We start from the raw sequence: 55,559 nt of genomic DNA, 5'->3' as shown, positions 1-55,559 counted from the left end.
GGCCGTCGGGGTGAACATGTTCTTGGTTCACGCCAATTCCTATTCCAGTGGCTTAACCGGGGCTTCCCAGTTGGTCCAAGCCCTCTTAAAGTTGGCGGGGATCAACGTCTCCCTCTCGCTTCTGGTGGCGATCTTTAACATCCCGCTCTTCATCTTTGCCTGGCGGGTGTTTGGGACCCACTACATCACCTTTTCGGGGCTCGCGGTCCTGTTTAACATCATCTTCTTGCAGATCATCCCCTCCTACCAACTGGTTACCGATCCCCTAACCAACACGATTGTCGGTGGGATCTTGATTGGGGCCGGAGTCGGCCTGTGCTTCAACCGCGGCTTTACCACCGGGGGGATTGACATCGTCACCACTTACTTGCAAAAGAAGTTCCACCGTAACGTTGGTTCGATTGCCAACATCATCAACGGGGTCATCCTCTTGATCACCGCCCTGGTCTTTGGCCCCAGCCGGATCGTCTACTCCCTGATTGGGATGTTGATTACCAACTACACGATGGACCACTTCTTCTCCTCGCAGCTAGACGTCATCGTTTCGATCTACACGAAGAACCCGCAAGCCATCGCCGACCAGCTCAAAGACTTTACCCACGGGGCAACGATGATTAAGGGGACCGGGGTTTACACCAACCAACCAACCACCGTCGTTCAAATCGTGACCCCACGCGGGCAGTTCCGCCACATCCGCCAACTCGCCCTCACCGCCGATCCGTCCTCCTTTATCGTGGTGGCGCGCGTCGACGTCGAGGTCGGCAACTACCGCCACTTCACATTCTAAGTTTACGCCCGTTTTCCTTGTAGAACGGGCCTTTTTTGTGCTCTTTTTCACACCATTTGTGAAGGCGATTGCATGGCCAATCGCCGCTAATTATATAGCGGGGCGTTGCGTTGATTTAACTAACTTTCCCTGGTCGGCAACTTTTTTCTGTCAACCGCTTGACATAGAACCGAACCAGTCGTAAATTTAGTAACCGTAAGTGAATAATTTCACCAACGAGAAGGAGAATAAGATTATGGAATCAAATGCTGCTAGTGCGACTAGCAAGCCGGTACAAGGCCGGACCATTTCAATGTCCGCCTCCCTGGCTTACTTCGCCCTTTCAATCGTCGTTAACTCGATGGGGAACGTCTTAACCTTGGTCACCAGTTCCCACATCCACCCGCAATTTTTAGGATCCGCCTACTGGACCGCCGCCGAAAATAACCTCGGTTACGCCGTCCTAGGTAAAGGAAATTCGATGGCGCTCTTTTGGGCCTTCATGATCCTGGGGATGCTGACTTCCGTTCTAAACGCCATCTTAATGCACAAGTGGGACTGGCACCGGATTTTCGGGAACTTCTTGTTCATGCTGCCGTTCTCAATTTTCATCCAGTGGTTCTCCAACATCTTCAACCGGATCATGCCCGACGCCCACTCCCTGCTGATGATCATCCTCTACGTCTTGATCAATTTCTTAGGGGTGACCTTCATCGGGGTGGCGATCTCGATCTACCAGCGGGTCAACCTGGTCTTGCACCCGGCCGATGACCTGTTCCAGATCCTGCGCTTCCGCTACTTCAAGGGCAACGCCACCTTGGCTATGTGGGCTTCATACATTCCGCCAACGATCATGGCTTTGGCCGCCATCCCAGCAATGGGCCTGGCCAACTTCGGGTTGGGGACGATCTTTGCCCTCCTCTTCCAAGGTGGGATCACGGGCTTGGCCGATAAGTTGATCTTCCCGAAGTTAAAGCACCAAGCCTTGGACCTTGGGAACTAGTTGTTTGTTGTTTGATTTTGAAAGCGAGGAATTATCATGGCATTTAACAAGAGCTTAGCGGGTTACTTTGACGATCTTCAACACGTTGGCATCCCAACCGACGACCTCGACAAGACGGTCGCCTTCTGGGAAAAGTTGGGTTTCAAGATGACCGGGAACTTTGACACTGACGATAAGGGCAACCAAGTGGTCTTCATGTCCTACGCCCACTTGACCCTTGAAATCTGGACTGGTGACGGCGCCGTTAAGAAGACCGGGGCGATCAACCACCTGTCTTTAAACACCTCCGACGCCGACGCCGCTTACAAGGCCGCCAAGGCCACTGGCTTCACGATGAAGGAAACAGAAGTCCAACACCTCGACTTCTGGGATCACGGGATCAAGTTCTTCAACATTGAAGGCCCCAACGCCGAAACGATTGAATTCTGCCAAATCGTTAAGGGCTAATCATACCTCCTATATTCTTAATTCAGGCTCGCTTCGGCGGGTCTTTTTTCGTGGTGTGCTACAATGGGAACACGAAAAGGAGGACTGGCATGGATAACCAAGAAAAAAGCAGCTTAGAACAGCGCCTGCAAAACGGGGTTTACGGCACGCCCAAGATTAACCCCGATGAGCAACGGCGCTACTTAGGTACCTTTCGGGAACGGGTTTGTTTAACCATCAGCAACGCCCAGATTAAGGAGCGCTCCTGGACAACCGCCGTCGAAACCGAACTAAAAAAGGGGGTGGTCACCCAGGTCTTCATCAACGGTAACCTCCCCGATCAATTGACCCACCCCTACGTCCAAGTAATTGCCCAGGCCGGCGGCAACTTCACCTTAAAAACCGACCCCCAGTTTAAGACCGACCCGGACCGCTTGGCTTTAGTGATGGCCGCTGATGACGCCGTCTACCAGTCACCAATTGACGTGGCCAAGCGCTACCCGGTTCCAGCCGCCGCTCAAGACCAGCCGGCGCCCCAATTATCCTGGTGGCAACGCCTCTTTAAAAAGGGGGGGCAGGAATGATGGAACCCCTTGCCTTTCGCATGCGGCCCCGCACCTTGGACGAAGTGGTCGGCCAGCAACACTTAATTGGCCCTGGCAAGATCATCTGGCGGATGGTTGAGGCCCGGATGCTCTCTTCGATGATCCTATATGGGCCGCCGGGCACCGGGAAGACCAGCATCGCCAGCGCCATTGCCGGTTCGACTAAGTACGCCTTTCGGACCTTAAACGCCGCCACCGATAGCAAAAAGGACCTGCAAGTGGTGGCCGAAGAGGCCAAGATGTCCGGTACCGTTATCTTATTGCTCGACGAAATCCACCGCCTCGATAAGGCTAAGCAAGACTTCCTCTTACCCCACTTGGAGAGCGGCCGGATCGTCTTAATCGGGGCAACGACCGAAAACCCCTACATTGCCATTAACCCGGCCATCCGGAGCCGGGCCCAGATCTTTGAAGTAAAACCCCTGACCGCAGCTGAGGTTGGCCTGGCCATCGACCGAGCGCTAAAGGACCCGCAACGGGGACTGGGAAAATTACCCCTCGTCCTTGATGACGACGCCCGCACCCAGTTAATCACCGCCACCAACGGTGATTTGCGCAGCGCCTTGAATGGGTTAGAGCTCGCGGCCCGCTCCACCGCACCGGCGAGCGATGGTCAAATTTACCTCACCCTTTCCGTGATCGAAGAATCGGTGCAAAAGCGGTCGCTGGTCGCCGACAAGGACGGCGACGGCCACTACGACGTCATTTCGGCCTTTCAAAAGTCGATCCGCGGCTCCGATACCGACGCCGCCCTCCACTACCTCGCCCAGTTAATTGCGGCCGGAGACCTGGTTAGCATCGCCCGGCGGCTAGTGGTGATCGCTTACGAAGACATCGGGCTGGCCAACCCGCCGGCCGTCGAACGGGCGGTCACGGCGGTCCAAGCTGCGGAGCGGATCGGCTTCCCCGAGGCGCGGATTCCGTTAGCCAACGCGGTCATTGAACTCTGCCTCTCCCCCAAGTCCAATTCGGCCATTGCCGCCATTGACGCGGCGCTTGCCCGCGTCAACCAGGGCAATAGCGGCGCCGTGCCTGATCACCTAAAGGATGCCCACTACCAAGGGGCCCAAAAGCTGGGGCGCGGGGTCACCTACCGCTACCCGCACGACTACCCCGAGGACTGGGTCGCCCAGCAGTACCTCCCCGACCGGATTAAAAACGATCAGTACTACCAGCCCAAGCAAAACGGGACTTTCGAACGCGCCTTTGCCAAGCAATACCGCCAACTTTTGGCGGCCCAGCGCGGTCAGCAACCTCCCCAGCGCTAATTTGAAGATTGGCCAAGCATGTGCTAATATACTTATAGAAGCTCTGTTGTGTACGCCTTGTCTATCTAGCAGGTTTGCCTTACAGTCTTATTACTTTGGGACGAGTGCTTCGTTTAGTTTACGACATGCCTTTTCTCTTGGTAGCCGAATGCTAAACTGCCATGTCCCACCTGTCTTACACACAGGTCAACACTGTCGGACAATTAACGGCACGAACGGAGCTTGATACATACCTTTTAACCAGGCTAGCCGGCCTGGCTTTTTTATTAGGAGGAATTACCATGCTGATCCAACTGCTCACCGCCTGTTTCAACCTAATCCTGCTAATTGAGGGGGGCTACCTACTAACCCACCGCCACCGCCCGCTCTTTAACCTCCACTTAAAGGGGGCGGTCCCAATGCCCGGCCTCTACCTCTTTTGGGGGGTAGCGTTAATCATAGTGGCCGTAATCATTGAAATCTTGGCCCTGACCTGCTCGGTGGTGATTACCTTGAGCGCAATTGCCGTCGCTTGTTTGCTTGAATTAGCAATGACTTTAACGGTGGTCCGGACCTTAATCCCCTAGCTTTTGTAGACTTACTTTGCGTAAACCCTTTCAAAGGTGTAGAATAGGGATAGATAATAAACAAGGGGGTAGCCGATTATGACTCAACAATACCAACACATCCTGGTGCCCGTCGATGGTTCCAAGGAAGCCGAACTAGCCTTTAAGAAGGCCGTTGCCGTTGCACTACGGAACGGTGCAGATACCGAATTGCAGCTCCTGCACGTCGTTGACACCCGTGCCTTCCAAAACGTTTCTAGTTTCGACTCGTCAATGGTAGAACAAGTAACTAAGACCGCCAAGCAAACCTTGGATCAATACGTTGACTACGCCAAGAAGCAAGGTTTGACCAACGTGTCTTACACGATTGAATACGGTGCCCCGAAGACCCTAATCTCCCGGGAAGTGCCAGAAAAGATGCACGCTGACCTGATCATGATTGGGGCTACTGGTTTAAACGCCGTAGAAAGGATCTTAATCGGTTCAGTTACCGAATACGTTACCCGGATGGCCATCTGTGACGTCCTCGTAGTCCGGACCGACCTCGACAACCAACCGACTTCCTTTAAAAAGCACTAGTAACTAATAACAACGCCCCCGCCTACCAGATTGGTAAGCGGGGGCGTTGTTTTGGTTATTCAACTAATTGACTCAATTCTTGTGAGAGCGTCTCTTGTGCGGTGTCGTCTTCCATGATCTTGTAGATTGAAAGGGCGACGGTTAAGCTTTCCTGGGCCACGTCGCCCTGGCCTAACTTAGCTTGCGCCTGGCCACGGGTCATGTAAAGACCACCCAATAAGAAGAGTGTTTGCTCTTCCCGGCAGATCTTAATTCCCCGTCCAGCCATTGAAATTGCCCGCCGGTACCGGCCTAAACGATAGTACAGGCCGGAAATCTCGTGGTACAAGATGATCCATTGCCGCTTACCACCGTTAAGCTGCTTGTCATCGATCAGGTGGATTGCCCGCCCGACAAACTGGAGCGCCTTTTCGGTGTCACCGCGCTTCTCGTATGCCAAGGCCATCCCAATCGTGGTCATGGCCAAGTAGATGTTGGCACTGGTGGTGGAGAATTGCGTCAAAATCAGCTCAAAGTTAAAGATGGCATCATCCACTTGGTCACTCGCCACTTGGAGCATCCCCAAGAGGTAGTAGTAGTGTTGCTTGTCAAAATCATTTTGTAGCTTCTTGACCTTCACCCGGTTCAGCTTCTTGCGGGCTCCTTCAAAGTCATGGTTGACTAACATCAAACTGATTTGATCAAAGAAGACCGTCATTGAAACGTCATCGTTTTCGATGATCCGGTCCACCGGAATGTCCAAGCGGGCACACAAAGACGTTAAAATATTCATCTTTGGAATCCGGTTTTGCTTTTCCATTAAGGAAATGGTCGCTTGGGTACAAATTCCCTCGGCCAACGCCGTTTGGGACAATCCCCGCTTACGGCGTACCTGTTTTAAAACTTCTCCCTTTAATCGCATTATAATCACTTCTTTTCTGTATCGTATGGTTGTTTGATTGCTCAACTCTTTTCTGATTGAACTAACTAGATAATAACTTTTTTATTTAGTTTTATCATATCATAAATTCGGCTATTACGTTACTGACTTACTTTATACCATCATAGGGCGCAAAAACCATCTTTTATTGAATAAAAGCATAATCTTATCAATAATGATTTGTGATAAGTTCACATTATTTATATATATCATCCAATAATTGAGCTGAAAACCAAATGTACTCTTTGGATTTTACTTGAAATCATTTATAACTGCAAGGTGAAATCACAGGATTGATGGCTTTTATAAAGTTAGCTTAGTAACTCGCTTAACTTAATTTATCATCAGATTTTCGAAAAGTCAAAAAAAGAAGCAGTACAGGACCACTTCTTGGGCAAAACTAGTTATAACGCTTTTCGCCGACCTTTTCGACCCCCAGGGCCTTGAAGTCGTACCGGAGCTGGCCTTCGTGTTCAAATTCTTCAATCCCGAGTTGAATCAGACGATCAATCAATTCGGAGTAACTAATCCCCGAAATATTCCACATTTGTGGATACAAGGAGATATTGGTGAAGCCTGGCAGCGTGTTTGGTTCGCCCAGGTACGGGACGCCGTCTTCGTCTACCAAGAAGTCGATCCGGGCCATCCCCTTCATCCCTAATGCTTCGTAGGCCTTCAGGGCCATGTCGGTGATTTCCTTGGCTAAGTCGTCGTCAACGATTACCGGCAGGTCAAAGACCACCCCGGAAGCGTCGACAAACTTGTTTTCGTAGTCGTAGAATTCGTCACCCTCTGGTACCCGAATCCCCCCTAACTTAGAGGCAATCGGATTTTCGTTCCCCAGAATCGAGATTTCGATTTCCCGCGGGTTCTTAATCCCAGCTTCAACCAGAACCTTGTAGTCGTAAGTGAAGGCATCCTTCATGGCCGTCTCGTATTCCTCTTCGGTATCAACCTTGTGAATCCCAACGGAAGACCCTTGCTTGGCCGGCTTAACGAAGACCAGGTCCCCTAGCTCTTCTTTGATCCGCGACCAGGAGTATTGATCCTTGTTTTGCGGGGTGACCAACAGGTACTTCGTGTTCCGAATCCCGGCTTGGTTCAGGATCCGCTTGGTGAGGTCCTTATCAAAGGACATAGCCGAAGACGCGATCCCTGAGCCAATGTACGGCTTCTTGAGGAGACGGAACAGGCCTTGGACGGTCCCGTCTTCACCCAGGTTACCGTGAATCACCGGGTAGAAGAAGTCGATTTCTTTAACCGTGCTTAAGGCGGCAATCGGGGCTAATGGGGCATCGAGATCCATCTTTTGGTAGGCCTCTTGAACCACTTGATCTTCTGGTTCGCCATCAAAAATCCGCTGGGAGGCTTCGTTGTCGAGCAAGATGCCATCCTTAGTGAACATGAAGATTGACACATCGTACTTGTCCTTGTCCATTCCATCGTAAATATTGTGGGCGGACCGCTTGGAAACATCGTGTTCTGATGAGTTTCCACCGAACAGGAGGGCAACGTGTAATTTCTTTTCTGTCATGATGTGCTCCTATCTATTATTTAATTTTCGTACGCTTCCTAGAAGCTCAAGTATAACATAAATCAGTTTTCATTGCTCGTCTTGATTTGACTGATTTGTAATTTGGCGGGCAATAATCTCCGGCAGGTCAGCGCTCATCAACAGGGCCTGCATTAACCGGCGGTAGTTAAAGACCTGGTGCCAGCCCTGTTCGCTTTGGGGCCGTTCTTGTTGCAGGTCTCGTTGCCAGTCACGTAAAAAGACCATGAAGTAGCGGCGGTAGACGGGGTGTTGATTCATCATTTCAATTAAAAAATCGGCACCCTCATCAGCTTCGCCCATGATCAGTGGGGCCTTAAGTTGGCGGTAGGCCACTAAATAGGTCGCCATTAAGAAGACCTTTTCGCCGCGCACCAGTTCCCTGCGCCGGCATAGTTCTCCCACCAAGACGGTGTACTCACCAAAGAGCTGGATCCAGCCTAACCGGTTAACGTACCCCCGGTTATCATGCTCCCATAACATGCCTAGCGCCACCCGGTCAATTAAATCACTCAGGTCTGCTTTGGTCACGAAGAAATAGCCAGCCCGGTCGGCATATAGCAGCGAGGCAAGGCCAGTCACCGCGCTCACCCGGCGCACAGCGCCCTTATTGATTGGCTCCTCGATGTGGTCAAACAGGATCTCCCACTTTTTTAGCGTGTTCATTGCGTGCCGAAGTTGATCCTTGGTCAACAGGTCATTGGCTAAGGCCCCGTTAAAGAGTAAGGTCGCCTCACCAAAACGAACGGCTGGGTCCTCGTTAGCTAACTGCGTCAAGAGCAACTCCAGTTGGGTGTCGCTAAGTTCGGTTAGCTGGTCATTTTTGAGGTTGCTCACCAGTTGCTCTAAAATCGCCTGTCCCGTTTCCGTAATGGCCGGGAGACTAACTGTCGTCCGCCGGTGCCTTTGTAAGCCCCGTTGAAATGATGCCAAACGGGGCGCCAGGTCCTTAAAGGTCTTCCCTTCTTTTGCTTGGCGGTGGAGCGCTTTGATCATTTCTAACTTCGGTGCCAGGTCTGTTTCTTTCATCGACTTGCTCCCCCTTTAAAAAGTGGGTGGAAATAACCTCCGTTGCAGGTAGCATGTAAGAGCGGGCGAACGGTTGGTGCGAACCACACCGTTCTTCGTCCTGCTTAGACTCTGGGCCTGCGGTTATTTGCCACATTTGATGTCTAATACTCGCGAATACAGCAAGAGGCCGGGGAAAACGGAGTTTTTTCCCGGCCTCCATGTGCGTTAGTTACATTCAATTCTTAAAATCCAGTCGGTAGCCCCGCGCTCAGCCCAACCAACGGCCCGGGGATTGCGGGCCACCACCGTTCCGTTCACTGGTAAGGTTAGATCGGTGTAGCGCCACTTAGCCATCACCACGATCAACGGCTGGTTGGACACCACTTTAGCGCCCACCTCCGGCAAATCCCAGTACTCAACGGGCCCGAGGATTCGCTGGGCTTCTGTCGTTAGTGACAGGACCACCACCCTCCCTTGGTACTCTTGGTGCCAAGGATTCGCTAATTCACGCATCTGATCACTCCCTAGTGGAAGTTTTGGTTATTACTGAACATGTAAGACCGGTGGTGATACCGCATCGACATAATCATCCCGATCCCAATCAGGTTCCCCACTAACGAAGATCCCCCCGCGGAGATGAACGGCAGCGGGATCCCGGTCAGTGGCAAGAGCCCGATGTTCATCCCAATGTTTTCAAAGACGTGGAAGAGGATCATCATGATGACCCCGGTTGAAATGTAGGCGTAAAATTCATTTTTGGTGTCAAAGGTAACCCGAATCATCAGGTAAATCAACAGTAAGTAGAGTAGAATCAACAAGATCCCCCCGACAAAGCCGAAGTTTTCCCCGATCACCGAAAAGATCATATCCGATTCACGAACTGGAACGTAGACCTTCGAGTTATTGAACCCGGTCCCAGTTACACCACCGGAACCGACGGCCTTGATACTTTGCCACAGTTGGTAACCCTGGTTACTCGTATCTTGGTCTGGGTGCAGCCAAGTATCCACCCGGCTGAACTGGTAGGATTGAAAACCGACCTTTTCTAAGATTGCCCGGCCGGCCGTCGAGGTCACCATCGCCAGGGCACTCCCCCCGACCACGGCCAAGATTGAAAAGGCCGGGACTAGGATCCGCCAGGTCACCCCGGAAACCAGAATCATCCCCACGAAAATGGCAAAGAACACTAGCGAGGTCCCAAAGTCATTTTGAAACTTGAGGGAAATGAAAATTGGCAGGAGCCACATAAACATTTTACCAATTAACTGCCAGTCGGAATCGACCTTGTGGACCGGGTACTGGCTGTTATGGGTGGTAATTACCCGCCCCATCATCAAGATGTAGGCCGGCTTCATAATTTCGGAAGGCTGAAAGGTAAAGGGGCCCACGGCAAACCAGCTTTTGGCCCCGGTACTAACGTAGTACGACCGACTATAAAAGATCAAAATTGCAAACATCAAGAAGATCCCCGCCCAGTAAGCAATCGGCGCCAGCTTCCACAGCTGTTCCGAATCAAACTGCATGATCACGATGACCATTACGGTCCCGACGAGGTACCAGGCTAACTGGGTCACCACCTGCCTGACAACGCCACTCCCAGAGCTATCGTGGGAAGCAGCCACGTAAATCGACGCCAGCCCAATTAGGGCCAATAGAAGGACACAGAAAATGATCCCCCAGTCAATCCGGGATTCAACCTCCGTGTTGTCCGTCTTCGCACGTTGCATTCATCAATTCTCCTTTGTCACCATCCCGTTATTTCCCGGGAAATTAGGGAATGGTTAGTGTTGGTGGAGGTGGTATTGTTGCAAGATCGTTTCTAGGCCCTCCTCTTGGGAGCGCACCCGAAATGACGTCTCGTCCTTTAACATTACCGCCTTAAACCGTCCATCATCAGGAACGACTTCCCCAATCAGCCGCTTGCCAATAAAGACCTGCTGTATGGCTTGGTTATTCCGTTCGCTATCTTGGACGCTTACTTCAATTGCTTTTTCTCTTTTTGACATGTTTCACCTTTACTTTGGTTGGTTTCTCTTCAGAGTAAAATGGTCGGGAAGCGGATCGTATCCCCCGCGTGCAAAAGGCTGGCACCGTAAAATGCGGGCCAGCCCCATTAAAATCCCCCGGCTGTGATACCGGTCAATCGCTTGAAGCATGTACTCCGAACAAGTTGGTTCAAAGCGACACACCCGGTACGGTCGGCGAGCCGAGAAAAACCGCTGGTAGGCGATCACCAGAGCTTTTACTAGCCTGGTCATTTACTTGCGCTTACGCTTCCGTTTGCCGTTGTTAGCCGGGTTGGCTTGCATCCGTTCCAGCAATTCCCCGGCCCCCTTGGCAACGTTATCTAATGGGTCTTGGGAAACGACTACGGGTACCTTCAACTTCTCGGAGAAGAGCTGGTCAATCCCGTGTAAGAGGGCCGTCCCCCCGGTTAACATAACACCGCGGTCGATAATATCGCTGGCCAGTTCCGGCGGCACCGTTTCAAGAACGGCGATGGCAGCGTGCACGATTTGGTCCAGGGTATCATGCAGGGCTTCTTCAATTTCGTTTTCGTTAATCTGAATTTGCCGTGGCATCCCGGTCGCAACGTCGCGGCCCCGTACGTCCATCGTTTTCGGTTCGACTACTTTCAAGGCCGTCCCTAACTTGATCTTGATTTGTTCTGCCGAGTGTTCCCCAATCACCAAGCCGTGCTTAGCCTTGATGTATTCGGTAATATCGGTGTTCATCTTATCCCCGGCCATCCGAACCGACTGGGAAGAAACGATGTCACCTAAGGAAAGGATGGCAATATCGCTCGTTCCACCACCCATGTCAATTACCATGTTTCCACTTGGCTTAAAGATATCCAGGCCTGCTCCGATGGCAGCCACCTTGGGCTCGTATTCGAGGTAGACCTTACCGCCACCGGACTGTTCAGCCGCTTGAATAATAGCCTTGCGTTCAATCTCGGTGATGTTAGTTGGTGCGCAAATCATGATGTTGGGCTTGGACATGAACCCCTTCACGCTTAGCTTACCGATAAAGTAGGAAAGCATTTCCTGGGTAATATCGAAGTCAGAGATCACCCCATCCTTGAGGGGCCGCACCGCCCGGATGTTACTTGGGGTCCGCCCCACCATCCGGTATGCTTCCGAACCAACCGCCAGGATCTTACCGTTGTTGGTATCAACGGCCACCACTGATGGTTCATTTAAAACAACGCCCTTACCCTGGACGTAAATTAGAACATTGGCTGTTCCGAGATCAATTCCGATGTCTTTAGCCATGTTTTTCTCCTTCCGGTTTTAAAACTATCGTTCGTTATTATACCACAAACTACCCCGAGAATCGGCGAAGTCCCTTAGAGGGGGGCACTAATTTCAACTTGAATTCCCTGCTTAGCCACGGCGGCTAAGTAAGGAGCGATTACCCGGGCTACTTGGTCGGTCACCTCAACTTCGATGCTAGCCGCCCCGCGCAGGCTCGCTAATAGCCACATTAAGGCGGCCGGTAAAGCCAACGGGGTCACTGGCCCCTTAATCGAATCGGTTGGTTGCCCCGAGAGCTTCAGGCACCCCGCTTCCACTTGGGGGGTCACCCCCAGCCGTTCCAAAACGGTCAGGGCTGGGCTTAAGTCATCCAAGTTGGTTCCGGCTAAGGACCGCCGCCCGTTCATGAAAGTAACCAGGCCGAGCATTAGGATCTGATCAATTAAAGAGGGCGCCAAGAAGTCATCCATCGACAACGCGGTTGGCAACGGGTAGTGGGTCCCGATGATCCGGACCCCGGTTGCTTGTTTGACAATCGTATTCCCGGCTTGCTCCAGGTGGTTTAATAACGAGGTCATAAAGGTCGGCGAGGCCCCATCCACTAAGAGGTCGCCGGCCGTTAACGCCGCTAAGGTTAGCCAACGGGCTGCCGTCTGCTGGTTACGAGGAATCAAAACGTCTCCTCCGTGCAAGAGGGTGACCCCTTGGATCCGGACAATTCGCTCCCCAGCCCTGTGAACCCGGGCCCCCATTCGGTTCAGCAAGTCCGCCAGGGCGACTACCGCCGGTGAATGGGGAGCATTTTTGATCACGGTAATGTCGCTAGCCACAATTGCCGTCAACATCAGGGTGATCATCACCTGTGGATCAGGCTCTTGCAAGGTAATCGTGGTTCCCCGCAGGTTGGTGGCCTTAACGATTATCTGGTCCGTTTGGCCTTCTACCGTTGCTCCCAAAATCTTCAGGGCATCAATTAGGCGGGGATTGAAATCGGGGGTGAGGATCACCTTACCCTGCCGAAGCATCAGGGGACCGGCGAACTCCGCTAGTGAATTATCCAACGGTTGATCCGTTAAACTATGGGTGGCATCAATCTTCAGACTGGTACCTGCGGTTTCCACCTGCGCACCAATCTGCTTTAAAAAGCGGGTCCCTAACGTTACCCGCTCGTTTGCTAAGGGGACCTGGTCTAAGATAACCTTCCCCCGTGACGACAGTAGGGCCGCCGCTTGACCGGCGACCACCGCTTCTGGATCGCCCGCCAGGGTTACCGTCCCGCTTAGTCGCCCCCCATTTTCAACTCTGATCCGCACCATCAATCCCCCTTACAGTGACCCCAAAATAGTTGATAGGGTCGTGAAAAAATTAGTAAAGAAACTCGCGCACGCGTACCCGATCGCAATCGCCACTAAAACGATCAGCAGGGGTAAGCCCGCCGGTGGTTGGCGAAAGAAGCGCTCGACTTCGATGCTTTTAATCGCTCGAAAGGCAATCAAAATAAAGCCAATTTGGACAATTAGCGTAATAAAAGTTTTTAACTCCGCCATTCAATCACCTCATACAATGGCTATCATACCATAGCTCACCACCGGAACCGAAACCAAAAAATAAGCTTAACTAAATTTTTAGCGGTCATAAAAGGTGGGGAAACTAAAAAGACCGGGAAGAAATTTTACTTTCTCCCGGTCTTTTTAATTGTTGCTGTTAGACAGATAACGCGGTAACCAACTAATGAGCGCTTGTGTAAGCAGTCATAAAAGTTGGTTCCCACTCCCCGATAGACTACTTCCCGCTAAGGTGCAGCCGGTTAATGTCCCGCCGCAAGTGAACTTCCGCTCGATCGAGGGCGTCAGCATCCTTAGCTTCCCGTGCCTTTTTAATTAATGCTTCGGAGCGTTCCTTAGCACTTTGGGCCCGGGCAACGTCAATGTCTTCAGGTAATTCGGCACTTGAGGCCGCAATCGTTGCTACGTTACCGTGGAACTCGATAAAGCCCCCGTTAACGGCAACCCGTTCGTCTTCCTTGTCGCTATCTTGGTGCTTAATCAACAGCGCGTCGATGGCTAACGAGGCGATTAACGGTTGGTGGTTGGCCATCAGACCGAGCTGGCCGCCCGTCGTGGTCATTACCAACATGGTTGCGTTCCCGTCGTAGACGATTCCGTCAGGAGTGGAGATGGTGACTTGAAAAGTATTCTCAGCCATTTAAGACCCCCCTAACCTTCAGCTGCCGTATCCGCCTGCATCTTCTTTGCCTTGGCAACAGCTTCGTCAATCCCGCCGACCAAACGGAAGGCTTCTTCCGGCAGGTCGTCGTATTCCCCATCGAGGATGGCCTTGAAGTCCTTCACCGTTTCTTCCAGCGGCACGTAAGCCCCCGGTTGACCAGTAAATTGTTCGGCAACGGCGAAACTCTGGGATAAGAAGTTTTGAATCCGCCGGGCACGGGCCACGATGGTCTTTTCTTCATCGGAGAGTTCGTCCATCCCTAAGATCGAGATGATGTCTTGTAATTCACGGTAGCGCTGGAGAACGTGTTGAACCCCAGTTGCCACTTCGTAGTGTTCTTGCCCTACCACTTCTGGCGTTAAGGCCGTCGAAGTTGAAGCCAGTGGGTCCACCGCCGGGTAGATCCCAATCTGGGTCAGGCGCCGTTCCAAGTTGGTCGTGGCGTCCAAGTGGGCGAAGGTCGTAGCCGGCGCCGGGTCGGTGTAGTCATCGGCCGGAACGTAAACGGCTTGGATTGAGGTAATGGAACCCTTCTTCGTTGACGTAATCCGTTCCTGGAGTTGACCCATTTCAGTGGCCAGGGTTGGTTGATAACCAACGGCGGAAGGAATCCGACCTAAGAGGGCGGAAACTTCTGAACCGGCCTGGGTGAAGCGGAAGATGTTGTCGATAAAGAGCAACACGTCTTGACCCTTAACATCCCGGAAGTATTCGGCAATCGTCAACCCGGTCAGGGCCACCCGCATCCGGGCACCCGGTGGTTCGTTCATCTGACCATAAACCATGGCCGTCTTTTCCAAAACCCCGGAAGCCTTCATTTCGTAGTACATGTCGTTCCCTTCACGGGTTCGTTCACCAACCCCCGTGAAGACGGAAATCCCGTTGTGCCCTTGGGCGATGTTATGGATTAATTCCTGAATCAAAACGGTCTTCCCAACCCCGGCACCACCGAAGAGACCAATCTTACCACCACGAACGTATGGGGCGAGGAGGTCAATCACCTTAATCCCCGTTTCCAACACTTCCGTCGTGTTACTCAAGTCTTCATACTTTGGTGCATCGCGGTGGATTGGCATCCGCTGTGCGTCCGGACCAAATTCCGGTCCGTTATCAACGGGTTCCCCTAAGACGTTAAAGACCCGACCGAGGGTGTCGTCACCCACTGGTACACTGATGGAGGCGTCGGTGTTTTCGACAGCCATCCCCCGCTTCAAACCGTCCGTCCCGTCCATGGCAATCGTCCGGACCACGCCGTCACCCAGTTCAAGGGCAACTTCGACCGTCAACGTCTTGTCATCGGCTTCTTGGATCTTTAAAGCAGTGTTGATTTCAGGTAACTTCTCGTCCAAGGGAAACTCAATATCAACAACTGGTCCAATTACTTGAACAACTTTACCAGTAGTACTCATGTGTTTCCTCCTGTATTCAGAATCATTCTTGGGCCGTCATCCCACCGGTAATTTCCGTAATTTCGGTGGTAATGGCCGCTTGCCGAGCCCGGTTGTATTGCAACTGCAAGGTCGAAATAATGTCATCGGCGTTGTCAGATGCAGAACGCATGGCGTTGGCACTGGAGGCGTGTTCGGACGTCTTAGCATCCAGAATCGCTCCGTAAATCAAGCTTTCCGCGTACTGCGGGACAAGCATATCGAGCATTCCACCATCGGAAGGCTCAATCTCATACTCACTTGCCGGAAGCGGAACCCCATCGCCGGCCGTCCGGTTACCAATTTCCTGTTCGGTTTGGCGTAAACCATCCGCTGAAATCGGTAGCATTTGTTCGGTCCGGTCCTGCGAGGAGATCCGGTTAACGTAGTGGCTGTAGGAGATGTACAGCCGGTCGTAGACTTGATCCTGGTAAAGTTGGATCGCCTGCTTAACCACGTCATGTACTTCCCGGTAAGTTGGTACGTCACTGACACCCGTAAATTCGTAGGCAACGTTCATCCCGCGCTTCTTGAAAAACTCGGCGCCGGTCCGTCCAACGGTCAAAAAGACCGTGTTGTCTGCGTTAAGGCCGTCTTCTTTCATCTTGTCGAGGGTGGACTTGATAACGTTACTGTTGTAAGAACCCACCAAGCCCCGGTCGGACGTGATGATGAGGATGCCAGTTTTCTTCACTGGACGTTTGGAGAACAAGTCCCCCAAAGAGGAGTCTTGTTCGTACTTCAGTGAATCGGCGCTATGAGATTTAACCAGGCTGACCAAAATGGCTTGCACCTTTTCAGCGTAAACCTGGTATGTCTTCGTGTGGTGCTGAATCTGATTGAGCTTAGCAGTGGAAACCATTTGCATCGCCGAGGTAATCTGGCGCGTACTCTTGGTTGACTGAATCCGCCGTTTAACAGCAGCTAATGAAGCTGGCACTAAATCTCACCGTCCTTTCTACTGGTCACTGTTAGTTTTGGGCCACGGATACATCTTGCTTTTGGTCACTAGTTTGAAAACCAGCCTTGAAGGCGTCGAGGGCCTTGTCGAGCCCGTCGCCATCAGGGAGTTGACCGCTTTGCTTGATTGAATCGTAAAGGTCTTGGTGGTTGGAACGCATGAAGGTCGCAAGTTCGCTTTCAAAGCGTAACACGTCGTCTACCGGAACATCGTCCAAGTAGTTGTGTGCCAATGCGTACAGGGTAACCACCTGTTGTTCAACTGGTTGTGGGGCGTGGAGGCCTTGCTTTAAGACTTCCATCGTCCGTTCACCACGATCTAGGCGGGCCTTGGTGGCGGCGTCTAGGTCACTCCCGAACTGAGCGAAGGCCGCTAATTCGTTATAAGAAGCGATATCAAGACGCAACGTCCCGGAAACCTTCTTCATCGCCTTGATCTGAGCGTCCCCACCAACCCGGGAAACGGAAGTCCCGGCGTCAATGGCTGGCCGTTGACCAGCGTAGAAGGAGTCGGCATCCAAGAAGATCTGCCCGTCGGTAATGGAAATAACGTTAGTTGGAATGTAGGCGGAAACGTCCCCTGCCTGGGTCTGGATAACTGGCAGGGCGGTCATTGAACCCCCACCAAGGTCATCGGAGAGCCGTGCCGCCCGTTCCAGCAGCCGTGAGTGGGTGTAGAAGATGTCACCCGGGTATGCTTCACGACCAGGAGGCCGACGTAAAATCAAGGACAGTTCACGGTAGGCGTCGGCCTGCTTGGACAGGTCATCGTAAATGATTAAGACGTCGCGGCCGCCAAACATAAATTCTTCCCCCATTGCTGCCCCCGCGTACGGAGCGATGTACAGCAATGGTGCTGGGTTAGAAGCGGAAGCGGAAACCACGATCGTGTAATCGAGGGCGCCAAACTTCCGCAGGGTTTCAACTTGGGAACGCACGGTTGATTCCTTTTGCCCAATCGCCACGTAGATACAAATCATGTCTTGGTCCTTTTGGTTAATGATCGTATCGATGGCAATGGAGGTCTTACCGGTCTTCCGGTCCCCAATGATCAGTTCACGCTGCCCCCGACCAATTGGTACTAAGGCGTCAATCACCTTAATCCCGGTCTGCAGTGGTTGGGAAACGGACTTACGTTCCATCACCCCTGGGGCCTTACGTTCGATTGGACGGGTCTTGTCGGTCTTGATGTCCCCCAGACCGTCGATTGGCCGACCCAGTGGGTCAACAACCCGGCCTAACAGGGCATCGCCAACTGGCACTTCCATGATCCGACCAGTCCGCTTAACGGTATCACCTTCACGGATTGCGGTATCATCCCCTAAAATAACGATCCCGACATCGTTACTTTCGAGGTTTTGTGCCATTCCGTAGACACCATTTTCAAATTCGAGCAACTCACCAGCCATGGCGTTTTCCAAGCCATCAGCACGGGCAACCCCGTCACCTACGTAGGTAACCGTCCCGGTTTCTTCAACGGAAATCTGGTCCTGGTAGTTGGCGAGTTGCTTCTTGATGAGTGAACTGATTTCCTCAGTTTTAATGCTCATACAAATCTCACCTCTTCAAGTTCACTGTTACTTAACAATTAAACGCCGTATCTGTTCGATTTTGGTCTTGATGGACCCATCGAGGGTTTGGTTAGCGGTTTTTACCACCACGCCCCCTAAGATCGTTGGATCAACCTTTTCATTTAAGACGATTTCTTGGGCGCCGAGGCGAGCCGCCAAATTGTCCCTCAGTTGATTCCTTCTTGTTTCATCAAGTTGCACCGCGGTCACAACTTCGGCATGAACACGCTTGTGCTTTTCATCATACCGCCGTTCAAACTCATCGACGATTGCAACCATGTCGCTCATGCGGCGGTAGTCAAAGGCCATTTGCAAGAGGTTGGCAACGTACTTGCTTGCCCCTTCTTTAACCTGGTCGACTAGGGCCTGCTTTTCCTTAATGCCAAGGTCCACCCCGGCTAATAGTGGGGCGAGACTTGGGTTGTCTAAGAAAACCTGGCGGACACTGACAAGCTCTTGATAAGTTTGATCGAGTTGACCATCTTCCTGGGCTAACTCAAAGATGGCCCGGGCGTAGCGGTTTGCAACCGTCTTTTGGTCAAGTCTACTCATGCTTTACCAACCCTTCAATGTAAGTGTCAATGAGAGCTTGTTGGTCATCCGCATTCAATTGCTTGTGGATGAGCTTGGAAGCAATCTCAATAGACAGGTTTGCGATATCTTTCTTGGCACCACGAAGGGCGTCTTGCCGGGCTTGTTCAGCGTCCTTTTGGGCCTGATTCTTCAGGTTTTGGGCGTCTTGTTGAGCCGTGGCGATGATTTCCGCACGTTGGCTTTCACCAGCCTGCTTTGCGTTGTCAACAATCGTGGCAGCTTCTTGGCGGGAACCCTTTAATTCTTCTTGACGCTTAGCAGCCAGCTTTTGGGCTTCTTCACGCGACTGTGCGGCACTATCGATATCATTTGCAATCTTGTCAGCCCGCTTTTGCATCATTTGGGTCACTGGCTTCCAAGCGAAGTGCCAAACGAGGGCGGCCATGATCAGAAATGAGACCAGGTAGAAGAGCATGTCACCAAGATACAGTTGGTTTGATTCCGCAATGATAAACATCTATTGACACCTCCCTTGTAATGAATTTTTTGGTTAAACGATTAACTACTTGTTCATTACCAGGAAGGCAATAACGATCGAAAGAATTGGCAGGGCTTCGATCAGACCAACACCGAGGAACATCGTCCCCCGCAGTTGACCGGACATTTCCGGTTGACGAGCCATCCCATCAAGCGTGTGACCGATAACAAGACCGTTACCAACACCCGCACCTACAGCAGCTAAACCAGCAGCGATACCTGCAGCAATTGCACCCATTGTATATATCCTCCTTAAAGATATGTGGTTATTCCCCGGTTACCTTCCGAGAAATATAAACCGTCGTTAATGTTACAAAGACATAAGCCTGAATGGCCCCGATGAAGACTGAGAAGCCTTGCCAAATAATTTCTAGTGGCAGGCTCACGATCATCGTAGGAATCCCGTGAGAGAACGCCATTCCAGCAAGTAATTTCAACAGTAATTCACCGGCATAAATATTACCAAAGATCCGCAGCCCTAAGGTTAGGAAGTTACTAAACTCTTCAACCAACTTAATTGGAAACATAAGTGAGAATGGCTTGAAGTAGTCCGCAAAGTAACCCTTAACGCCTTGTCGAGCGACCCCCGCAAAGTGTGACAGCGTAACGGCACACAAGGCAAGCGTCATGGTAACTACCGGATCTGCGGTTGGACTTTTGACAATTTCATGCCCGTTCCAGCCGAACTGAATGATCAAACCAAGTTGGTTGGAAATGAAAAGGAAGACGAACAAGACAAATACAAAGAAACTGTAAAAACCACTCGTTTCTGAAGGCATTTGTCCACGCACAATCCCGTTCGTAAATTCCACGATCCATTCCAAGACGTTTTGGCCACCGGTTGGCTTCATCTGCAGGTGCCTTGACAACCCAAATAACAGGAAGAAGGTAATGACGAAGACGATCGTACCGGAGATCAAGTTGGTCCAGTTGAAGGTCAGGCCGAATAGTTCAAAAGTGAACGCATCACCGCCCATCTATATTCCACCTCTTTTCTTTATAACATAATCTGGTTTGTATTAATGAGCTGATGGGCGAACAAAATCACCACTAAACCCAATATACAAAGACTAATATAGCATTCTTTAATTTAGAATTCAAAGCAATTTCAAACTTTTGAAACCGGCACCATCTCAATTATTAAGCGGCTTTTGCTTTCCAATTCCCTTTGATTAAATTTTTATTAGTTTGACATGTTGAAAGACCCTAAATCCGTATCATAACGGCTTTAATTGTCGTTAACGAAAAAAAGATTGGCCCCGCTTGTGCAGCTCCAATCTTTTTTGTGAATTGTTACTCAGTTTAGCGTTCGCTAGCCGCTTTTTGTGGGAGAACTAGGTTCAAAACGATCCCCAAGACGGCGGCCACCGCCAAACCAGAGAATTCGTATTGGCCCAGTTGCAGGTACGCGTTCCCGATCCCAATCACCAAAATCACCGAAGAGATCATCAGGTTACGCTTTTCGTTAAAGTCGGTTTGGTCTTCAATCATCACCCGGAGCCCAGAGGAGGCGATCACCCCAAACAAGAGGAAGGAGATCCCCCCGATCACCGGGGAAGGGATTGATTCAATCAGGGCCGATAGCTTCCCCACAAAGGAGAAGAGGATGGCAAAGGACGCCGCCCCGGCTAAGACGTATACCGAGTGAACCCGGGTAATTGCCAAGACCCCAATGTTTTCACCGTAAGAGGTTACCGGAGGCCCCCCGACAAACCCGGCGATGATCGAAGCCGTCCCGTCCCCTGCCAGGGTGTGGTTTAACCCCGGATCCTTAAAGTAGTTCCGGTCGGTCAGTTCATTTAAGACCATAATGTGGCCCATGTGCTCAGTCATCGTCACAAAGGCAATCGGGGCCATTGATAAAATGGCGCCCCAATAAAACTGCGGGTGATAGTTAAAAAACGGAATTTGAAAGGCAGGCAGACTAAACCAGTGGGCGGACATTACGCCACTGAACTTCACGATTCCAAACAGGCAGGCAATGATGTAACCACCAACAATCCCCAAGAGGATCGGGATTAAGCCTAAGAAGCCCTTGAAAAACATGTTAAAAATGATCGTGATCAACAGGGTTAACATCGCCACGATAAAGTACTTAATGTCGTAAGTGCTCCCGTTCATGGTGGCGTCCTTGGCGGCGGTGGCGGCTAAGGACAACCCAATTACCATTACAATTGGTCCCACCACAATTGGAGGCAAGATACGATCAATCCACGCCGAACCGAAGCGGGAAACGATCAACGACACGATCAGGTAGACGCACCCAACGGCGATCGTCCCCTGAGCAATCCCTGGGTAGCCCGTCGACTTCATCAGCGCCATCATCGGCACGATAAAGGAAAAACTCGATCCCATGTACGCCGGGATCTTGTGGCGAGTAATTAACAGGTACATCAGGGTACCGACCCCGGAACTAAACAGGGCAATTCCCGGGTTTAACCCCACCAGAATGGGGACCAACACGGTTGACCCAAACATGGAAAACATGTGTTGTAAGGACAGTCCAATCCACTGCCCAGTGCCAGGGCGTTCATCAACGTCTAAGACGACGTCCCGTCTTTTCTCTTCCATTTTCTTCCTCCATACAAAAACGCCTTTGGACATCCACTGTTCCAAAGGCGCACGGCACGAATTATTCGCGATTTGACCGACCCTTTAGAACCTCACGGGATTCCATTAAAGGACTCACTAAATTATTCCTATTCTACTTGACGACCTCGTCCTTGTCAATCCCCCGGTGCTTTTGCCAAATCATGATCATCGTCGAGGCCGGGACGGTCACGATCACGGCGATAAAGGAAATCAAAACGGCGATGATCTCGCTGACAAAGATCTTATCGTTAACGATCGTCCCAAAGGAGTAGTTAAGCCCGGCAAACCAGATGAAGAGGGCCAACAAACCACCAAAGAAACCGAAGAACAGCGTGTTCAAGGTTGTCCCGATAATCTGCTTACCAATCTCCATCCCGCTTTGCATGAGGCGGTTATCAGACAGGTCGGGGTGCTCCCCTAAGATCTCGGTTAGCCCGGCGGCAATCGCCATCGCCGCTTCGGCAATCGCCCCTAGCGTTGACAGGGTCGCCGTGGTGATGATCACCTTTAAATAGGAGATTCCAATTGCCGTTGACATCCCCTCCAAGTCGTCGCTGTCTTCCAGGCCGAACCCTTGGGCCATCGCCCAGTGCTCAACCAAGTAGATTAAGACCACCAAAACCAAGAGGACCACCAATGAGGCCCAAAAGGCGGTCACGGTGGTGCGTAAATCGTCTTCGCTCATAAAGATCGTGATTGCTAAGATGATCACCCCGGTCATTAGGGTTACCATCATTGGCGGGACGTGAAAGGCGATCAGGATGATGGCAAAGAAGAGGAAACCAAAGTTTAAGAGCAACGATAAAAAGGCGGACCAGCCTTGCCGGCCCCCCACGGCAATCATCAATAGCATCAAAACCAGCCCCAGAGCGGTAATTGAACTCATGCTGCTTCCCCCTTTCTCCCGTACAAGAGCGCGGCAAAGGCCGATACTAACGGAATTGCTAGGACGATTCCGATCCCGGATACCAAACTTTGAACGGTCCCCAAGCTCATGTTCATTGAAAAGGTGTAGCCCCAATTATTCCCGTTTTTAATGTAGAGAAGGGCCGAAGTAAAGGTATCGGCCATAAAAATCATGAACAAGACGTTCACGAGGGGACCCATGATTGACTTGCCGATGTTGCGCCCAGACAAGAAGAGTTGCCGGCGACTGATCGTCGGGTCAATCTCGTGTAACTCGTGTAGGGTCGCTACGATGTCACTCGCCTCATCCATTACCGCCCCTAAAGACCCCAGTAAGGTCTCAGCCAAAAAGAGGGGCCGCGGGACCTGGGTAACGTATTGCATCGATTCGTAATAGATTCCCTGGTGGTGAGTTAAATTCATCACCAGCACCGACACCAACATTGCCACCGAAGTCCCCAAAACGGTCGCTAAAAAGGTCGCCACCATTTTTTTAGTCGGTCCAAGCACCAACAAGAGCGAGAGGACCGCAAAGAGCAGGGCTAAAATGGAAAAGGTCAAAAAGGCGTGATTCGCCTGCATCTTCAGGTCAATTTGAATGACGAAGTAGAACAAGACGGCGTTGAGGCAAACACTTAACATCGCCAGACTGCCGGCCCACCCCATCATTAAGACCAGCAAGAAGATCACTAGCCAGCCCAAAAATACTAAGACCACGTCACGCTTGTAACCGGCCACGTTAGCCGTCAGGTGGCCATTTCGCTTTGTCAACTGGCTCAAAAAGATTTGATTTCTCGGGTAATAACGTTGGTCCAGGGCCCCCGACTTGGTGTAGGTATTGTTCACCTTAAACTCCTTACCGGTGTATTTCCCGTTCAACATTTTGACGGTCAACGTTTGGTTAACCTGGTAGTCGACATTTTGGAACTCGTCAGTTTCCTTTTGCGCCTTCCCGTTTTCAACGGCCACCACCTGGGCCAACGGGGCCTTATACAAGCGCTGGTTATGGGTTGTGAAGATCATCGCTCCCACCCCGAGTACAATTAGGGCGATGACGAGTTTATACTTCGCCTTCCACCACCCAGTTTTCCACATAATCTCAGATCCTTTGCTTAAAATCACGTCCCCTATTGTAGCGCGGGCCCCGGCAATAATGACTGAATTATGAAAAGCTTTAGCTTATTTTGAACTTTAGACAAACTAAAGAGGCGAGGAGAAAACATGGTTCCCCCCTCGCCTCTTGCTGTATTCACGAATATTAGACACAAATTACGGAAACAGTCGCAAACCTACTTGGTCCCGAAGAGGCGGTCCCCCGCGTCCCCGAGGCCAGGCACAATGTAACCATCTTCGTTTAAGCGTTCGTCCAGCCCAGCCGTGTAGATATCAACATCCGGGAAGGCCTCTTGAACCGCCTTAACCCCTTCTGGCGCCGCTACTAAGCAGGCAAACTTCATGTTCTTTTCTTGGCAGCCCCGCTTCTTTAGGGCTTCGATGGCCATTACGGCTGACCCACCGGTCGCAAGCATCGGGTCAACGATGAAGAGTTGCCGTTCCGTAATGTCGTTTGGCAACTTCACGAAGTATTCGTGCGGCTTCAAGGTTTCTTCATCCCGGTACATCCCAATAAAGCCAATTTTGGCTGCTGGGATCAATTCGGTCATCCCATCGACCATCCCCAGGCCGGCCCGTAAGATCGGAATGATGGCTACCTTTTTCCCAGCCAATTCCTTTTGAGTGGTTTTGGCAATTGGCGTTTCCACTTCAACGTCCTTTAGGGGCATGTTACGGGAAACTTCGTAGGCCATCAAGGTTGAAATTTCCTTGACCGTTTCCCGGAAGACCTTCGTTCCGACCCGCTTGTCGCGAATCATCGTTAACTTATGTTGAATTAGCGGGTGATCCAGCACCTCAAATTTACCCATGACAAAACACTCCTTTTAGTTTCTTTGCTATTGTACCAGTCGGGGCGCCGTCCATCAATGGTCCGGCCCGCAAAAAGTCCCCTAATTCAATGCCAACTGATTGATTAGGGGACTGGTTTTACTAATTGGTTTTCTTCAGTTAGTCAACCGGGTGCGCCTGGGTGAGGGCGTGAACGGCTTCTTTCACTTCAGCCAAAATGGTTTGGTCGTCAGCGTTGTCTAACGCCTTGATAATCAGGCTGGCCACCTGCTTGGCGTCGTCTTCTTTAAAGCCACGCGAGGTGATAGCTGGCGTCCCGACCCGCAGACCGGAAGTAACAAACGGGCTGCGTTGGTCGTTTGGAATTGCTTCCTTGTTAGTGGTGATCATCACGGAATCGAGCAGGGCCTGGGCGTCCTTACCGGTTAAGCCGGTCTTCGTTAGGTCAAGGACCAACAAGTGGTTGGCCGTCCCACCAGTGACCACCCGGATCGTTTCGGATTCGTTGAACACTTCCGCCATAGCCGCGGCGTTTTTCACCACTTGGCCAATGTAATCCTTAAAGGCTGGTTGTAAGTCCTCGTAAAAGGCCTGGGCCTTCCCGGCAATCACGTGTTCCAGCGGTCCCCCTTGCGTACCCGGGAAGACGGCCGAGTTAAACTTCTTACCTAGTTCTTCAGACTTGGATAGGATCATCCCGCCCCGTGGTCCACGCAAAGTCTTGTGGGTGGTCGTCGTCACAACGTCGGCAACCGGAACCGGGTTCGGGTGGTAACCCGTAGCCACCAGGCCGGCAATGTGGGCCATGTCGACCATCAAGTAAGCACCCACTTCATCGGCGATTTGGCGGAACTTGTCCCAGTCGATGATTTGGCTGTAAGCAGACGCCCCCGCCACGATCAACTGGGGTTGGATTTCCTTAGCCTGAGCTAGGATGGCGTCGTAATCCAGTTCCTCGGTTTCGGGACTGAGTTCGTAACCGTAGGTGTGGTAAAGCTTCCCGGAGAAATTAACCTTGGAACCGTGGGTTAAGTGGCCCCCGGCGTCCATCCCCATCCCCAAGATGGTGTCGCCAGGCTTTAATAATGCTTGGTAGACCGCCATGTTAGCTTGGGAACCGGAGTGGGGTTGAACGTTAGCGTAGGCAGCGCCAAAGAGTTCCTTAGCGTGATCAATGGCGAGTTGCTCCACCTGGTCAATAAATTGGCAACCGCCGTAGTAGCGCTTGCCAGGGTACCCCTCAGCGTACTTGTTGGTTAAGACAGACCCCTGTGCGGCGGCAACTTCTTTTGAAACAATGTTTTCTGAGGCGATCAGTTCAATCGTGCCCTCTTGGCGTTGTTCTTCGCGTCCGATTGCGGCCCAAAGTTGGGCGTCCTTACCTGCATATTCCATTAGCTTAATTGCTCCTTTCACTTGCGTACCCATATTGTACGGTAATTACGTTTAAATTGAAAGGTTAATTTTATAAACGTACGTAAAAGCCGAACCATTTTGGGATGGTCCGGCTTACATGCGTTATTTATTGAGCAAATCCCGGAAGTGGGCCCCACCCGCCGACTTATTCAAACGGTTCATGTAAGCCGCTCCCAGTCCGGTCGGTTCAAACCCTTGGCAAAAGATTTGGTGGATCTCTTCTTGATTATCAAAGTCCCGGAGCCCCTCAAACAAATGGGCGCTGGCCTCTTGCACTCCCGTCCCCAGGGAGAATTGATCGGCCTGAACCGACCAAACGTGGGCGTGAAGCACTTGGTCGGTAGCCATTAAGCCCACCTGCTCCTTCGACTGGGCGATCACCGCCGCTACTTCTCCCCAATCATCAGCGGGATCGACGATGTAGACCTGGGCGTTGGGAGCGTAATGCTTGTACTTCATTCCCGGCGCCTTGGGAACCTCATCTTGTTTGACTTGGTGATGGTTGATGTCAATTGAGCCGATCACCCCTTCAATGTCTTGCTTGGTGACGGCTCCAGGCCGTAAGATCACCGGTTGGCTCGTTGACATATCCAAAACGGTCGATTCAACCCCCACCCGGGTCGGACCGTTATCGATAATCCCGGCGATCTTGTTGTTTAGATCGTGGTAGACGTGGTTAGCCGTGGTGGGACTCGGTTTCCCCGAGGTGTTAGCGGACGGGCCCACGATCGGTACCCCCACCTGGCTAATCAAATCGAGGGTGGGCTGGCAATCGGGGAAGCGAAAGGCAACCGTATCCAAACCACCAGTGACCGTTTTAGAAAGGGTGCCGGGTTTGACCCGTAAAATAATCGTTAAGGAACCGGGCCAAAAGCGGTCCATTAATTGCTTAGCCTTTGCCGGAATTTCTGCGGCAAAGTGCTCAACCATCGCTAACGAGGAAACGTGAACAATCAACGGGTTATCACTCGGTCGTCCCTTGGCTAGGTAGACTTGCTTGACGGCTTCCTCGTTAGTAGCATCGGCCCCCAAGCCGTACACCGTCTCGGTTGGAAAGGCCACCAGTTGACCTGCTTGGATCAACTTGGCCGCTTGCTTTACTTCCGCTGGTTGAAAAATGACTGTTTTCACCATTATCTTTCCCCTTCTTATCTAATCAAAGTCTGTCACCTTAATCATCCGCATTCGCCCCGCAATGTCGTGACGGGTCTCAATTTTAGCGCTCGGTGCCAGTTCCTTTAATAGCTGCTGAATTCGTTCTTCTTGTCGGTGACCAGTTTCACCAAACAGGACCCCCCGGGGCGTTAAGTGCTCACCGGCGGCCGCAAACAAACGGCGGTAAAAGGCTAAGCCGTTCTCACTAGCAAACAGGGCCAGCGGCGGTTCGTACTCCAAAACCTCCGGATCCATCTCGTCAATTTCACTTAGCGCGACGTACGGGGGGTTGGTAACGATCAGGTCGAAACGCTGGTCCCCTAGCCGCGCGAAGAGGTCGCTTTCGACTTGGTTTAAGTTGGTCCCGTGCAAGCGTTGGTTAGTCAGGGCGATCTTCAAGGCGGCCGCCGAAATGTCACTCAGGGTAACTTGCCACTTAGGGCGCTCCAAGGCCAGGGTAATACCAATTACCCCGCTCCCGGTTCCGAGGTCCAACACCTTGAGTTCCTTATCCGCCGGCATCGAATCCAGGACCCATTCAACCAACTCCTCGGTTTCGGTTTCCGGAATCAAGACGTCCCGGTTAACCACAAACTTCCGCCCAAAAAAGGGCGCCTTGCCTACCACGTACTGGGCCGGTTCGCTACTGGCAACCCGGGTGATCGCCCGTTGGTAGCGGGTGGCTTCTTCTACGGGCATCGGTTGACGATTATTGGCCAACAGGTCGGTCATCGACCAGTCGTGGAGCATTTCCAAAATAAACTGCGCCGCTGATGGATCCTTACCATGGTCCCCTAAAAAAGAAGAAGCCCATCGCTGGGCTTGAAAGTAGGTCCAATTATTACTCATTGCGTAATTGCTCCAGCTTTTGGGCCTGATCGGCAATGATTAGCGATTCGATGATTTCTTCTAGGTCACCAGCCATGATCTTATCGAGCTTGTTTAGGGTCAGGCCAATCCGGTGGTCGGTAACCCGGTTTTGCGGGTAGTTGTACGTCCGGATTCGTTCCGAACGGTCCCCGGTCCCAATCGCGTTTTTACGTTGGGCATCGTATTCAGACTGTTCTTGTTGTTGGTAGTAATCGTAAACCCGGGCCTTTAAAATCTGCATTGCCTTGGCCCGGTTTTGCTGTTGGGAACGCTCGTCTTGCATTGCCACCACGATCCCCGTTGGCAAGTGGGTCATCCGTACGGCCGAGGAGGTCTTGTTAATGTGCTGACCACCAGCCCCAGAAGAGCGGTAAACGTCGACCCGGATGTCCTTTGGATCCAGGTCCACGTCAACGTCTTCGGCTTCCGGCATTACCCCCACGGTCGCCGTCGACGTGTGCACCCGGCCCGCCGATTCGGTCGCCGGAATCCGTTGTACCCGATGCGCCCCGTTTTCAAACTTCAGCTTGGAGTAAACCTGGTCACCGGTAATTATCAGGGCGATTTCCTTGAACCCGCCGACTTCGGTTTCGTTGCGGTCAACCACTTCAACGTTCCACCCCTGCTTTTCGGCGTAGCGAACGTACATGTTATACAGATCGGCGGCAAACAGGGAGGCTTCGTCCCCACCAGCGGCCCCCCGAATTTCCATAATGATGTTTTTATCATCATTCGGGTCCTTTGGAATTAACAAGACTTCCAGTTCATCTTGGAGCTGGGCTTGGCGTTCCTTGGCTTCGTTAAGCTCCTCTTTGGTCATTTCCACCAGGTCGGGGTCGCTTTCTTCGCGCAACATCTCGGTGTCATCCTTAATCGTTTGGGTGACTTCCTTGTACTCGTTGTATTTTTCAACGGTTTCGCGTAGGCTCCCTTCTTCCTTTGAGAGCTTCATGAACCGTTGGGAGTCGGCGATTACTTCGGGATCCGAGATCAACTCGTTAAGTTCATCGTAGCGGTCGGCCACGGCTTGTAACTTATCGAAAATTTCTTCCATTTCCATTACTCATTCTCCTGTTCACTTGGCAAATCTGGGTGAAAATAGTGTTCCCGGCAAACCGGGTAGTAGGACTCGTTGCCGCCGATTTGAACCTGGGCGCCTTGGTAAACCGGGTGCCCATCGCTAATCCGCAGGTTCATGGTTGCCTTGCGGGGGCAAAACCAGCAGATCGTCTTCATCTCTTCAATCTTATCGGCGTAGATCAACAGGGCCTCGGATCCCTCAAACAACTCGTTTTTAAAGTCGTTTTTGAGCCCAAAGGCCATCACCGGGATCTTGAGGTCGTCAACCACGTGGCATAGTTGCAGTACGTGGGCCTTACTCAAGAACTGGGCCTCGTCAATCAAAACACAGTAAATCCGGTGATCGATTTGTTTGATCAGTTCAAAAACGTCGGTGTCCTCCATGATCGGCGTGACCCGCCGTTTCAAACCAATCCGGCTGGCGATCACCCCGGTGCCGGCCCGGTCATCAATTCCGCTCGTCAACAATTCAACCGGCTTGCCCTGCTCCTCATAATTGTGGGCCACCTTTAGAATGTCAATTGACTTACCAGAATTCATTGCGCCGTACTTAAAGAACAACTGCGCCACCTGTCTCACCCATTTCTTCGCATAGTGCCTTAATTATAGCGGATCTTGGGCCCGTTTTAAACTCTTCTCCCCCCAGTTAGCCAATGTTTTCTTGAGTTAACCATGCTTATTGCCGGTCTAATCGTGATGAAAGCGGCTTGCTTAGCTCTTTCCTCATTGAAAAATAATTTTCGCCCGCGCCGCTAGCATGACTTGGTGAGGGAGGTTACTTTCCTTTTGGGCCCGGAACGATTAAAATTAATCGGTAATCAATACACGCAAGCGGAAGGATATGAATTATGTCTTTAAGAAGTTCGCTGGCCGAATTTGCCGGTCGGTCTAGTTACTGGTTCCTCCACACCTTTACCCACGGGGGCTCCTCATTACCAGGCAAGATTGTCACCAAGCTCGATCCCAACATCTTACAAGCCTTCAGTAAGAAATACGACCTGGTGATCCTCACCGGGACCAACGGGAAAACCTTGACCACCGCCCTCTCCGTCCGGGTGCTACGGGAAAAGTACGATTCCGTTTTAACCAACCCCACCGGTTCAAACATGGAACAAGGAATCGTCACCACCTTCATCACGGCGCCCCGGCCCAAGCAAAAGGGCTTGGCGGTCTTAGAAGTTGATGAAGCAAACGTCGTCAAGGTCACTAAGTTCATTACCCCGATCGCCTTTGTCTTTACCAACTTGTTCCGGGACCAAATGGACCGCTACGGCGAAATCTACACGACCTACGATAAGATCTTAGCCGGGGTTAAGTTAGCCCCTAAGGCCACCATCATCGCTAACGGTGACGAGCAGATCTTCAACACTAAGGAGCTGCCAAACCCCGTGATCTATTACGGTTTCAACCACGAATCCCACGCGGATTTCAAGGCGCCGGCTAATACCGATGGACTCTTGTGCCCTAAGTGCCACCACATCTTGCACTACCACTTACGGACCTACGCCAACCTAGGCGACTACTTCTGCCCCCACTGTGGCTTTAAACGTCCGGAACTGACTTACCAGGTCACTAAACTTGGTGAATTAACCCCGACCTCCTCTTCTTTTGAAATCGATGGGATCCCCTATCAGATTGAAATCGGCGGGCTGTACAACATTTATAACGCCTTAGCGGCCTATTCCTTAGGTCGTTTCCTAGGGGTTAGCCCGGCCCAAATCCAACACGCCTTCAGCGCCGACGAACGGGTTTTTGGCCGTCAAGAAGTAATCAACGTCGACGGCAAGGAAGTTACCTTAATTTTGGTCAAGAATCCGGTGGGCTTAAACCAGGTCCTGGACATGATTTTGACCGATCCGGAGCCCTTCTCGTTTGGCTTCTTGTTAAACGCCAACTACGCCGACGGGATCGACACCTCCTGGATCTGGGACGGCGACTTTGAACGCCTCCACGACCACGATATCCCCTACTTCATGACCGGTGGGGAGCGCTACAAAGACATTACCACCCGGATGGAAATGGCTGGAATTGACAAGATCGATCACTTACCGGACCTCAACCAAGTAATTGAAAAGATCCCGCAAATGCCTACTAAGCACGTATACCTCTTAGCTACCTACACGGCGGTCTTGCAACTACGCAAACTACTAGCCGACAAGAAATACATTCAAGGAGGGATGGATTAATGGCTAAGTACCACTTACACCTCGCCCACTTGTACGGCGACCTATTAAACACCTATGGCGACATTGGTAACATCATCGCCCTTAAGTACTACGCTAAGCAAATGGATACCGATATCCAAGTCGACGTGGTCTCAATTGAAGACGACTTTGATCCAGATCAGTTTGATATTGCTTTTTTCGGTGGGGGTCAGGACTACGAACAAATGGTGGTCTCAAAAGACATCCAAACCAAAAAGGACGGGATCAAAAAGTTTATTGAGGACGGCAAACCAATGCTCGCCATCTGCGGGGGCTACCAATTACTGGGTAAGTACTACGTGGGGGCCGACGGGGAAAAGATCCCCGGCATCGGGGTTTTGGACCACTACACCTTAACCCAAAGTGAGCACCGGTCCGCCCAGCAAAACCAGTCCCGCTTCATTGGCGACGTCGAGATTCAAAATGAAGACACCGGTGCTAAGTTCCACGGCTTTGAAAACCACAACGGCCGGACCTTCCTGGGTGAAAATGAGCGCCCCTTGGGGCACGTCTTAGCGGGCCACGGGAATAACGGCGAGGACGGCACGGAAGGGGCCATTTACTTACACACCTACTGCTCCTATTTCCACGGGCCAATCCTCACCCGCAACGGTGAGCTAGCTAAGCAAATGTTACTTGAAGCCCTTTCGATTAAGTATCCCGACGCCGATCTGACACCCCAAGAGGGGCTAATCGTCCAACCAACCTTTTAGGGGGTGGCGCAATGTTAAATTCACTCTCCACCCTCATGGTGATCGCCTTTATCGTCGAGTCATTCTTTGAAGTCCGCCTCCAACTGTACTTACGTGGACTACTGGCCAACGATGAGGCCCCCGCCGAATTAGAGGGCCGAATTCGCCGGATTGTCCGGATCGACAACCGCTGGAGTTGGGGATCGTGGTTGTTAATCATCTTCATGTTCGTTGCCCCAGGTAACTGGTCCTTTCTGGCAGTTTGCATCATCACCCTGTTAGAAACGATCGTGGTGATGGAAATGGACCACCTCAAAACCAAAATCAAAAATAGTTAAAAGTGAGTGCGATCCAACCTATCAAGCAGGCCGTGGGCTAAGGATAGAACGGGGGTTGATGCGGTACGCATCGTTCTCCGGTCAGACTTAGCCACTAGGCCTGCGGTTGGGGAGCACGTTATTGGAAGTGCGACCAACCTCTGATTCGGGTCGTATAGCTAAGCTAGGGGGAAGGTTGGTGCGGCACGCACCGTTCTTCACCCGTACTTAGCTACTAGGCCCGTGGTTGGGAGCACGTTATCTGTCTAACATTTGCGAATACAACAAAAGGCCAGGAGAAACATGATGTTCTCCTGGCCTTTATTATTACAAAATTGGGGCGAGCAAGCGGCAGAAGTCCTGTTTGAACTTCCGCCAAGCTGATTGCTGGTCGAAGTACTCCTCGTTCAGTTGGGTGCAGTCTTTTAGATCGTTTTCAAAGGCCGCTTTCAATTCACCAGCCAACTGCTCGTTGTAAGTAAAGGCGTTAACCTCAAAGTTAAGCCGGAAGGAACGGTAATCCAGGTTAGCCGACCCGACCGACGCCAGGTGACCACCGGAAACCATGGTCTTGGCGTGCAAAAAGCCCTTATCGTACTTGTAAACCTTCACCCCGTTGGAAACCAGGTAGTGGGCAAAGTACTCCGTCGCCCGGTAGACAAAGGGGTGATCCGGCATCGGCGGGATCATGATCCGAACGTCGATCCCGGATTTAGCCGCCACCACTAATGACTCTAAAATTGCGTCATCGGGAATTAGGTACGGGGTTTGAATGTAGACGTAGTGACGGGCCGAGGAAATGATCCCTTGGTAACCGCGACGAATCGCCCGGTTATCGTTATCGGGGCCGGACGAAACAATCTGCATCGGAACCATTGACCGATCCGGATTCTTTAGCCGGGTGGTTCGAACGTTAACGTAATCACCCGCCAGGTCCATCCGCTCCTTTTTGGTCCGCCGGCAAGTCGTGTTCCAATCCATGATGAAGCGGGCTTGCATCATCAATACGGCCGTCCCCTCGACCCGGAGGTGGCTATCCCGCCAGTAACCAAACTTTGGCGACTCGCCCAGGTACTGATCACCAATGTTAAAGCCCCCAATGTAGCCCAGGTCACCGTCAATGATGACCAACTTACGGTGCAAGTGGTAATTCAAGCGGGGGGTGTTGAAACGAGCCTTAGCGCTAGAAATGAAGGCCTGAGCTTGGCCACCAAGTTCTTCAAGGTGACTAAAGAAGCGGTAAGTGGTCCCGCGCGACCCCGACAAGTCATAAAGAACCCGGACTTCCACCCCACGCTCGGCTGCCCGTTCAAGGGCCGCCAAGACCCGATGACCTAATTGATCGGCCGCAAAGGTGTAGTATTCAACGTGGATGTGCCGCTTGGCCTGATCAATGTCTTTGATGAGCTGATCGAACTTAGCGTGCCCGTCCGTAAATAAATGTACCTGGTTGCCAAAGGTTAGCAGGGCGTTGTCGGTGTTTAACAAGAGGTTGGCCATCATCTGATCCCTACGCGATTGCTCTTCTTTAGGCAGGAGCTTTTGGGCCTCCAGTAGGCGCTGTTGTTGTTGCTTGTACTGTTCTAGAATGCGCCGTTGTTCGTCTTGGATGGTGAAGATCTGGTCGTGCGACAGTTTGCGGCCCACGAAGAGGTAGGCGACAAAGCCCACCACCGGTAAAAAGGATAAGACCAACAGCCAGGCCCAGGTTGAAGCGATGTCCCGGCGCTCCCGAAAGACCGTCCAAAAGGCCAGGGCTAGGTTAATTAACCAGATAGTTTCAATTACATAGCGAATGGTATCCCAAGTTATCATTAATTTTCTCCCATTTCACGAAGGTATGTAGCAATGATTTGATCGCGGCGGTCTAAGTAGCGGTTGTTTTGCCCCCGCGGGTGCACCCGGTTAGTCAGCATAATTAGCCCCCGGTCGTGATCACGGTCTAAGACTAAGAGGGTTCCGGTGTAGCCAGTGTGGCTAATCAAAAAACGGTGGGTGGCTGGGTTTGGGACCAGCTTCCAGCCCAAGCCACGGAGGTGGGGGCTGACCATTCTGGTTTGATCGCTAAAGAGCTGCGCCATGGTTTGTTCGGTCAACAGGCCGGCCAGGTTAGTCCCCACCAGGGCCCGGCTAAAGGTAATCAAGTCAGTGAGGGGGGCAAAAAAGCCGGCCGACCCGCAGTGGCTCCCTAACACCGCTCCCTTGGGGTCGTGCACTTGACCGCGCAAGAGCCCCCGCCGCTGGTCAATGCTCGTCGGCACCGTTTGGGTGGCTACCGGCTGGTCGGTGATTTGCGTCATCTGTAAGGGGGCAAAGACCAACTCCCTCGCCAACACGTGGATTGGTTGCCCCAAGATGCGCTCGGCAATCCAGCCTAAGTAGATGAAGTTAACGTCGGCGTAGCGAATCAAGCGGTCCCGGTTAACCCCACTAGTCTGGTTCGTTAACAGGGCGGTTGTTAACTGCTTAGCATCAAGGTCATCACGATTTTTAATGTAGCCACCAATTGCCGACGAATGGGTCAGCAAATGGTAGATTTTAACCTGGTCGTTTGAAAACTCCGGTAAGTACCTACTAACCGGGTCATCCAGAGACAGGCGCCCGCTTTGTAAGAGGATGGCGATCACCGGTACCGTTGCCACCACCTTGGTTAGGGAAGCCAAGTCATAAAGCATCCCAGGGCGTAACCGTTCCGGAGTCGGTTCAATTTGCGCTAGCCCCCGAACGGCTTCGACCTGCCAGTCGCGTTCAAAGAGGCAATAAGACATGCCGGGGACCACCCCGTCGTCGACCATTGCCCGTAACTGCGCTTGCGTTGTTTGATAGGTTTGCAATCAACTTCCCCCTTACTTTTCACCCATTATACCAAAGACACCCCCGTACAAAAGCCCATTTTGGCTTCCAAACGGGGGTGTTTTAAATCGAACCTTAAATCTGATTGCCGGCAAACTGACTGTTGTACAGGTCGGCGTAAAAACCGCCCTTTGCCATTAAGCTATCGTGGTCCCCGGTTTCAATAATTTGACCGTGGTTCATCACGATGATTTGCTCGGCGCTGCGGATCGTTGACAAGCGGTGGGCCACCACAAAGCTGGTCCGCCCCTTTTGGATGTCATTCATGGCGTCTTGAATCGCCTCTTCGGTCCGGGTGTCGACTGACGAGGTCGCCTCATCCAAGATTAAGACCTCCGGGTCGGCCAAGAAGGCCCGGGCAATCGTCAGCAGTTGGCGTTGCCCTTGAGAAATATTGGAGGCCGATTCGTCCAATACGGTTTGGTAACCATTGGGTAATTGACGGATGAAGGTATCGGCGTGGGCCTGTTTGGCAACCGCGTAGACCTCTTCTTCAGTGGCATCTTCACGACCGTACTTGATGTTGTCGTAAATCGTCCCCGTAAACAGCCAGGTATCTTGTAGCACTATGGCAATCTTCTTGCGCAATTCCGGCCGCGTAAAGGAACGGGTATCGCGCCCATCCAAATAGATGTGGCCTCCCTTGACGTCGTAAAAGCGCTCCAAGAGGTTAATAATCGTCGTCTTTCCGGCCCCGGTTGGCCCCACAATCGCCACCATGTGATTCTGCTCGGCCTTGAGATTGAAGTCTTGAATTAACGGCTGGTCATCGTAGCTAAAGTTAACGTCTTTAAACTCAACTTTGGGCTGTGGCCCCGGCAAGACGGTTTGATCAGCCAAGTCAGTGTCCATTTCGTCTTGGTCTAGCACCTCAAAAATCCGTTCCGCTGAGGCGATCGTCTGCTGAATGGTCGAGGCCAGGCTAGCAATCTGGGTGATTGGCTGCGAGAACTGATTGGTGTATTGCAAGAAGGCCTGGACGTTCCCCAGGGTAATCTGGCCGTTCACCACTTGCAACGCCCCGACCACCGCAACCATCAAGTAACCCAGGTTCCGGACAAAGGCCATCGCTGGGTACATCAAAATGGAGAAGAACTGGGCCTTCCAAGCGGCTTGGTAGTAGGCGGTGTTTTTTTCTTCAAACTGCGCTTCTTGGTCCGCTTCCCGGTTAAAGGTCCGGACGATTGTGTGGCCAGCGTAAGTTTCTTCCACCTGCGCGTTAATCTTACCTAATACCGCCTGCTGCCGGACAAAGAGGCGCTGAGCCGTTGGTGCCACAAAGCCAATAATCACTAATGATAATGGAACGGTAATTAGGGCGACTAAGGTTAACTTCCACGAGATCGAAATCATGAGGGCCAATACCCCCACGAAGGTCAGGGCGGAAGTAATGATTTGAATCATCCCGTTTTGGAGGGTACCGGAGATGTTATCCATATCGTTAACCATCCGGCTCATGATGTCCCCGTTGGGATGGGTGTCGTAAAAAGAGACTGGTAACCGGGACATCTTAGACTTAAAATCCTGCCGTAGTTGGTAAACCACCCGTTGCGAAATCCGGGTCATCATCACTTGTTGGACGAAGGAAAATAAGCCCGACAATGCGTACATCACTAAAACAGCGATCACAATTTGGCCAATCTTAGTGAAGTCAATCGGGTACTTGCTTAGGTGCATCCCCAGCTTCATTTCAGACGCCCCCTTCAAGACGCCATTATAGATAACCGTTGTGGCCTCCCCTAACACCTTGGGGGCCATCACTTGAAAGACCACCGACGCAATCGCAACCAGGATCGAAATAATCACGCCCCACTTCCAAGGCTTCAAATAAGTGAGCAAACGGCCCGTCGTCTTCCAAAAGTGTTGTACCTTGGCGCCGTCTTTTTGGTGTCTATTTCCGTTGTGCACGTTCTTCATCCCCCTCTTGAATCTGCGAGTGCAGAATTTCTTGGTAGGTCTTATTAGTGGCCTTGAGTTCTTCGTGACTCCCTTGGCCGACCACCTTACCGTCATCAACCACTAAAATAAGGTCGGCGTCGGCCACCGTTGAAATTCGTTGGGCCACAATTACTGATACGGCGCGCTGAATTTGCGGGTCTCTGCGCAAGGCTTGGCGTAACTTGGCGTCGGTCTTGAAGTCTAGTGCGGAAAAGGAGTCGTCAAAGATGTATACGGAAGCCGTTTTAATAATTGTCCGGGCAATTGCCAGCCGTTGGCGTTGTCCCCCGGAGAAGTTACTCCCGTCCTGTTCGACGATGGTATCTAAGCCCCCCTCTTCTCTAACGAAGTCGGCAGCTTGGGCAATCTCTAGTGCCCGCCACATATCGTCTTCGGTCGCTGTTTCATAACCAAACTGCAGGTTGGAACGAACGGTCCCGGTAAAGAGGACCGCCTTTTGCTGGGTGATCGAGATTTCTTGGTGTAAATCATGTTGACTCAAGCGGTCGATCGGTTGACCGTTGACCTCAATCTGTCCGCTTTCAACGTTGAAAAGGTGAGGAATTAAGTTAACCAACGAGGACTTACCCGAACCGGTCCCCCCGATAATGGCTAGGGTTTGTCCGGCTTGAACCTTAAAGTTCAGGTCGGTCAAGGCCAGTTCCTCGGCTCCTTCATAACGGAAGTTAACGTGATCAAAAGTTAGGCTGGCTGGTGCGTCCTTAACCACACTCAGTTGTTCATCCGGTGTGGGGTCACTAACGCTAGGGCGCCGATCTAAAACTTCATTTAAACGGGCAGCTGAAGCTGAGGCCCGTGGAATAAAGACAAACAGCATGGACAGCATCATAAAGGACATCAGGATCTGGGTCGAGTAGGTCATAAAGGCGATCAGGTTCCCTACTTGCATGCTCATGTTAGCAATCAACTTGGCTCCCACCCAGATAATCCCAATGTTAGTTAGGGAAAGGATTAGAGTCATGATTGGGAAGAGTAACGAAACCAGGGTGAAGGCCTTAATCCCGGTGTTGGTGTAATCGGCGTTGGCCCCTTCGAAACGGTCTTGTTCCCGCTGGTCCTGGTTAAAGGCCCGAATTACTCGCACCCCGGTCAAGCCTTCCCGAAAGACCAGGTTAATCCGGTCGGTCTTCTTTTGAATACTCTTAAAGAGCGGAACGGCAAAGTACATCACCCCAATTACCACGATGGCAAGGACCGGCAAGGAGATGGCAAAAACTCCCGTTAAGCGCGGCTCGCGGTGGTAAGCCAGGATGATGGCTGCCACCAACATGATCGGTGATTGAAGCATCATCCGTAAAAACTGAACCATCACGTTTTGAACCTGGACGATGTCGTTAGTCGACCTAGTGATTAAAGACGAATCACCAAAGTCAGACATCTCCTTGCTCGAAAAGGTTAACACCTTGTGATAAATTTGCCGGCGTAACTTTTGCCCCACCTTCATTCCCTGGGTGGAGGCGAAGTAAACGTTACAAGCCGAGGCTAGCAACCCGAGGGCGGCCACCAAGAGCATTATGCCACCTTGTTGCCAAATGTAGGCCATATCATGGTTAATCACCCCCTTATCAATTAAGTCCGAGGTGATGGTCGGCAGGTACAGATCGGCCGCCACCTGAACCAATAAGAAGATGACCGCCAAGAGGGCCGGCAATTTCTCTAGGTTGCGCCGTGCGATTCTAATCATCGAAAAACTCCTTTCGTGCGTTGGTCTCACCATAGTGGTCAATTAATGCTTGGCGAAGCTTGATTGCAATTTGATAAGTTTGTTCACGTTCCGATGGCGTAAGCGGACTTAGTAACTGTTGACCAAACCGCTCCCGGTCCGCCTGAACCTTAGCCCATTGCTCTCGCCCCGCTTGCGTAATCGCCACCCGGATAATCCGCTTGTCGTGGGGATCACGCTTTCTGGTGACCAAACCCTGGCGCTCCAATTTTTCAATTGCTACCGTTAACGAACCGGGTTTGATGCTTGCTTCATCCGCTAATTGGCGTTGTGACAAGTCCGCTTGTTTATTAAGCGACTCAAGGATCCGTGCCGACCCATGAAAGCCCGCCGCCTTCTTATGTTTAATCACCACGTCACGAATTTGCATAAATAAGTCGTGATAGCTTTGAAAGATCTCCTCATCACTTACCACTAGTCCCCCTCCTCAAAATCGTTAGACTTATAATCATTAGACTTCTAATGATTGTTAGTTTTACTCAGATTCTCCCTTGCGTCAACTAATTTAACCCAAAAAAAGACCTGGAGAACACCAACGTTCTCCAAGTCTCTTGCGTTACTAAACTAACTTAATTACTCATATTGCCCCGTTACGATATTCATCTTTTGTACTTGGTTAGTGGTTGGGTTGTATTGGTACATCCCTACCAAGCTGGCAACTTGCGGGTCACCACCGTTGTTACGGATCTCAACTTGATAGCTACCGTCCGCCTTGGGGGTTACTAAGTAAATATCACCATTCGCTTGGCTAACCCCGCTAGCGGCGAAGAACTTTTGTAAAACTGACGTGTCCGTTGCCGGGCTAGTTACCACGCTACTAGAACTAGCTTGGCTACTAGAAGCGGACGCAACGCTTGCAGCTGCCGGTGTCGTTGGCGTTGCCTGTTTAGTGGCTGTCGCACTAGCTACCTGACGACTAGTTGAAGAAGCCGGTGTGCTTGAGGTGCTAGCCGCTTGGCTAACGTTAGTGGTGCTACTTGCGGTACTCGATACCTTGGAACTAGTTGCTTGGCTAACCGCTGAACTATTTTGACTACTCGACATACTTGCCTTTTCACCAGTGGCCTTCTTGCTTCCACTATCCTTAACCACCTTGGCACTCGATGCCTTGGAACTTGATGATGAGGGCGCACTCGTGTTGGCGTTGGCGCACCCCGCTAATCCTAAAACAGCCATCAACATCACTGTGCTAGTAAGAACCTTGCTCTTAATCATCATAGTCATTACCCCCCATCACGGTTTATTAAATTTCCTATTTGTTTACAAATTCATTGTAACACTTTTGCAATAAATTTGTAACTGAATCGCAAGAAATGTTACTTATTTGTCGAAAGTGATGGTGGGCGCCCGTTTTCAGGGCATAAAAAAACACGTCCCGCAGGACGTGTAAAGATTGGGCATGCTGGGTTCGAACCAGCGCATTGTGGATTCAGAGTCCAGTGCCTTACCAGCTTGGCGAATGCCCAATAAAAGTTTTGCTTGGTTAAGCAACGGTATTAAGTATATCAAATTTTGTTGTCTCGTCAAGGTTTTTCGTCAAAATGATTGTTTTCCACCCCTAAAAATGGGTTACAATAAGCTGCAGAGAAAGAGAGGATTATTGATGGCTAGTAATTCGGATTCACTTTACAACGTTTTAACCAAGCTCCAGCACCACCCGGAGCTGGTCATGACTTCTACTGCTCAGTACCAAAATACGGTCTCCTTGTTGTTTAAGGACTCCGTTTCCGTTGCCGACGCCGCTTACTACTTTCCGGAAGGCCACCTAATGGTCAACCGGCTTTCCCCTGACTTTGTCGCTAAAAACGGCGCCCTACTTGATGACTACTACCAACTGACCGCTCAGGGTAAACCTGGTTACCACGACGTCTGGGTAACCACCAGTCACCTCCCCAAAAGAGGGGCCTACCTACTGGAACTATCTTATGAGTAACGGGGGAAAGATGCCCCTTTACAAACGACCATAAATCTTGTAAACTAATGCTTGGGTCTTATTAATTAACTCCCCAAACATTGATTGCCCGCTGGTCAAATCGGTTAAGACGTCGCCCTCTCAAGGCGGAGTTACGGGTTCGATCCCCGTGCGGGTGACTTATAAAGCAAAATAGGATGAACGCCGTTACGACGGTCGTTCATCCTATTTTTGTTTTCAGATCATCAAGAATCACTACGGAGGAAGTAATCATGGTCAAAACCAACGTTTTATACCAACACGGTACCCTCGCCCTACTGGTACCCGGACTTTTAAAGGGAACCCTCACTAGCGGTGGGCTATTGGAACACGGTGATACCGGTATTGGCACCGGGGAGGGACTCGATGGTGAGTTAATCATCCTAAACGGCGTGGTCTACCAGGTCCGCGGCAACGGTGAGGTCCGGGTAATGCCAAAGCAAGACACGATTCCGTTTGGTAATATCCACTGGGCCGACTACCAGTCACTGGGAAACGTTGCCGACCTAGAACTCGACCAACTAGGGAAGCACATTTTAAAGGGCCACAGCGCCAACACCTTTTTCTCCGTTGAAGTTAAGGGGACCTTTAAAAACGTAACCACCCGGGCGGTCATCAAGTCTAACCCGCCGTATAAAACCCTCGCCCAAACTGCGGATGATCAACGGGTCTTTCAAGCTGACATCATTGAAGGGACCTTGTTAGGCTACTTCATGCCGACCCTGTACGCCGGAGCGGCCGTGGGTGGATTCCATTGGCACTTCTTATCAGACGACCACACCTTTGGCGGCCACGTGCTCGCCGTCGGGGGTGCCACGGGTGCCCTAGGTTTCCAACAATTTGATTCACTGGACCTGCACCTACCGACGAATGATGCTGATTTCATGAACCACGACTTTAGCCAAGACGACATCCTAAGCGTGATTGAAAAGGCCGAACAGTTTTAATTAACAGAGGGGCTAAGAGAAAAACCAGTTTTCTCTTAGCCCCTTACTGTATTCAATAATGCTAGACAGGCAACGTGGCCAATAACCACGCCCCTACTGTCCTATTTAGCACCCTTATAAAGTTCGACTACCGTATTGATCATCGACAAGAAGTTATCGGCGTCGAGGCTTGCCCGGCCAATTAAGACCCCATCAATGTCCGGTTTGTTCATGATTTGCTTAATGTTTTCGGGATTAACGCTCCCACCGTAGAGGATTCGGATCTTATCGGCCACCTCGTAAGAATACGAGTCGGCGATCGTTTGCCGAATCAAGCGGCACCCTTCTTCGGCCAGGTTCGGGTTGGCGTGTTGACCAACCCCGACCGCCCAGCTCGGTTCGTAAGAAATGATAATGTTTTTTACCTGGTCGAAGGAAACGCCCCGCAAGACGTTGATTAACTGTTCAAAGACGTAGTGGACGCTACCACTAAACTCTTTTTGAATCATCGTCTCATCGGTACAAATAATCGGGGTCATCCCGGCCTGCAAGGTGGCGATTACCTTTCGGTTAACCAAATCGTCCGTTTCATTAAAAAGCTTGCGCCGTTCAATGTGGCCTAACAAGGCATAATTAATTCCGGCGTCGGCCAGGGCCTTAGGACTTACCTTACCGGTGTAGGCCCCCTCGTATTCGGCATAGGCGTTTTGCGAAATAATTTCCAGCGGTTGGCCCTTGACCTCTTGTAACATTGGGTACAGGGCTAAGAAATTGGCGGCGACCCCGCATTCGACTAAGTCGGCATCGGGAAGCCGGCCTTGCAAGCTCCGGATAAAGTCTAACGCTTCATCAACGCTCTTGTGCATTTTCCAATTCGCGACCACAAATGGTTTGCGCATGGTTAATCCCTCGCTTTCGTTGCTAGTGGAAACTCTTTGATTATTTTACTCGTCTTAAACTAGCGGTGGCAAGTACAACTAATTCCCTTCCCGCCATTTTTGGTTATAATGGAAGAAATCACCGAGGAGGAATCCGTTTATGGACATTTCAACCAACTTAATTCCCTTAGCCGATGGTAACCAAATGCCCGCCCACGGTTTTGGGGTATACAAAATTACCGATGATCAAGAACTGATCAAGGCCGTTACCCACGCCTACCAGGTCGGTTACCGGCTCTTTGATACCGCCCAGATGTATGAAAACGAAGCCGCTTTGGGCAAGGCCCTCAAGGAACTTAACCAACCACGCGACAACTACTTCATCACCACTAAGGTCGCGGAGAAAAACCAGGGCTACGATCAGGCAATCGCCTCGGTCAAGGAATCCTTAGCCCGCCTTCAATTAGATTACGTTGACTTATTGCTGGTTCACTGGCCGGTTAACGAACACTTCTTTGCCACTTGGCGGGCCTTTGAAGACCTGAAAAAGGCCGGGCTTACCAAGTCAATTGGGGTGTCAAACTATAGCATGATCCATCTCCAGTACTTGGCCACCCAGGCACGGGAAATGCCTGTCGTTGACCAACTGGAACGCCACCCCTGGCTACAAGAAACGCCGATGATTAAGTACAACCAGGAACACCAAATCGTTACCCAGGCCTGGGCACCACTAGGTCGGGGGCAATTAATGGAGGAACCGGTTCTTAAGCAAATTGCCGACCACCACGACCGCTCCGTGGCCCAAGTAATCTTGCGTTGGCACCTGCAATCCGGAATTTCCTTTATCCCTAAGTCGGTTCACGAAGCCCGAATTAGCCAAAACGCCGCCATTTATGACTTCTCCTTAACCGACGAAGAAATGGCGCTGATCGCAAGCCTGGATAAAAATCACCGGCTCAGTCAGGAACCCGAACTAGTTTACGAATTTAACCAACAGTATCCCCACTAACGACGGGGCGTTGCTTTTTTACCCATCGGGAGGTGAGTGCCATTCGTTTCCTTCGCTTTTTGATCACGCCCCTGGTCTATTTCGCCCTGTTTGCGGCCGGGATCTGGGCCTACCAAAATAACGCTACCTTTCATGAACGGACCGACACCGTTGTCTTAAACCTGGAGAACTACGTCCGGGAACTAACGGGTCAAGAAACGTCGACCACCACCCAAAAGGAACACCAGAGTCACACGAGCACCATTAACGAGGGCGGCGGCGGGCGCTGGGTCAAGACCAGTGCCACCTTGTACATCGCCATTCAAAACCCCACCCTCAAGAGCGCCATGGAAGACGCCGTCAGTCAGTGGAACGGTACCGGAGCTTTTACCTTTAACATCACCACCGATAAGAAAAAGGCCGATGTGATCGTCTCGACGATGGATAATAGCTCCAACCAAGCCGCGGGGCTAACCCAAATGAGCCTCGACGAAGCCACCGGCTACTTTGTCTCCGGTAAGCTTTACCTAAACCGGGCCTACTTACTTAATCCAACCTACGGCTATTCCTACCAGCGAATCGTCAACACGGCGGAACACGAGCTCGGTCACGTAATTGGCTTGGACCACAGCAACGAGGTCTCGGTCATGCAACCAGCCGGGTCGAACTATTCGATCCAGCCAGCCGACGTCCAAAACGTCCAAAAGCTGTACAGCCAAAGCGCTAGTGCAAGTTCCACCAGCTCTACTAACTAAGTTTCTCGGAGGACCCCATGCAAATTACCCAGGCAAGCTTAACCGATCTCGAGCAAATTGTGGCCATTGAACGGGCCGGCTTTACCCCCGAAGAGGCGGGAAGTCGCCAGGCCTTCATTGACCGCATTAATCACTTTCCCGAAACCTTTTTGGTCGCCAAAGTGGGGGACACGGTCCTCGGTTTTATCTGTGGACCGGCCCTAGTTGGCGACGTCATTGAGGACTGGATGTACGAACCTGGCGTCAAGTCAGCTTCCCACCCCTCCTCAGTGATGGTGCTATCGCTAGCCGTTGCCCCGGCCAACCGAAGCCAAGGCATTGGTAGCCAGCTACTGACCGCCCTTAGTAAGGTAGCCACCAACCTGGGATGTCGCCAGTTGACGTTAACCTGTCTGGTCGACCGGATTCCCTTTTACGAGCGCAATGGCTACCAAAACCACGGGGTGGCAACCTCTACCCATGCTAACGAGGTTTGGTACAACATGATTAAGCCGCTTTAAGGCCAAGTTAGTAAGTAATCTTAATCGAAAAAAGCCGGCCAATTCGCCAAATTGCGAATTAGCCGGCTTTCATTTAGTTAAGGGGCTTGACTCATTGCAGTCCGTAGCAACCTCCGTCCTCGCTCAGTTATTAGGTTTACCAGGAGGTCACCTCACCCGCTTACCTGTGTAACTCGATTGCCACCCATAGCCACAAGCCTAGAATAACCAGGCAGTAGACTAGGGCGGCGAGGGTCATGTAACTGACAAAGGGCCACGAGCCGCTGATGCTTAAAATTGCTAGCACCACCGTAGTCACCATTCCCACCGCTAGTTGTTGCTGCAACTGGCGGTAAAGTTTCCTTAACCGGGCCTTCATTGTCAATTAGTCGTTAATTTCTTTCTTGAGTTGTTCACCGATTTCTTCAAAGCCCGGCTTGCCCAGCAGGCCAAACATGTTGGTCTTGTAAGCTTCGACCCCTGGTTGGTTGAACGGGTTGATCCCGTTTAGGTAACCGGAAATCGCGATCGCCACTTCAAAGAAGTAAATCAGGTAACCGAGGGTAAACTCGTCTTCTTTGGCAATGTTGACGGTCATCACCGGCACGCCCCCGGTGGTGTGAGCAGCGACCACGGCCCGGTAAGCTTGGGTGTTGACCCAATCAATTTCCTTGCCTTCCAGGTACTTGAGGCCGTCGAGGTCGCTCTTGGCACTCGGCACCTTGACGTTGTGGTTTGGTTCGGCCAGCTTCACGACCGTTTCCATCAGGTTACGGCGTCCCTCTTGGATGTATTGACCCAGGGAGTGGAGGTCGGTGGTGAAGTTAGCGCTGGACGGGTAAATCCCCTTTTGGTCCTTGCCTTCGGATTCACCGGCCAGTTGCTTCCACCATTCGGCCAGCATCGTCATGTTTGGTTCGTAGTTTTCCAGCAGTTCGGTCGTGTATCCCTTGCGGTACAAAATGTTGCGGTAAGCGGCGTACTGGTAAGCCTCATTTTGGGTCAGATCCGGGTTGACGTAGGTGGCTTCGGCCTTGGCGGCCCCGGCCATTAGTTGGTCGATGTCGGCGCCGGAAACGGCAATCGGCAAGAGCCCCACAGCAGTCAGGACTGAGAACCGGCCGCCGACCCCGTCCGGAATCACGAAGGTTTCCCAACCCTCGGCGTCGGCTTCGGTCTTTAAGGCGCCGCGCTGACGGTCGGTGGTGGCGTAGATCCGGGCGTTGGCCCCGTCGACCCCGTACTTGTCTTCTAGCAGTTGGCGGAAGACCCGGAAGGCAATTGACGGTTCGGTCGTCGTCCCGGACTTGGAGATCACGTTAACCGAGAAGTCGCGGTCGCCGATCACGTCGATCAGGTCGGCGATGTAAGAAGAGGAAAGGCTGTTGCCGGCAAAGAGGACCAGCGGTTGCTTGCGGTCCGCCGCGGTTTGGGCCTGGTAAAAGGAGTGGTGCAAGAAATCCACCGCCATCCGGGCGCCCAAATAAGAGCCCCCGATCCCGATTACGACTAAGACCTCGGAATCGGCTTGGATCTTCTTGGCGGCCGCCTTGATCCGGGCGAACTCGTCCTTGTCGTAGTCGGTTGGCAGGTGCAGCCAGTCGCGGAAGTCGGCGCCGGCCCCAGTGCCGTTGCGCAACTCGCTGTCGGCGGCGGTCACCATCGCCTGCATTTCACCGAGTTCGTTTGGGTGAACAAACTTCTTTAACGCACTTGAATCAAACGATAACGTTTCCATGTCTTCAATTACCTCTTTCTTACTTGTCATACTTTTCACTAATAAGAATAATAACCGTTTGTGGAGCCGTTTTCAATCTCTGGCACCAAAAAAGTGGACCGGTCTTTTGGTTAAGACCAATCCACTTTTTGATTTTCTTAGCTTTTAACTGTCGCCTGTTCAGCCGCCTGGACCAATTCTTCCAAGGTTTGGCTACCGAAGATCACCGGCCCACCATCAATCATCGTGGCGGGAACGGACATGATCTGCCGTTCCTCACGAAGCTGCGGGAAGTGTTGCAGGTCGATCATGGTTGCCGTTACTCGTGGGTTTAACGAGGCCATCCGCTGGCAAGCGGCCACCACGTCCGGGCAGAAGTGACAGGTTAAGGAAACCCCGATCTCAATTTCGGTTGCCGGCAGGGCCTTGATCCGTTCCACCAATTCTGGCGCAATCTCTTGCCCCGGCCCCGCCACGTTGTAAATCCCCAAAATCAAGGAATTAATTTCGTGACCGGTCGGAACCCCAGCAAAGTGTAACCCGGTGTCTAGACCATCAACAAGCAAGCGAAGCTGTGGTGCCAAGTCAAGGTCGGCCGGAACCGGTGCGGTTGCAACTTGGAGGTGGGAATCCAACTTCGCTAACTCATCAACAAAGGAGGTTAACTCCTGGCTTAATGGGCTATCGTCCCCCAGCACCTGGAGGGTCACGTCCTTAGTTAAGCGCCCAAAGATTGCCTTTAGTTGCTCAACGAGGTCAGGGGTGAACCAATCACCAGTGTGTTGGGGCGCTGGCTGGTCCGCCACCTGGCTAGTTTGGCCCACGGTCTTGGCCGCTGGCTTAGCTGGGGTAACGTGAACAGGGATGCCCAAGCGCTTCTTTTCCGCCGTTACGTAAGCCTCCGCGTTCGTAGCCGCCAACGCACCATCGGAAGCTGCCGTAATGATCTGGCGTAATTCCTTAGCCAAAACATCCCCCGCGGCGTAAACCCCGGCAATGTTGGTGGCGCACCGTTCATCGGCCAGGATGTAACCATGGCTGTCGAGGTCTAGTTGCCCCTTAAAGAGGTCCGTTTCTGGTTCCGTTCCAACATAGACGAAAACGCCAAAGGTCTTATCGCCCTCTTCAACTTGGTAGGTTTGTTCTTGGCCAGTCTGATTGTTAACCAAGGTCATCGCCGTTAAGTAGGTGTCTCCTGAAACCTCTTTGATCTCGGTGTTATACTCAACGGAGACCTTCGGGTTATCGAGTGCCCGTGAAGCCGTCAGTGGTGGACAAGAGAAGTGATCACCACGGACGAGAACCGTTACGTGCTTAGCGTAGCGGGTCAGGTAGTCGGCTTCTTCGGCAGCGGCATACCCACCACCAACAACGAAGACCTGCAGGCCGGAGAAGAGCTCCCCGTCACAAGTGGAGCAGTAAGCTACCCCACGGCCCCGAAATTCATCTTCGCCCTTAAAGCCAACCTTGCGTGGGTGAGCCCCAGTAGCGACAACAACGCTACGGGCTTGGTATTGGTGCCCACTCTTGGTGGTGATTACCTTGATCTCGCCATCCAGTTGAACCTCCTGCACCCCATCACGTTTAATGGTTACGCCAAAGTCAGCGGCTTGCTTTTGCATCTGGTTGGCTAACTTAGTGCCATCAATGGCCGGCGCGGCTGGGTAGTTATAAACAATTGACGTGGTCGTGACCTGACCACCAACCGTGTCCGCTTCTAAAATTAGGGTATCTAACGTTGCACGTCCGGCATAAATTCCGGCGGAAAGCCCGGCCGGTCCGGCGCCGATGATAATTAAATCGTAAATGTGCTCTTGGTCCATCGGGATCACCGCCCTTTACAGTTTGCCGACTAGGTCAAGGCTTGGCTTAATGGTATCGTCGCCTGGCTTCCAGTTAGCTGGGCAAACGCGGTCACCGTGTTCGCGAACGAATTGGGCCGCTTGAAGCGTCCGTAAAATTTCCTCTGCCGAACGACCAATCCCCATGTTGTTAATGGTGTAAGATTGGATCTTCCCATCAGGATCCACGATGAAGACACCCCGGTAAGCTTGGCCTGCTTCTTCGTCCAAGACATCAAACATGCGTGCTAACTTACCGGCTGGGTCAGCCAACATTGGGTACTTTACCTTACCGATTTCCTCGGAAGCTTCTGCCCAGGCCTTGTGAACGAATTCCGTGTCCTCGGAAACCGAGTAAATTTCGGCGTCTGCTTGCTTAAATTCTTCGTACTTATCTTGTAATGCTTCTAGTTCCGTTGGACAAACAAAAGAGAAGTCGGCCGGGTAGAAGAAGAAGATACTCCACTTACCCAGGACGTCCGCCTTAGTAACTTCCTTGGTGTCACCATCTTGGTATGCTTGCACCTTAAAGTCGTCAATTTCTTGGTTTAAAAAGTTCATCTGAATGTCCTCCTTGGTTAGAACGATTATCATCTACAACCACTAGATTAGCACGATTCTAACTTAGTGTAAACCTTAATTTAAAATCCAAGGGTAATTATCCCTAAAGTTACGTAACAGTTGAGCAAGGGTCGACCCTTACTTGCTGTTATTGTATACCACCCAAGAAAGCGGGTAAAATAATTTTAATATCAGTAAGTGTTTGTAAATTTCGGCCTATTTCCCCTGACTTACCCACAGCGTTGGGTTAACCAGTACAATGCCCTCTTTACCACCCATATTCTCTTACAATCACCGGGGTCAAATCTGAAACAATCAACCAGTTTATTTAATTAGTTAACAACTAACTTAAAAGGCACCCCCTGGGCCTAGAATAAAAAGTGTACAAGTTAAATAGAGACTCTGATTTAGTATAATTAAGGAAGTAAATTGGAGGATCAAATAATGACGAAGCACAGTTATGACAAGGAATTTAAGGAACAGGCCGTTCAGTATTACTTAGATAACAAGGATCACATGACCATGAATGAAATAAGTAAGAATCTAGGTATTGGGGCTAGTACATTACATAAATGGATTAAGCTGTTTACTGAGACTGGGGAGTTTGGCCGTGGCTCTGGTAATTTTGCCAGCGATAAGGACAAGGAGATTGCACGACTAAAGCGTCAACTTCGTGACGCTGAAGGAGCGATCGAAGTATTAAAAAAATCAATCGGGATTCTGAGCAAGTAACTACCGAAAAGGTATACCAAGAAATGGACGTTCAGCACGCTTTGGAATCCCACCCTTCCATCAATGGTATGTGTGATTATGTTGGAATCTCAAGAAGTGGTTACTATCAACGAGAAAAGCGTCATAATCACCAATCACTGCGAAAGCTTCGGAAGAAGTTTATTCAAGGTGAAATTAAAGCAATTTGGCTCAAAAGCCTTTGTATTTACGGTGCCGGCAAAATCACCCAAGAACTTCGCTCAAAAGGATATAAGATCGCTGAACGAACTGTTGGTAAGTATATGCGTGAACTTGGCATTCACGCCGTTTACCTAACCCCTTGGACGACTACCACTCGCAATTCTAAGTTTGATAAACAGCTAATAAATATTTTAGACGAGCAGTTCAATCCATTGCGACCAAACGCCGTTTGGTGCATTGACACCACTTATATTCCAGTTCATGACGGATTCGTTTATTTAACCAGTATTATGGACTTGTACTCCCGACGGATCATTGGTTGGGACTTATCTGAAACCTTGGAGGTATCGAATGTCATCCCACTTATTGAAAAGGCTAAGCACAGTCGCCATATTAGCAAGCCATTAATCATGCACAGTGATCGTGGTAGTCAGTTTACGTCTGAAGCTTACAATCAAGTTACAGCTAACATGACATTAAGCTATTCAAAGAAAGCTTATCCTTGGGATAATGCCTGCATTGAGTCGTTTCATGCCTTGATTAAGCGTGAATGGATAAATCGGTTTAAAATCCATTCATACTCCGAAGCTAAACGACTAGTTTTTCAGTACATTGAAACGTTTTACAACACAGTTAGAATTCACAGTCACTGTGGATTCAAATCACCAAAGCAACTTGAAGATGAGTATCAAACTCAAATTCAAAATTTAGTCGTGGCATAGGACAAAAAAGTCTCTATTTAAATTGTCTATTTTATTGACAGGGGACCACCCTTCGAATTACGAACGTGAAGTGAACCCACAAGTTTGGACAACTAAATTAAGCTACTAACTGATTGGCAAGTTCTCGGTATTGTACTGGTGACTTGCCTTTTAGCTTGGTCCTGATTCTACGGTTATTATAAAACTCAATCCATTCAGTCATCGCTTGCGCGAGACTCTCTGGATTTTCGAAGTGTTCATCCATCATCTCTGCTTTCATGAGATGAAAGAATGATTCCATGGCGGCGTTATCTAAGCAAGTCGCCTTACGGGACATACTCTGAAAGGTATGATGAGTTTTAAGCGTTTTTTGCCACTGCTTATGTTGGTACTGAAATCCTTGATCTGTGTGTACCGTTGTTCGATAAGGAAGCTCAGGTAGTCCATCTAATGCTTCTTTTAGTGGCTTCAACGCAAACTCAAGAGTTGGATGTGCACTAATGTTAAATGCCAAAATTTCACCCGAAAATAAATCCATGATGGGCTCTAAATAGATTCGTTCACTTTGACTCATCTGACCGTATCGAAATTCACTAACGTCGGCGACAAGTTTTTGATATGGTCGATCTGTCTTGAATCGCCGGTGTAACTTGTTTTTGGCGATTCTACCAACAACTCCTTTGTATGAGTTATATTTACGAGTTTGCTTATTAAAGGCCTGACTTGTCCAGCCTTGTTCCTTCATAATTCGGAGGACGCGTTTGTGATTAACTTTAAATCCCTGTTCATGCATAACTAACGTTATGCGACGGTAACCGTATTTTTGAGTATACTTGGCATCTGTTTGGCGAATTTCATCAATGGCTTGGATAACCTGGTCATCATCATATTTTCGTCCCTGGCTGTGATTAGTGTAATAGTACGTGCCACGTAGTATCTTAACGGCTTTGAGGATAAAACTAATCGACGTTTTGAAGACTCGCCTCAGATCATCAATTAAGGTCACGGTTTCGCGTGAGCTGATTTTTCGTGATCTAAGGCATCGAGTTTTTTTAGGAATTCATTCTCGATTCTTAACATCTTATTTTCTTGCTTGAGTTGCTTTAACTCATCTTTATCGTGGCGTGCTTGAATTTGTGCTGTTGTGGGTTTGGTTACTTTTTTATGCTTATGCTTAGCCATAGTCTTTGGATCTCCTCTCACTCTATTTAGGCCACTGAGTCCCTTTAAATCAAACTTTCTTTGCCATTGCCAGATAGTACTTGGTGAAGAGAGATTGAAGTGTAGTGCTGTTTCTGAAAGCGAAGCTTGGTGCTGTTGTTTCCAGTTTAATACTTCTATCTTGAACTCACTAGAGTATTCCAAGTTCATAGGTCTCGGTTTTAATCCTGCAATGCCAAAACGATTAAAGCGATGAACCCATAGGAGAATCGTTTCATTGTTGGCAATATGGTATTTTCTGGCCAATTGAATGGAACTAATACCCGTTAAATATTATGTCACAATAGAAATTCGTAACTCTAAATTAAATTTAGCCATAATAAAACCCCCGAGATTATTGTCCAATCTCGGGGGTTCACTTCAGAACGCCGGTGGCTTTTGGTGATTTCAAATTAAGCAAAAATGGTAGCAACAGAACCGATTACAATTAGCAAGATTCCCAGCAGGGTGAACTTCATTTCGTGGCTAGACTTGTGTTCGTGAAGAACTAAGATCCCACCAAAGGTTGCAATCACCACGTTCAACTGCGTGAAAATAAAGGCAACGTTAACCCCTAAACTCCGGGCGGCAAAGATGTAGGCAAAGGCCGCGATCCCCCAAGAGATCCCACCTAAGATATTGGTGTATTGCTCCTTTTGTCCAAAGGCCTTGGCGTTACCGGTAAAGAGCTCGTACAGGATTGCCCCGACCAAGATCCCCAACACTTCCGGTAAGAAGATCCCCTCTGAGCTTTGGTTAGCCAAGTATGGAATTTTCGGGAAGGAAGAGTAAATCCAGTAACCGATCGTCGTTGCTAATAAGAAGATGACGTTGCTGGTGGTTACCTTACTATCACCCTTCTTATCAGAAACCGAAGTCATCAAGGCCCCGATGATCACGATTAACAGGGCCCCAAAACCGATCAGGAGGGCCTTAGCACCCCTCCATTCACCAAAGATCATCACCCCGATCAGGGAGTTCCCGACCAGTTGGAACACGGTTGACAGCGGAATCGTAGAGGAAACCCCCATCCGCTTAAAGGACACGAACTGACCAATTTGGGCCGTTGACCACAGGGCCCCACAGACCATCGAAAAGATAAAGGCGCCCGCCGATACGGTTGGTTGGGTAATCAAAAAGGCGATGATCCCCACGATTGAAGCTCCGGCTCCAATCCCGAAAATTTGGTTGGCTTCGGAGCCACCCATTTTCCCGGTAATCAGCGGCATCAACCCCCACCCGAGGGCAGGGATAAGTGCGATTAAGTATTCCATCTCTATTCTCTCTCTCCTAACAATCTAGAATTCTCAAATCTCAACCTAAATATTCTATAACATAGTAACCGGTTTCGCAATCTTTTCAAAAACACAAGTTCCCGGTCTAGGAGAGTCCGTAAATGGTTTTACGCTAACCACAGCGCTTTAAAAAAAATTGGTCTACTTACCATTTTCAGTAAATTTAGTCTAATAAACTGGTTTATGCATCGTCGTGGTGATCGTGTTTACTCCCGTTGTGGGGGGCGTACTCCCGATCCGGGAAGAAGACGGTAAAGGTCGTCCCCTGCCCGTAAGTCGAATCAACGTCAATTTTGCCACCGTGCAATTCCACTAATTGGCGAACGATTGCCATCCCCAAGCCAGACTCCCCGTACTGGGAGTTCATTCGTGAGCGGTCAGCCTTGTAGAAACGCTCCCAAATGTTTTGCACCTGCTCTTCGGTCATCCCAATCCCGGTGTCTGCCACCTTAACCTCGGTCCCTTGGGCCACCCGCTGGGCACTAATTGTAATCTGGCCGCCGGTGGTAAACTGAATCGCGTTTTGGATGATGTTAAACATGATTTGGACAAAGCGATCGTAATCGGCATAAACCGGAATGCTATCGGGCACTACTAGCTTTAGCTCATCCTTGTTGGCAGCCGCTTTCTTGCGCAGTTGATCCCTTAGATTTTCCAGCACGGCAGCGGCATCAAAGACCTTGCGTTCCATGCTGATCTGGTTAGTCCGGATCTTCTCGTAATTTAGGTTATCGTTCACTAGCCGGATCAAGCGCTTGGTGTCATTTTGCATCAACTGAATGCTGTGCATCTTATCTTCTTCAGGGATCGCATCGTAAGCTAGCCCCTCCAAAAGCCCATTGATCGTGGTCAACGGGGTGCGCATCTCGTGGGCTACGTCGGCCATGAACTGCTTACGCCGTTCTTCTTGGCGACGGATTTCCTCTCGTGACGCACGTAGGGAGCCGACCATCTGGTTAAAGTTGGCGCTTAGTTCGTCCAGTTCATCCTTATTCTTGTTATCCAAGTGAACCTGATAATTACCCTGGGCCACCAAATGGGTCGCGGTGTTGAGCTTATCAATTCGCTTGGTTAACGAGCGGGCGATCATATAAGAAATCACTAGGGCCACTAGCAAAGCCAGCAAAAAGGCGAAGACAAAGTTCTTCAGCAGTTGCTTAACGTTTTGGCGAATCGTGGAAACAAAGGTCCCAATGGTTACGATCGCCACTAGCTTTTGCTTGTAGAAGTAGGGGTGAATAATTAAGGTCATTTCAGAGGACGTCTTATATGACTCCTTGCCCTCCACGTTAACCCGACGAAAGGCCGGGTAATCAGCCTTTTTCTTGACGATATCACCGTTTTTGAGGTGTTTCCAATCACTAGCGGTTAACTTTGGCGTAAAGCCATTGCTAGCATATAGTTCCTTTTTGGCCGCGTTATAGATGGCAAAGTGCACATCCTGGCGCGACAAAAGACGGGCGTTGCTAGAGAGTGCCGAGTTTTCAAAGCCCGCAAAGTCGTTAGTCTTGGGGTTGTAGCGAATCGAATCCCAAACCAAGCTATCCGAATACTTAGTGAGTTGTCGCCACGTCGATTGGTAAATGGTTTGGTCCGTGACCGAAATAAACGACACCGTGAGGATCGCCATTAATGACAAGATGACGGCCACAAAGCCGAGCATCTGCCGGTACATTAACCGCATTATTTATCATCCGCCTCGCTGTCGTCAAATTTGTAGCCGACCCCCCAAACGGTTTGAATCACCTTTGGCCCCACCTTTTCAATTTTTTGGCGGAGCTTTTTAATGTGGGCGTCGACGGTTCGCTCATCACCGTAAAATTCGTAATCCCAAACCAACTGTAAGAGCTGCTCCCGGGTAAAGACCTGCTTTGGCTTAGAGGCCAGGGTCTTTAACAGGTCAAATTCCTTCGGGGTTAAGTTGGAAATTAAGTTGCCGTTTAAATAAGCCTCGCGGGTCTTGGAGTTGAGCTTGAAGTGGCTAGTTTGAATGTCGAATTCGGAGGTCACTTGTTCGGCTTTGTTGGCGATTCCCGACAATTGGACCCGCCGGCGCAAGGCCTTGATCCGGGCGATTAAGGTCAGCGGGCTAAAGGGCTTGGTTACGTAGTCATCCGCCCCCATTTCGAGCCCCAGCACTTGATCACTTTCCGAGTCCCGAGCCGTCAAGATGATGATCGGTACCGTCGGCGAAATCCGGCGAATGTCGGCGGCCACTTGCATCCCGTCTTTTTTCGGGAGGTTTAAATCTAGGAGCACCATTTCCCAGTCGTCGGCTTCGGCCGCAAACTTTTCCACGGCTTCCTCACCATCGTAAGCAAAAGTGGCGTCCCACTTCTCCTTTTTAAAAAACATCGACATCATTTCACATACCGAGCGGTTATCTTCAATCATCAGGATTTTCATTATCATTCCGTCCTTCGCATTTATTTTCATTCGGATATCTGTGCTACCTATTATAGACGACATTGGCGGTGATGTTTGTTTTATTCAT

General features: G+C 50.8%; 60 protein-coding genes, 2 tRNA genes and 1 other RNA gene (1 of these 63 cut by a window edge). 19 read left to right on the top strand and 44 right to left on the bottom strand.

The features are described from left to right. The 8 genes from FG166_RS02810 to FG166_RS02780 all read left to right on the top strand — a co-directional run. On the top strand, positions 1-787 hold the 3' portion of the coding sequence (locus FG166_RS02810) for a YitT family protein (protein WP_003682770.1). 59 nt of this gene lie to the left of the window's left edge; the window shows 787 of its 846 coding nt (coding positions 60-846); the start codon falls outside the window, past its left edge; its stop codon occupies positions 785-787. Between the two features lie 235 nt (positions 788-1,022). Further along, entirely contained in the window at positions 1,023-1,769 is a 747-nt protein-coding gene (locus tag FG166_RS02805; protein WP_012390930.1) for a DUF6198 family protein, read from the top strand. 36 nt (positions 1,770-1,805) lie between these two features. Beyond that, positions 1,806-2,216: a VOC family protein gene (locus tag FG166_RS02800; RefSeq protein ID WP_003682768.1), complete on the top strand. Its 411-nt coding sequence runs from the start codon at positions 1,806-1,808 to the stop codon at positions 2,214-2,216. Between the two features lie 89 nt (positions 2,217-2,305). After that, positions 2,306-2,779, top strand: a complete 474-nt coding sequence (locus FG166_RS02795; protein ID WP_003682767.1) for a YueI family protein — start codon at positions 2,306-2,308, stop codon at positions 2,777-2,779. Continuing rightward, a complete protein-coding gene (locus FG166_RS02790) occupies positions 2,776-4,068 on the top strand; it encodes a replication-associated recombination protein A (RefSeq protein WP_003682766.1) in 1,293 nt (430 codons plus the stop codon). The genes FG166_RS02795 and FG166_RS02790 overlap by 4 nt, the downstream gene beginning before the upstream one ends. Positions 4,069-4,105: 37 nt before the next feature. Next, positions 4,106-4,294, top strand: a non-coding RNA gene (gene ssrS, locus FG166_RS09735) — 6S RNA. A gap of 55 nt (positions 4,295-4,349) precedes the next feature. Further along, on the top strand, positions 4,350-4,634 hold the full coding sequence (locus FG166_RS02785) for a hypothetical protein (RefSeq protein ID WP_015638695.1): 285 nt from the start codon (positions 4,350-4,352) through the stop codon (positions 4,632-4,634). A 78-nt stretch (positions 4,635-4,712) separates the two neighbouring features. Further along, positions 4,713-5,192, top strand: a complete 480-nt coding sequence (locus FG166_RS02780; RefSeq protein WP_003682763.1) for a universal stress protein — start codon at positions 4,713-4,715, stop codon at positions 5,190-5,192. Between the two features lie 55 nt (positions 5,193-5,247). On the opposite strand, the gene FG166_RS02775 is transcribed toward FG166_RS02780, so the two are convergent. The 27 genes from FG166_RS02775 to FG166_RS02645 all read right to left on the bottom strand — a co-directional run bounded on the left by FG166_RS02775 (position 5,248) and on the right by FG166_RS02645 (position 29,683). Then, complete coding sequence (locus tag FG166_RS02775) at positions 5,248-6,093, bottom strand: helix-turn-helix domain-containing protein (protein ID WP_003682760.1); 846 nt, start codon at positions 6,091-6,093, stop codon at positions 5,248-5,250. Positions 6,094-6,511: 418 nt separating this feature from the next. Beyond that, complete coding sequence (locus FG166_RS02770; RefSeq protein WP_003682759.1) at positions 6,512-7,645, bottom strand: D-alanine--D-alanine ligase family protein; 1,134 nt, start codon at positions 7,643-7,645, stop codon at positions 6,512-6,514. A gap of 69 nt (positions 7,646-7,714) precedes the next feature. Further along, positions 7,715-8,692, bottom strand: a complete 978-nt coding sequence (locus FG166_RS02765; protein WP_003682758.1) for a DUF2785 domain-containing protein — start codon at positions 8,690-8,692, stop codon at positions 7,715-7,717. 207 nt (positions 8,693-8,899) lie between these two features. Further along, positions 8,900-9,187, bottom strand: a complete 288-nt coding sequence (locus FG166_RS02760; protein WP_003682757.1) for a biotin/lipoyl attachment domain-containing protein — start codon at positions 9,185-9,187, stop codon at positions 8,900-8,902. Between the two features lie 11 nt (positions 9,188-9,198). Beyond that, positions 9,199-10,401: an FtsW/RodA/SpoVE family cell cycle protein gene (locus FG166_RS02755; protein WP_003682756.1), complete on the bottom strand. Its 1,203-nt coding sequence runs from the start codon at positions 10,399-10,401 to the stop codon at positions 9,199-9,201. 54 nt (positions 10,402-10,455) lie between these two features. Then, on the bottom strand, positions 10,456-10,680 hold the full coding sequence (locus tag FG166_RS02750; protein ID WP_003682755.1) for a DUF2969 domain-containing protein: 225 nt from the start codon (positions 10,678-10,680) through the stop codon (positions 10,456-10,458). 9 nt (positions 10,681-10,689) lie between these two features. Continuing rightward, the gene (yidD, locus tag FG166_RS02745) at positions 10,690-10,932 is read right to left on the bottom strand and encodes a membrane protein insertion efficiency factor YidD (RefSeq protein ID WP_003682754.1); all 243 of its coding nucleotides are present in this window, start codon (positions 10,930-10,932) and stop codon (positions 10,690-10,692) included. Beyond that, positions 10,933-11,949, bottom strand: a complete 1,017-nt coding sequence (mreB, locus tag FG166_RS02740) for a rod shape-determining protein (RefSeq protein WP_003682753.1) — start codon at positions 11,947-11,949, stop codon at positions 10,933-10,935. 74 nt (positions 11,950-12,023) lie between these two features. Further along, on the bottom strand, positions 12,024-13,247 hold the full coding sequence (locus tag FG166_RS02735; RefSeq protein WP_003682751.1) for a hypothetical protein: 1,224 nt from the start codon (positions 13,245-13,247) through the stop codon (positions 12,024-12,026). Positions 13,248-13,256: 9 nt separating this feature from the next. Further along, positions 13,257-13,478 (bottom strand): DUF1146 family protein, encoded by a 222-nt coding sequence (locus FG166_RS02730; RefSeq protein ID WP_003682748.1) that lies wholly within the window; start codon positions 13,476-13,478, stop codon positions 13,257-13,259. A gap of 235 nt (positions 13,479-13,713) precedes the next feature. Beyond that, the gene (locus FG166_RS02725; RefSeq protein WP_003682747.1) at positions 13,714-14,136 is read right to left on the bottom strand and encodes a F0F1 ATP synthase subunit epsilon; all 423 of its coding nucleotides are present in this window, start codon (positions 14,134-14,136) and stop codon (positions 13,714-13,716) included. An 11-nt stretch (positions 14,137-14,147) separates the two neighbouring features. Beyond that, positions 14,148-15,569 carry a F0F1 ATP synthase subunit beta gene (atpD, locus tag FG166_RS02720; protein WP_003682746.1) on the bottom strand — a complete coding sequence of 474 codons (1,422 nt, stop codon included), beginning with the start codon at positions 15,567-15,569 and terminating at the stop codon, positions 14,148-14,150. Positions 15,570-15,591: 22 nt separating this feature from the next. Further along, on the bottom strand, positions 15,592-16,527 hold the full coding sequence (locus tag FG166_RS02715) for a F0F1 ATP synthase subunit gamma (protein ID WP_003685874.1): 936 nt from the start codon (positions 16,525-16,527) through the stop codon (positions 15,592-15,594). Between the two features lie 31 nt (positions 16,528-16,558). Further along, on the bottom strand, positions 16,559-18,097 hold the full coding sequence (gene atpA, locus FG166_RS02710; protein ID WP_003682744.1) for a F0F1 ATP synthase subunit alpha: 1,539 nt from the start codon (positions 18,095-18,097) through the stop codon (positions 16,559-16,561). Between the two features lie 27 nt (positions 18,098-18,124). Beyond that, positions 18,125-18,670, bottom strand: coding sequence for an ATP synthase F1 subunit delta (gene atpH, locus FG166_RS02705; protein WP_003682743.1), 546 nt, complete (start codon positions 18,668-18,670; stop codon positions 18,125-18,127). Further along, positions 18,663-19,169, bottom strand: a complete 507-nt coding sequence (gene atpF, locus FG166_RS02700) for a F0F1 ATP synthase subunit B (protein ID WP_003682742.1) — start codon at positions 19,167-19,169, stop codon at positions 18,663-18,665. Before atpF ends, atpH begins: the two co-directional genes overlap by 8 nt. Positions 19,170-19,214: 45 nt before the next feature. Next, entirely contained in the window at positions 19,215-19,427 is a 213-nt protein-coding gene (gene atpE / locus FG166_RS02695; RefSeq protein WP_003682741.1) for a F0F1 ATP synthase subunit C, read from the bottom strand. Positions 19,428-19,455: 28 nt separating this feature from the next. Further along, positions 19,456-20,166 (bottom strand): F0F1 ATP synthase subunit A, encoded by a 711-nt coding sequence (gene atpB / locus FG166_RS02690; RefSeq protein ID WP_003682740.1) that lies wholly within the window; start codon positions 20,164-20,166, stop codon positions 19,456-19,458. Positions 20,167-20,491: 325 nt separating this feature from the next. Then, on the bottom strand, positions 20,492-21,760 hold the full coding sequence (locus FG166_RS02685) for a uracil-xanthine permease family protein (RefSeq protein WP_035430947.1): 1,269 nt from the start codon (positions 21,758-21,760) through the stop codon (positions 20,492-20,494). A 133-nt stretch (positions 21,761-21,893) separates the two neighbouring features. After that, a complete protein-coding gene (locus FG166_RS02680) occupies positions 21,894-22,667 on the bottom strand; it encodes a YibE/F family protein (RefSeq protein WP_003682738.1) in 774 nt (257 codons plus the stop codon). Continuing rightward, positions 22,664-23,782, bottom strand: coding sequence for a YibE/F family protein (locus tag FG166_RS02675; RefSeq protein ID WP_003682737.1), 1,119 nt, complete (start codon positions 23,780-23,782; stop codon positions 22,664-22,666). Before FG166_RS02675 ends, FG166_RS02680 begins: the two co-directional genes overlap by 4 nt. Positions 23,783-23,976: 194 nt before the next feature. Further along, a complete protein-coding gene (upp, locus tag FG166_RS02670; protein WP_003682736.1) occupies positions 23,977-24,612 on the bottom strand; it encodes a uracil phosphoribosyltransferase in 636 nt (211 codons plus the stop codon). 139 nt (positions 24,613-24,751) lie between these two features. Then, a complete protein-coding gene (gene glyA, locus FG166_RS02665; RefSeq protein ID WP_035430945.1) occupies positions 24,752-25,987 on the bottom strand; it encodes a serine hydroxymethyltransferase in 1,236 nt (411 codons plus the stop codon). A 123-nt stretch (positions 25,988-26,110) separates the two neighbouring features. Further along, on the bottom strand, positions 26,111-27,142 hold the full coding sequence (locus FG166_RS02660) for an L-threonylcarbamoyladenylate synthase (protein ID WP_003682734.1): 1,032 nt from the start codon (positions 27,140-27,142) through the stop codon (positions 26,111-26,113). 18 nt (positions 27,143-27,160) lie between these two features. Further along, on the bottom strand, positions 27,161-28,012 hold the full coding sequence (gene prmC / locus FG166_RS02655) for a peptide chain release factor N(5)-glutamine methyltransferase (RefSeq protein ID WP_003682732.1): 852 nt from the start codon (positions 28,010-28,012) through the stop codon (positions 27,161-27,163). Continuing rightward, positions 28,005-29,087: a peptide chain release factor 1 gene (gene prfA / locus FG166_RS02650; RefSeq protein ID WP_012390913.1), complete on the bottom strand. Its 1,083-nt coding sequence runs from the start codon at positions 29,085-29,087 to the stop codon at positions 28,005-28,007. The genes prmC and prfA overlap by 8 nt, the downstream gene beginning before the upstream one ends. A 5-nt stretch (positions 29,088-29,092) precedes the next feature. Next, a complete protein-coding gene (locus tag FG166_RS02645; RefSeq protein WP_012390912.1) occupies positions 29,093-29,683 on the bottom strand; it encodes a thymidine kinase in 591 nt (196 codons plus the stop codon). A gap of 278 nt (positions 29,684-29,961) precedes the next feature. Between FG166_RS02645 and FG166_RS02640 the strand changes: the two genes are divergently transcribed. The 3 genes from FG166_RS02640 to FG166_RS02630 are packed head-to-tail and all read left to right on the top strand — an operon-like array spanning position 29,962 to position 32,347. Further along, complete coding sequence (locus FG166_RS02640; RefSeq protein ID WP_003682727.1) at positions 29,962-31,299, top strand: Mur ligase family protein; 1,338 nt, start codon at positions 29,962-29,964, stop codon at positions 31,297-31,299. Further along, positions 31,299-32,030, top strand: coding sequence for a type 1 glutamine amidotransferase (locus tag FG166_RS02635; RefSeq protein WP_003682725.1), 732 nt, complete (start codon positions 31,299-31,301; stop codon positions 32,028-32,030). The genes FG166_RS02640 and FG166_RS02635 overlap by 1 nt, the downstream gene beginning before the upstream one ends. An 11-nt stretch (positions 32,031-32,041) precedes the next feature. Then, positions 32,042-32,347, top strand: coding sequence for a hypothetical protein (locus tag FG166_RS02630; protein WP_003682722.1), 306 nt, complete (start codon positions 32,042-32,044; stop codon positions 32,345-32,347). Positions 32,348-32,653: 306 nt separating this feature from the next. On the opposite strand, the gene cls is transcribed toward FG166_RS02630, so the two are convergent. From cls to FG166_RS02595, 7 genes are all read right to left on the bottom strand, one after another. Beyond that, positions 32,654-34,141: a cardiolipin synthase gene (gene cls / locus FG166_RS02625; RefSeq protein ID WP_003682721.1), complete on the bottom strand. Its 1,488-nt coding sequence runs from the start codon at positions 34,139-34,141 to the stop codon at positions 32,654-32,656. Further along, positions 34,141-35,160 carry a serine hydrolase domain-containing protein gene (locus FG166_RS02620; RefSeq protein WP_012390909.1) on the bottom strand — a complete coding sequence of 340 codons (1,020 nt, stop codon included), beginning with the start codon at positions 35,158-35,160 and terminating at the stop codon, positions 34,141-34,143. Before FG166_RS02620 ends, cls begins: the two co-directional genes overlap by 1 nt. A 94-nt stretch (positions 35,161-35,254) precedes the next feature. Further along, entirely contained in the window at positions 35,255-37,096 is a 1,842-nt protein-coding gene (locus FG166_RS02615) for an ABC transporter ATP-binding protein (RefSeq protein WP_003682717.1), read from the bottom strand. Continuing rightward, positions 37,071-38,822 carry an ABC transporter ATP-binding protein gene (locus FG166_RS02610; RefSeq protein WP_003682715.1) on the bottom strand — a complete coding sequence of 584 codons (1,752 nt, stop codon included), beginning with the start codon at positions 38,820-38,822 and terminating at the stop codon, positions 37,071-37,073. The genes FG166_RS02615 and FG166_RS02610 overlap by 26 nt, the downstream gene beginning before the upstream one ends. Continuing rightward, entirely contained in the window at positions 38,815-39,276 is a 462-nt protein-coding gene (locus FG166_RS02605) for a MarR family winged helix-turn-helix transcriptional regulator (RefSeq protein WP_003682713.1), read from the bottom strand. Before FG166_RS02605 ends, FG166_RS02610 begins: the two co-directional genes overlap by 8 nt. Before the next feature lie 158 nt (positions 39,277-39,434). Then, positions 39,435-40,085: a hypothetical protein gene (locus FG166_RS02600; RefSeq protein ID WP_080543049.1), complete on the bottom strand. Its 651-nt coding sequence runs from the start codon at positions 40,083-40,085 to the stop codon at positions 39,435-39,437. 169 nt (positions 40,086-40,254) lie between these two features. Next, a tRNA-Gln gene (locus FG166_RS02595) sits at positions 40,255-40,327 on the bottom strand. Positions 40,328-40,464: 137 nt separating this feature from the next. Between FG166_RS02595 and FG166_RS02590 the strand changes: the two genes are divergently transcribed. The 3 genes from FG166_RS02590 (at position 40,465) to budA (ending at position 41,759) form a co-directional block, all read left to right on the top strand. Then, positions 40,465-40,794, top strand: a complete 330-nt coding sequence (locus tag FG166_RS02590; RefSeq protein ID WP_003682708.1) for a hypothetical protein — start codon at positions 40,465-40,467, stop codon at positions 40,792-40,794. Between the two features lie 85 nt (positions 40,795-40,879). Continuing rightward, positions 40,880-40,952, top strand: a tRNA-Glu gene (locus FG166_RS02585). 93 nt (positions 40,953-41,045) lie between these two features. Then, positions 41,046-41,759, top strand: coding sequence for an acetolactate decarboxylase (budA, locus tag FG166_RS02580; protein ID WP_024500741.1), 714 nt, complete (start codon positions 41,046-41,048; stop codon positions 41,757-41,759). Between the two features lie 101 nt (positions 41,760-41,860). On the opposite strand, the gene tpiA is transcribed toward budA, so the two are convergent. Next, positions 41,861-42,637 (bottom strand): triose-phosphate isomerase, encoded by a 777-nt coding sequence (tpiA, locus tag FG166_RS02575; RefSeq protein WP_003682704.1) that lies wholly within the window; start codon positions 42,635-42,637, stop codon positions 41,861-41,863. 139 nt (positions 42,638-42,776) lie between these two features. Between tpiA and FG166_RS02570 the strand changes: the two genes are divergently transcribed. The 3 genes from FG166_RS02570 to FG166_RS02560 are packed head-to-tail and all read left to right on the top strand — an operon-like array spanning position 42,777 to position 44,859. Beyond that, positions 42,777-43,625, top strand: a complete 849-nt coding sequence (locus FG166_RS02570) for an aldo/keto reductase (RefSeq protein WP_003682703.1) — start codon at positions 42,777-42,779, stop codon at positions 43,623-43,625. A gap of 32 nt (positions 43,626-43,657) precedes the next feature. Continuing rightward, positions 43,658-44,359, top strand: coding sequence for a M57 family metalloprotease (locus FG166_RS02565; protein WP_003682702.1), 702 nt, complete (start codon positions 43,658-43,660; stop codon positions 44,357-44,359). 17 nt (positions 44,360-44,376) lie between these two features. After that, positions 44,377-44,859: a GNAT family N-acetyltransferase gene (locus tag FG166_RS02560; protein ID WP_003682701.1), complete on the top strand. Its 483-nt coding sequence runs from the start codon at positions 44,377-44,379 to the stop codon at positions 44,857-44,859. A gap of 160 nt (positions 44,860-45,019) precedes the next feature. Here FG166_RS02560 and FG166_RS02555 read toward each other — a convergent pair whose 3' ends face one another. The 4 genes from FG166_RS02555 to ahpC form a co-directional block, all read right to left on the bottom strand. Beyond that, on the bottom strand, positions 45,020-45,217 hold the full coding sequence (locus FG166_RS02555) for a hypothetical protein (protein ID WP_003682700.1): 198 nt from the start codon (positions 45,215-45,217) through the stop codon (positions 45,020-45,022). A gap of 6 nt (positions 45,218-45,223) precedes the next feature. Further along, positions 45,224-46,576, bottom strand: a complete 1,353-nt coding sequence (locus FG166_RS02550) for a glucose-6-phosphate isomerase (RefSeq protein WP_021815746.1) — start codon at positions 46,574-46,576, stop codon at positions 45,224-45,226. A gap of 137 nt (positions 46,577-46,713) precedes the next feature. Continuing rightward, complete coding sequence (locus FG166_RS02545; protein WP_003682699.1) at positions 46,714-48,378, bottom strand: FAD-dependent oxidoreductase; 1,665 nt, start codon at positions 48,376-48,378, stop codon at positions 46,714-46,716. Positions 48,379-48,393: 15 nt separating this feature from the next. Next, complete coding sequence (ahpC, locus tag FG166_RS02540) at positions 48,394-48,957, bottom strand: alkyl hydroperoxide reductase subunit C (protein ID WP_003685822.1); 564 nt, start codon at positions 48,955-48,957, stop codon at positions 48,394-48,396. A 444-nt stretch (positions 48,958-49,401) separates the two neighbouring features. Between ahpC and FG166_RS02535 the strand changes: the two genes are divergently transcribed. Both FG166_RS02535 and FG166_RS02530 read left to right on the top strand, forming a co-directional pair. Continuing rightward, entirely contained in the window at positions 49,402-49,689 is a 288-nt protein-coding gene (locus tag FG166_RS02535; protein WP_003688751.1) for a transposase, read from the top strand. Positions 49,690-49,712: 23 nt separating this feature from the next. Then, entirely contained in the window at positions 49,713-50,591 is an 879-nt protein-coding gene (locus FG166_RS02530; protein ID WP_048340463.1) for an IS3 family transposase, read from the top strand. A gap of 97 nt (positions 50,592-50,688) precedes the next feature. Here the strand turns inward: FG166_RS02530 and FG166_RS02525 are convergent, their stop codons facing one another. From FG166_RS02525 to FG166_RS02505, 5 genes are all read right to left on the bottom strand, one after another. Further along, on the bottom strand, positions 50,689-51,576 hold the full coding sequence (locus FG166_RS02525) for an IS3 family transposase (RefSeq protein ID WP_003682696.1): 888 nt from the start codon (positions 51,574-51,576) through the stop codon (positions 50,689-50,691). Further along, complete coding sequence (locus FG166_RS02520; protein WP_306387742.1) at positions 51,573-52,052, bottom strand: helix-turn-helix domain-containing protein; 480 nt, start codon at positions 52,050-52,052, stop codon at positions 51,573-51,575. Before FG166_RS02520 ends, FG166_RS02525 begins: the two co-directional genes overlap by 4 nt. 131 nt (positions 52,053-52,183) lie before the next feature. Next, the gene (locus tag FG166_RS02515; RefSeq protein ID WP_003682694.1) at positions 52,184-53,044 is read right to left on the bottom strand and encodes a GRP family sugar transporter; all 861 of its coding nucleotides are present in this window, start codon (positions 53,042-53,044) and stop codon (positions 52,184-52,186) included. 202 nt (positions 53,045-53,246) lie between these two features. Beyond that, complete coding sequence (locus FG166_RS02510; protein ID WP_003682693.1) at positions 53,247-54,749, bottom strand: sensor histidine kinase; 1,503 nt, start codon at positions 54,747-54,749, stop codon at positions 53,247-53,249. Beyond that, the gene (locus FG166_RS02505; RefSeq protein ID WP_003685809.1) at positions 54,749-55,471 is read right to left on the bottom strand and encodes a response regulator transcription factor; all 723 of its coding nucleotides are present in this window, start codon (positions 55,469-55,471) and stop codon (positions 54,749-54,751) included. The genes FG166_RS02510 and FG166_RS02505 overlap by 1 nt, the downstream gene beginning before the upstream one ends. Between the last annotated feature and the right edge of the window lie 88 nt (positions 55,472-55,559).

It is taken from the genome of Limosilactobacillus fermentum, from assembly GCF_013394085.1.
Classification (GTDB): domain Bacteria; phylum Bacillota; class Bacilli; order Lactobacillales; family Lactobacillaceae; genus Limosilactobacillus; species Limosilactobacillus fermentum.
This window is presented reverse-complemented; position numbering and strand designations above follow the sequence as displayed.

What these genes read in the sequence shown, in the direction of transcription:
- budA (WP_024500741.1), top strand. Translation starts at nt 41,046, where the DNA reads ATGGTCAAAACCAACGTTTTATACCAACACGGTACCCTCGCCCTACTG.
- FG166_RS02685 (WP_035430947.1), bottom strand. Translation starts at nt 21,760, where the DNA reads ATGGAAGAGAAAAGACGGGACGTCGTCTTAGACGTTGATGAACGCCCT.
- FG166_RS02730 (WP_003682748.1), bottom strand. Translation starts at nt 13,478, where the DNA reads ATGGCGGAGTTAAAAACTTTTATTACGCTAATTGTCCAAATTGGCTTT.
- FG166_RS02790 (WP_003682766.1), top strand. Translation starts at nt 2,776, where the DNA reads ATGATGGAACCCCTTGCCTTTCGCATGCGGCCCCGCACCTTGGACGAA.
- FG166_RS02765 (WP_003682758.1), bottom strand. Translation starts at nt 8,692, where the DNA reads ATGAAAGAAACAGACCTGGCACCGAAGTTAGAAATGATCAAAGCGCTC.
- atpF (WP_003682742.1), bottom strand. Translation starts at nt 19,169, where the DNA reads ATGTTTATCATTGCGGAATCAAACCAACTGTATCTTGGTGACATGCTC.
- FG166_RS02530 (WP_048340463.1), top strand. Translation starts at nt 49,713, where the DNA reads ATGGACGTTCAGCACGCTTTGGAATCCCACCCTTCCATCAATGGTATG.
- FG166_RS02725 (WP_003682747.1), bottom strand. Translation starts at nt 14,136, where the DNA reads ATGGCTGAGAATACTTTTCAAGTCACCATCTCCACTCCTGACGGAATC.
- FG166_RS02640 (WP_003682727.1), top strand. Translation starts at nt 29,962, where the DNA reads ATGTCTTTAAGAAGTTCGCTGGCCGAATTTGCCGGTCGGTCTAGTTAC.
- atpH (WP_003682743.1), bottom strand. Translation starts at nt 18,670, where the DNA reads ATGAGTAGACTTGACCAAAAGACGGTTGCAAACCGCTACGCCCGGGCC.
- FG166_RS02550 (WP_021815746.1), bottom strand. Translation starts at nt 46,576, where the DNA reads ATGGAAACGTTATCGTTTGATTCAAGTGCGTTAAAGAAGTTTGTTCAC.
- yidD (WP_003682754.1), bottom strand. Translation starts at nt 10,932, where the DNA reads ATGACCAGGCTAGTAAAAGCTCTGGTGATCGCCTACCAGCGGTTTTTC.
- prfA (WP_012390913.1), bottom strand. Translation starts at nt 29,087, where the DNA reads ATGGAAGAAATTTTCGATAAGTTACAAGCCGTGGCCGACCGCTACGAT.
- FG166_RS02590 (WP_003682708.1), top strand. Translation starts at nt 40,465, where the DNA reads ATGGCTAGTAATTCGGATTCACTTTACAACGTTTTAACCAAGCTCCAG.
- FG166_RS02805 (WP_012390930.1), top strand. Translation starts at nt 1,023, where the DNA reads ATGGAATCAAATGCTGCTAGTGCGACTAGCAAGCCGGTACAAGGCCGG.
- FG166_RS02635 (WP_003682725.1), top strand. Translation starts at nt 31,299, where the DNA reads ATGGCTAAGTACCACTTACACCTCGCCCACTTGTACGGCGACCTATTA.
- FG166_RS02535 (WP_003688751.1), top strand. Translation starts at nt 49,402, where the DNA reads ATGACGAAGCACAGTTATGACAAGGAATTTAAGGAACAGGCCGTTCAG.
- cls (WP_003682721.1), bottom strand. Translation starts at nt 34,141, where the DNA reads ATGATAACTTGGGATACCATTCGCTATGTAATTGAAACTATCTGGTTA.
- prmC (WP_003682732.1), bottom strand. Translation starts at nt 28,012, where the DNA reads ATGAGTAATAATTGGACCTACTTTCAAGCCCAGCGATGGGCTTCTTCT.
- FG166_RS02510 (WP_003682693.1), bottom strand. Translation starts at nt 54,749, where the DNA reads ATGCGGTTAATGTACCGGCAGATGCTCGGCTTTGTGGCCGTCATCTTG.
- FG166_RS02515 (WP_003682694.1), bottom strand. Translation starts at nt 53,044, where the DNA reads ATGGAATACTTAATCGCACTTATCCCTGCCCTCGGGTGGGGGTTGATG.
- FG166_RS02735 (WP_003682751.1), bottom strand. Translation starts at nt 13,247, where the DNA reads ATGGTGCGGATCAGAGTTGAAAATGGGGGGCGACTAAGCGGGACGGTA.
- FG166_RS02660 (WP_003682734.1), bottom strand. Translation starts at nt 27,142, where the DNA reads ATGGTGAAAACAGTCATTTTTCAACCAGCGGAAGTAAAGCAAGCGGCC.
- FG166_RS02600 (WP_080543049.1), bottom strand. Translation starts at nt 40,085, where the DNA reads ATGACTATGATGATTAAGAGCAAGGTTCTTACTAGCACAGTGATGTTG.
- FG166_RS02770 (WP_003682759.1), bottom strand. Translation starts at nt 7,645, where the DNA reads ATGACAGAAAAGAAATTACACGTTGCCCTCCTGTTCGGTGGAAACTCA.
- mreB (WP_003682753.1), bottom strand. Translation starts at nt 11,949, where the DNA reads ATGGCTAAAGACATCGGAATTGATCTCGGAACAGCCAATGTTCTAATT.
- FG166_RS02775 (WP_003682760.1), bottom strand. Translation starts at nt 6,093, where the DNA reads ATGCGATTAAAGGGAGAAGTTTTAAAACAGGTACGCCGTAAGCGGGGA.
- atpE (WP_003682741.1), bottom strand. Translation starts at nt 19,427, where the DNA reads ATGGGTGCAATTGCTGCAGGTATCGCTGCTGGTTTAGCTGCTGTAGGT.
- FG166_RS02795 (WP_003682767.1), top strand. Translation starts at nt 2,306, where the DNA reads ATGGATAACCAAGAAAAAAGCAGCTTAGAACAGCGCCTGCAAAACGGG.
- FG166_RS02555 (WP_003682700.1), bottom strand. Translation starts at nt 45,217, where the DNA reads ATGAAGGCCCGGTTAAGGAAACTTTACCGCCAGTTGCAGCAACAACTA.
- FG166_RS02800 (WP_003682768.1), top strand. Translation starts at nt 1,806, where the DNA reads ATGGCATTTAACAAGAGCTTAGCGGGTTACTTTGACGATCTTCAACAC.
- FG166_RS02570 (WP_003682703.1), top strand. Translation starts at nt 42,777, where the DNA reads ATGGACATTTCAACCAACTTAATTCCCTTAGCCGATGGTAACCAAATG.
- tpiA (WP_003682704.1), bottom strand. Translation starts at nt 42,637, where the DNA reads ATGCGCAAACCATTTGTGGTCGCGAATTGGAAAATGCACAAGAGCGTT.
- FG166_RS02780 (WP_003682763.1), top strand. Translation starts at nt 4,713, where the DNA reads ATGACTCAACAATACCAACACATCCTGGTGCCCGTCGATGGTTCCAAG.
- FG166_RS02755 (WP_003682756.1), bottom strand. Translation starts at nt 10,401, where the DNA reads ATGCAACGTGCGAAGACGGACAACACGGAGGTTGAATCCCGGATTGAC.
- FG166_RS02785 (WP_015638695.1), top strand. Translation starts at nt 4,350, where the DNA reads ATGCTGATCCAACTGCTCACCGCCTGTTTCAACCTAATCCTGCTAATT.
- ahpC (WP_003685822.1), bottom strand. Translation starts at nt 48,957, where the DNA reads ATGAACTTTTTAAACCAAGAAATTGACGACTTTAAGGTGCAAGCATAC.
- atpD (WP_003682746.1), bottom strand. Translation starts at nt 15,569, where the DNA reads ATGAGTACTACTGGTAAAGTTGTTCAAGTAATTGGACCAGTTGTTGAT.
- FG166_RS02750 (WP_003682755.1), bottom strand. Translation starts at nt 10,680, where the DNA reads ATGTCAAAAAGAGAAAAAGCAATTGAAGTAAGCGTCCAAGATAGCGAA.
- FG166_RS02545 (WP_003682699.1), bottom strand. Translation starts at nt 48,378, where the DNA reads ATGGACCAAGAGCACATTTACGATTTAATTATCATCGGCGCCGGACCG.
- atpA (WP_003682744.1), bottom strand. Translation starts at nt 18,097, where the DNA reads ATGAGCATTAAAACTGAGGAAATCAGTTCACTCATCAAGAAGCAACTC.
- FG166_RS02680 (WP_003682738.1), bottom strand. Translation starts at nt 22,667, where the DNA reads ATGAGTTCAATTACCGCTCTGGGGCTGGTTTTGATGCTATTGATGATT.
- upp (WP_003682736.1), bottom strand. Translation starts at nt 24,612, where the DNA reads ATGGGTAAATTTGAGGTGCTGGATCACCCGCTAATTCAACATAAGTTA.
- atpB (WP_003682740.1), bottom strand. Translation starts at nt 20,166, where the DNA reads ATGGGCGGTGATGCGTTCACTTTTGAACTATTCGGCCTGACCTTCAAC.
- FG166_RS02760 (WP_003682757.1), bottom strand. Translation starts at nt 9,187, where the DNA reads ATGCGTGAATTAGCGAATCCTTGGCACCAAGAGTACCAAGGGAGGGTG.
- FG166_RS02675 (WP_003682737.1), bottom strand. Translation starts at nt 23,782, where the DNA reads ATGTGGAAAACTGGGTGGTGGAAGGCGAAGTATAAACTCGTCATCGCC.
- FG166_RS02560 (WP_003682701.1), top strand. Translation starts at nt 44,377, where the DNA reads ATGCAAATTACCCAGGCAAGCTTAACCGATCTCGAGCAAATTGTGGCC.
- FG166_RS02615 (WP_003682717.1), bottom strand. Translation starts at nt 37,096, where the DNA reads ATGAAGAACGTGCACAACGGAAATAGACACCAAAAAGACGGCGCCAAG.
- FG166_RS02505 (WP_003685809.1), bottom strand. Translation starts at nt 55,471, where the DNA reads ATGAAAATCCTGATGATTGAAGATAACCGCTCGGTATGTGAAATGATG.
- FG166_RS02610 (WP_003682715.1), bottom strand. Translation starts at nt 38,822, where the DNA reads ATGATTAGAATCGCACGGCGCAACCTAGAGAAATTGCCGGCCCTCTTG.
- glyA (WP_035430945.1), bottom strand. Translation starts at nt 25,987, where the DNA reads ATGGAATATGCAGGTAAGGACGCCCAACTTTGGGCCGCAATCGGACGC.
- FG166_RS02630 (WP_003682722.1), top strand. Translation starts at nt 32,042, where the DNA reads ATGTTAAATTCACTCTCCACCCTCATGGTGATCGCCTTTATCGTCGAG.